Genomic DNA, 56,671 nt, shown 5'->3' on the forward strand with positions numbered 1-56,671 from the left:
CGTAGAGGGCCACAGCATCACGTTTGAACTGTTCGGAGTACCTAGGCATGGTGGTAGATTACCTTTCTTCCCAACCCAACTGGGCTGGATATCAGGTGTCTACCTAACGGGGGTCAGGTCCCAACGCTTTTCCCTGGAACACGTTGTCAACTATGTCCTGACTTCGGACATCGCCGAGGGCACTCTTTTCAAGCCAGGGGCACTCGGGGCGTTCTTATTCCTCCGATTTCCTCGGATCGAACTCTACCGAGTCGATGATCGCCTCGATCTCTTCCTCGGACAGGGTGAGCGCCAAGATCTCAACTCCAGCGGCTCCACCGCTTCCTGCGGAGACGAACACCCACGCGCCGTGCAGAGTCTTGCCGGACTTTTCGTTCGTCGTCCAAGTGGTCAGCTTGGCCTCGTCGGCGTTTTCGATATCCAGGTCGCGGGACTCGCCTAGTTCGAAGTCTCTTCCGTGGGTGGTTCGGAACTGGGCGTTCACTTCGAAGTACCCCATCGTGGCGGTTGCCGTAGGCCCTTGCCCCTGGTCAGAGCTCAGACGAATCACGTCCGTTGGCTCTTTATCGGCCTCTTTGTCCGCGTTAGACCAAGACGTGGTGAAACCATTCTCCGTTGGTTTGAAGTCCTCGGTCTCTTCCCAGTCTGCTGGAACTTCAAGGGAGATTCGCCCTTCCTCAACCCGCTGCATTCCTTCGGTCACGGACTGTGCCGAGTTTTCGGCCTGATCCGAATCTTCGGAAGAAATGAGGCTGCACGACCCCAGTAGGGCGGCTGAGGTGATTACCGCAGCGATCTTTACTGCTAGCGAATGGGACTTTGAGCGAGGCTTTGAGTGGGACTTCATGGGAGCACTCCTAAGTGTTCTCTTCTGTGGCGATAATAACGTCGCTGCGGGGCACTCGCTGGGTATTCTTAAAGTAATTCTTATTGCCCTCAAAGGTCTCAAAGGACTCAGAGGCTAAGTCCCCGGCGCCTACTCCGGGCGGTTCGCAGCAGCAGACGAACACCACCGGCGAGGTGGTCATTGGCCACACTGAGGCGCCGGGGCAGGCGAACCCATCCGTCATGAATAAGACGATCGCCTCTTGCGGGGATCCCTCGATGCACGAGACCGGCACAACTTTCTTTACCGACGGAACGTCAGGGTGGACGTCGACGTGTGCCAACAAGATGATGGCCGCCCGCCCGGCCGAGCCTGCACCCGCGCCGGATGATTCTTACTACGAGGGATACCTCGACGGTTATGACGACGCGCAGTATGACTACTACGACTACTACGACGAGTACAGCGACTACTAGGAACTAGCTCCGGCTTTCTTTAGGCTGTCGATACTCTGGAAGTCCACCCCCGGGATCCGGGAGAACCTATCCTTGTCGCAGGTCAGGACGATTATCTGATTATCCCGCCCCAAGGCGCCAAGCACCTTGTTCATGCTCTTGGCCCGGTCGGTATCGCTGAATCCCAACACGTCGTCCAGGAATATCGGCACCCCGCTGCCGTCGTGCCCCACCAGGCGGGCGATGGCGAGCAGTTGCAGAATCTCCACCTGCTCCTGGGCGCCGCCGGAGAGCTGCTCCTTTTCCAGGCGCACGCTGCCGATAGCGCGGCTCGAAACCTGGAACTTCTCATCGACGTCCAGATCAACATCGCTACCGAAGACAATCCCGGAGAGCTTGTTCAGGGCCTTGCGATACGGCTCGGAGTACTTTTCCTGCATCCGCTTCCGCGATTCCTGAACCACTTGATGCAGTAGCTCCGCGGCATCCGCCTGCCTGCGCAGCCTAGCGACCACGCCCTTGAGACGCTCTACTTCCGCCTCTGACTGTTCCTTGGTTTCTGCGGAACCGCGAGCCTGCCCGAGCTTGGCGTTCAAGGCGGCAATGTCCACGCGGCATTCCTGTACCTGCTGGTTCAGCATGTTTACCCGGCTCCGAGCCCCCTCGAAGCTCGCCTGCACGTCCGCCACGTCGCCGAGCTCGCCTACTTCCTGCCTCTTGGAATCGAGCTTTTCGCGTGCCGCATCCACGGCCTGCGTTGCCTGGGTACGCTTTGCGTTCAGTTCTTCGTCGGAGTATCGCTCGCGGGCTGCTTCCAGATCCTTCGCTGCCGCATCCAGCTGCTGTTGCAGGTTTTCCGCCTTCGCCTCGTACTGGATCTTCCGCTCGATCGCGTCGCTGTTCTGTAGGGAAAGCAACCGTCCGTTGGCTTCGTCACGGGCTCGGGTGGCTGCCTCCAGCGCGGCACCTTCTTCTACTTCGTCGATGTTTTCGCCGGCCTCCACGTTGGCGTCATTACGCAGGGAGCTACTGGTTTCCAGCAGCTTCTCGACCTCGGCGGTGAGGCTTTCCACCTGACCGTTCAGGTCGGAAAGTGTTCGCTTGCCGAGGATGGCCTTGAGGCTCGCACGCTGGTCGCGCAGGGTTTCCTCGTCCTCGTTCCGCGCCCTAACGGCACGCCCAAACTCTTCAAGGACTTCCGCGCGCGGATCCTCGAGCGCAATATGCTCGCGCCCGACCGCCGATAGTTCCGCATTGACTTTCTGCAGCGCCTCGTCGACGTTCAGGTCGAGGTTGCTGGAATCCTGCGCCGGGGTGACGCGCACCTCGTATTCACCCAGGCCAACGGTCCATTCGGTGGTGACCTTCTTTTCCAGGCCGCTCTCCCCCAGGGTGGCCTCCACTCCGTTGTCCACGATGGTGCTGTCGGCCGGCCCTGCGATATGCACGGAAGTCGCGCCCGCATCGCGGATCTTTATCTGCGCGTCCAGGTCCGTCATCGCCTCACGGATCCTCTGTTCCGCCTGCGGCGTGGCCGGGTTGCGATCCACCTTTTGAGCCAGCTCCGCTACCTTCGCGTCCAGCTTCACCGCGCTATCCCGCTCCTCCGTCGCGGACTCCAGCCGCCCCTGGATGTCCGCCGCGTTCTTTAGCGCGGTGGCCAGCTTGGCACGCTTATCCGCACGCACGTACGCGGCGTGGGCACTATCGAAGGCTCTCTTCGCCTCGTCGCGCTCGGCCTGTTGTTCCTCTGCCCTTTTCTGGACGCCACGTAGCTCCTCCGTCGCTGTTTTGAGCGACTGTTCTAGCTCCCCCTGCGCTAGCTTCTGCTTCTCCCGCGCCTCGGATGCCTCTTGCCATCGCCCGACCTGGTCCTGTTTCAGTTCCAGCTCGTTTTCCAGGGCGCTTAAGGCCTCCGCGATCTTCTTCGCAGCCTCTAACCGCTCGGCGCATTCGTCGAACTCTTTCTGCGCATCCGGTAGATCGTCTTCGGCATCGGCGCGCTGAATCTGTTTGGATTCGATTTCGCGGATCGCTGCCTGCGCATTGTTGTACTCAAGCTTGGCGGTCGCTAGGGCTTCCTGCGCACTCGCCAAATCTGCCTCGGCGGCGGCCAGCTCTCCCTTGGAATTTCTGTTGGCTCGGCGGTCCCGCAGCTTCTTGTCCTCGTCGTCGATCAGGCGGACTAGCAGCTCCGCGGCGCCCTGGTCATTTTCGCTGATACCACTGGCGGCGCTCACTGTGGCGTCATCACCGGCGGTGCGCAGGGCCGAGGACAGGGAGGGGATGGCCGTGAAGTCGAGTGCGTCCAGGCGCTGTCCTTGGCTGACGAAGAGTGCCTCGCGCAGGGCGGAGTCGATGCTCTCGTTCAGCAGCTCGCTGAACTTCTCCATTGCCTGGTCGCCGGTGTAGTTGCGCACGGAGGGGCGCAGCACATCTAGGAGCACCTTCTTTTTCTCGAAGTCCTTGGTGTACTCCACCAGGTTCTCGCCCAACTGCATACGGGCGGTGATCTTTGGCTTGGTGCCGCTGCCCACGGGGAAAAAGCCACTGACTTTCTTGGAGGTCGTCGAGACTTTCCAATCCGAAAGCAGCAGGCCAAAGGCGTTCATCAGGCTGGATTTTCCGGCCTCGTTGCTGCCGTGAACGACGGTCACACCCGTGGCGCTTGGGGCAAAGTGCGCGGACTCAATGCCCGCGAAGTTGCGCACATCCAAGTTCTCCAGCACGAAGCTGGCTTTTGGCGATGCCTTGGTAGAAGATGTCATTTCCTTGCCGTCCCTCTCCCCTAGTTAGCCTTCTCCGCCTGGTGTGCCAAGCGCACGAGCAGTCGCAGCGCATCCTGCGCCTGCTGTGCCCGCTCTACCCGTTGCGGATCCTTGCTATCGGAATTCGCCAGCTGCTGCAGTTCTTCCACCGCCTCGCCGACAAAACCTTGACTGAGCAGCCCCTCGGAAAGCTCGTCCTCGTCGGGAATAACATGCAGCTTCATTAGCCGCTCGCGCGCGTATAAAGCAGCGAAGGTCGGCGCGATCTTCGTGATCCGCTCGTCCAGGTAAGCGGCATCGTGGACGGACAGCGTTCCCTCCAGCGCGTACTTCACCACGGTGGTGCGCTTTGCGTCGATTCCCTCTAGCCGCTCCAGGAACTCGTCGATATCCGCCGCCGAGTTCACCGTCGCGTTCAGCGCCTTGAATGCCCAGCGCCCGACCGGAACCTCCTCTACCTGAACGTCCGCCTGTTGTGCTGGTCGCGCCGGATCCACCGCGATGTCCACCATCAGCACGTTTCCGGAGTTCGCTTCGCCACCCCCGTCTGGTTCAACGAAGGCCGTGACCTCCTGTGCGCCTGAGTACCACACCCGCGCCCGTGATGCGTCCGCGTCCAGCGGCATTGTCGAGTGCGTGTCACCCAGCGCCACGTAGTCCACCTTCCGCTCGCGGCACGCCCGGGCTGCGTTGTCTACGTCGATGCGGTCTAGATCATCCTTGTCGCCGAAGGAGCCTACTGCCCCGTGCCCCACCAGCACGCGCACACCCGCTCCCTGCACCGGCTCCAAATCTCTCAGCGCGGCCGCCACCAGGTCCTCGTCCGCGTTCTTCCCCCGCAGCGGGGCACCCACAATCTCGAGAGGAACACCAGCCGCGCCCGCGCCACCGGAGTTCGGCACCGCCACTGGAGCCGAATCCCTAAGCACATAAACATTCGCCAGTTCGGTGAACTCCTCCCGGTGGTACACGCTGGCCGCGTCCAGCGGATCATGGTTTCCAGGCAGAAGGAACACCGGCACTTTTGTGCGCTTTAGCACGTCCATCGCACGCCCGTAGATCTCTGGCTTCAGCAGGTTGTCGTCGAAAACGTCACCGGCCACCACGATGGCGTCACACTGCCTTTCCTCCGCGAGCTCCAACAGCGCCTCGACCGCTGCCAACCGGGATTCATCGAAACGCGATTGCGCCTCGCTGCTCAAGAAGCGGCGCTTCATTCCCAGTTGCCAATCCGACGTGTGCAAGATCCGCACCCGGTGCGCCGATGTTGTTGCCATAGGTTGTGCCATGCCTTACCCCTGCCCGTTGTTGTCAGTGTTGCCGTTATCGCTAGCGTTGCCGTCTACTTCGCCACTTGTCTCGTCTGTAGTTCTATCAGCCCCTCCAGACAAGCCAGCTTCATAATAGAACAAAGGTTCGACCGTCTCCAGGGTCTCATAGCAAACCTCCAGCTCATGCATGGCCTTCAGCTGATCCACCGCATGCCAGGTCACCGACCGCATGGCCTCTTTCAAAGCCTTTTGATCGCCCTGTTCCATGCCCGATTCCCACTGCAGAGGCTCCCATTTCACCGGCTCCGCCGCCGTCCCCCAGAACTCGGCCGAATCCACCTGCTCCGGTTGGTCGGTATGCTTCTCCGCGTTGTCTGGAGCTTGCTGTTGCCTAATTGGTGACGCCCCCACGCCCCCACCACCCCAGCCCTGAACTGGGCGCAGCAGCTCCTGCGCGTTAAGCCCCCGCCATTTCAGCAGAATACTGGCGTCCCTATCCAGCTTCTCCGCCGCAGAATAGGCCAGTGCCACCACGTGCTTACAGACCGCGGACTTATCCGGGCAGCTGCAGTACACCCGGTTGACGTGCCCGGGGTGCATCAGCACCGAGGCGACGTCCATGCCCGGCGCGCCGCCACTTAAGAGGGAGCGGATGTGCGAGCTGTCGGAGAGCATCTCGTGGTACACGAAATCCCGCTGGCGGTCCGTGAGCCTCCGCAGGTGAATGGACGTTTCAAAAGGCTCCAGCTGCGAGCCGTGGATCAGCCCTGCAACCACATTCTCCGCGAACTCAACGCTCAGCACTTTGCCGCCGCGGAAGTATTCGCGGCCGCGCGCCAGCCTGCCGGAGTCTGTGGACCTGGAAATAGACTCCATCAGTTGCGAGCTGGCCCAGCTGTCCTCTCCACGGATGTGGGTGCCGTGCTGATCCCGCAGGCGGTCCATTTCTTGGCGTCGCTTGGCTCCAAAGTCAGCGAGCACCACGTTGTCGCCCCAGGTCGCATCCGTGCGCGTGCGCTTCTTCGGTTGCTTGCTAACCATCGTTTTCCTCCAGCTGAGTGGACTCGCGCAGCTGCAGCAGCTCGCTCAGCTCCTCATCGTCGAGGTTGGCGATCCACCCCTCGCCTGCGCCGACGATATCTCCTGCCAACTCCCGCTTGCTCATGATGATGTCGTGGATTCTCTCGTCGATGGTGCCCTGCACCACCAGCTTATAAACCTCCACGGACTTGTTTTGGCCGATCCGATAGGCCCGGTCCGTGGCCTGGTCCTCCACTGCCGGATTCCACCAGCGGTCGATGTGGATCACCACCGAGGCTTCCGTCAGGGTGATGCCGGTGCCGCCAGCCCGTACTGAGAGGATCATGATCGGCGGCCCATCGGCGCTCTGGAATTCGCGGACCATCTGCGTGCGCTTCGCACGCGACAGCCCGCCGTGTAGCACGGGAACCTCCACACCGAAAGTGCTCTGCAACTCCGGCGCCAGCATCTTGCCGAATGTCGGGAACTGCGTGAACATCAGCACCTTCTTGCCCTGTTCCAGCGCCTGACTGGTGATCTCGAAGATGCGCTCGATCTTTGCCGAGCGATGCTTGCCATCGGCCAAGATTCCGGAGCCGTCGCCCGCGAAGTGCGCCGGGTGGTTGCAGATCTGCTTGATCTTTACCAGCGCTCCCAGGATGTTGGCCCGGCGCTTGCCGCCGGGTAGCTGCAGGCGCATCTCCATGTCTTTAATAAAGGTCTCGTACAGCGCCGCCTGCTCTCTAGACAAAGGTACTCGCTCCACGATGTCCTGCTTCTCCGGCAAGTCCAGACCAATCGCCACGTCGTCCTTCAACCGGCGCAGGATAAAGGGCTGCACCAGCCCGCGCAGGCGCCGTTTCGCCTCCTCGTCCCCATAGCGCTCAATGGGAATGGCCAGGCGGTTTTGGAAGGCTGCGGCGGAGCCGAAGATTCCGGGGTTAGCAAAGTCCATAATCGCGTACAGATCACTCAGCCGGTTTTCCACCGGAGTGCCCGTCAGTGCAATGTGGGTCTCTGCATTAAGCGAGCGCACCGCGCGGGACTGCTTCGTCGCCGGGTTCTTGATGGCCTGCGCCTCGTCGGCCACCACTCGGCCCCACTGAACCTGCTGGTAGCGCGCAGTATTCCTGGCCACGCGCCCGTAGGTTGTCACCACCAGATCCGGCTTCTTTTGCTTGCCCTCCAGCCCCTGGGACGTGGCGTCACCAAACTCCTTATCGGTGAGCAACCCCGAACCGTGATCAACCAAGACCTCCAGGCTCGGCACGTGCAGCGCGGCTTCGGCCCGCCAGGCTTCCACGACGGTGGTGGGAGCAACCACCAGTGTGGGGCCGGCGCAATCGTCGACCTCACGCTCCCAGGCCAACAACGCGAGCACTTGCAGGGTTTTACCCAGACCCATGTCGTCGGCCAGGATCGCGCCAATACGGTGACGGTGCATCCAGGCCAGCCAGCTTAGACCACGGCGTTGGTGGTCGCGCAGGGCGGTCTGCACCGCGGCGGGAGGCTCTACCGGCTCCGGCGGATCCACCTGTGCCTCGCCGTCGAGCAGTCGTTCCACCCAACCGTCAGCCACCACGCGGAATTCGTGGTCGGTATCTACCGTCTCGCTGGCGCTCAACAGGTCGGCTTCCAAGATGTCGCGCACGCTCACGGTGGTATCCCCCACCGGCTTGTCCTGCTCCTTGGTCACTTCCGCGAACCACTTGCGGGCGCTCGACAGGGCCTCCTGATCCAGGTAGACGTACTCGCCGTTGATGCGCACGATCGACTCGGCCGCGTTCAAAAGCTCCTCGCGGGTAGCCTCGTCCAGTTCCGCACCGGTTCCGTCGGCACCATCGGCACCGTTAGCCCCTGCTGCGCCGCCGTCGCCCAGGCTGACTTCCCAGGAGAAGTTCATCAGCTGATCCATGCCCAGCTTGCCCGAGCCCGGCCCCTGCCCCACCGGGGTGGCCTTCGCCTTTACCCGCGGGCGCACCTTGCCCCACCCGCGCGGAATCATCACACCAAACCCGGCTTCGCGCAGCGCCTCCGCCCCGTGCTCTAGGAAGCTCGCGAGCTCGGTGATGTCCAGGTTCGTTCCCAAGGTTGGCTGTGCGCTCGGCAGTTCTTCTGGACGCCACCATTCCCGCTCCAACCGATTCGAGCCGCTATTTACCCACGTCAGCAGGCTTCGTACGTGCGGATTGAACTCCTGCCACACGTCCTCCACCCTGTAGAGGCTGCGGATAACCTGCTCCCTCAGATCTTCGTTCATGGTGGCTGGGTTCAACGGCTCGAAGGGTCCACCGTTCTGGGAATAGGCAATCTGCAGCCACCAGGTTGGTTCGGAATCGACTTCTCCCACTTCGGAGGGCGTAGACAACAAGAACACCAACTGCCCCGCCTGGGCCTCAGCCTCGCGCCGCCACTGGCCGAGGCTTACCACGGTGCTGGCTCCGCCCCGCCGGGTTGCCGTGCCCGTCGCCAGGGCCCGCACGAAGTCCGAGGTGAAGTCACTCAGCTCGCGACGCAGGTGGGTCACGGCGATCCAGTGCGCAAACTCGTCGGCCATGCGATCCACTACGTCTGCGCCACCGTTGCGTGTCAGCACTCCCGGCACGCGCTCACGGAACTGCTGCAGCACGCGCATGTGGTCGCCTGCGGGCGCAAGCGTCCAGCGCGGGAACCACTGATCATCCACTCGCTCCATCCGCACCATCACGCGCCCGGCCCGCACAGCTTCCTCAACAAAAGCGCATAAATTCATAAGGAATTTAAGCTCCGGACCCAGCCCGTCAATCAGCCCACGCTTATCAGTAGCTCCAGCATCGATACTTTTATTCGCATACTCGCATAATGCCCCCATTAGCTCAACAGATTCTTCGGGTGTTAAAGCCACCGCCGGCACCGGTAATTCCTTAACTCTCCCCCGGGGCGTAGACAGCCAAATCCCACCCCTATTGCGCCACGGGCGCGACCCCAGAATATCCATACAAACAGCAGGTAGATCGCCGGTTTCCAGTTCATCGATATCGAGTACCACCCCGTGCCCCTCGACACGCTCTACCCACAACCACAGCCCGCCCGACGTGGGTGCAACAACGTGCATCTGATGCGTGAATCCCATGCTGGAAGTTCTACCACGTACCCCGGACACCCTTCGCAACGTAAACGTCTTCGCTAACGTGGATACCGAGTTGTGCGCGTCACACATGCGCGCGCCTTCTGTACTTCGGAGCACAGAGCGCCCGAAAGCTGACGTATAGAACTTATGCATTCAACTTGAGGAGATGATGTTTGTGACCGACCAAACATGGTTTGTCATAGCCATGGTGATCTATCTGGTCATCATGCTGCTGATTGGACTTTATAGTTTCAACCAGACCGACGAGTATGAGGATTACATGCTCGGCGGACGTAACCTGCACCCCTTCGTTGCCGCATTGTCAGCCGGCGCGTCGGACATGTCCGGCTGGCTCCTAATGGGTCTGCCGGGCGCACTCTTCATGCTCGGCTTCTCCGAGATGTGGATGGCCATCGGCCTGCTGATCGGTGCCGCGGTGAACTGGATGGTAACCGCACCACGCCTACGCTCTTACACCGAGGTGGCGAACAACTCCATCACGATCCCCTCCTTCCTGGAGAATCGCTTCAACGATCGCAGCCACTTCCTGCGCATCGCCGCCGGCATCATCATTCTGGTGTTCTTCACCTTCTACGTTTCCTCCGGCATGGTTGCAGGTGGCCGTTACTTCGAGTCCACCTTCCAGGGTGACTACCTAACCGGCATGATCATCATTGCCGCCGTTACCGTGGGCTACACCTTCATCGGTGGCTTCCTGGCCGTCTCCTTCACCGACACCGTCCAGGGCTGCATCATGTTCGTCTCCCTGCTGCTGGTGCCGGTCATCGCGCTGCTGCACATGGATGATCCGGGCGCTATCTGGACCTACCAGTTGGAAAACGCATACGGTCTGGGCTCCATCGAGCCGAACCCGACTTGGTTCTCCCTGTTCACCGGCGTTTCCTTCATCACCATCATCTCCAACCTGGCCTGGGGCCTGGGCTACTTCGGCCAGCCTCACATCATCGTTCGCTTCATGGCTCTGCGCAGCCCGTCGGATGCCCGCGCAGGTATGCGCTACGGTGTCGGCTGGATGTTCCTGTGCCTGGTCGGCACGGTCATGGTCGCCATCATCGGCCCAGCATTCTTCGGTATGGATCCGTCCATCGCCGTCGTTGACCAGGAGAACTTCGAGACGATCTTCCTGGACATGGGCCGCATCCTGTTCCACCCGCTGATCGCTGGCTTGATCCTGACCGCAGTCCTGGCGGCGATCATGTCCACCATTTCCTCTCAGCTGCTGGTTGTTTCCTCCGCACTGATTGAGGACATCTACAACGGTCTGATCAACAAGAACGCGTCCGACCAGTCTCTGAAGAACCTCTCCCGCGTCTCCGTACTGGTGGTCGCTATCTTCGCCGGCGTCATTGCTGTTAACCCGGAGTCCGGCATTCTGGGCCTGGTCGAGTTCGCCTGGGCTGGCTTCGGCGCCTCCTTCGGCCCGGTCATCCTGGCTTCGCTGTACTGGCGCCGCCTCAACGGTGCAGGTGCCGCAGCCGGTCTGGTCACCGGCGCTATCGTCGCCTTCATCTGGGGTGGCCTGCCGCAGTTCGGTGTTATGGACAAGCCGTTCGGTCTGTACGAGATGATCCCAGGCGTGGCTCTGAACGTCATCGTCATGGTCACCGTCACCCTGCTGACCAAGGCTCCGTCCAAGGAGGTCACCGATACCTTCGACGAGGCAGCCAAGCTCTCTAAGGTGGCCATCAAGAAGGACATCGACTTCGAGGAAGCCGCAGAGGTAACCGCCAAGTAGCTCACCCGCTTTTCTTGAGCGAACCTTTCTAGCGCCGCTGCAGTCTAAGACTGCATGCGGCGCTTTTTCCTGTCTCAGCCCTTCCGCCTCTATTGCCTGTTCCTGGTTGTTGTGGTCTGTGTCGTTTTTTGGGTGACGACGCCACATCGTCACCACCCGCAGGATCAAGCAACGGTTAGGGAGTACCTGCAACGCATTCACCAGATCCCCGCCCGTCCACGGGTACTGGGATACTCCCGCGCCCGATTCGGCGACGGGTGGGGAATGCAGGTTACAGAGTTCGGCGTCTGCGATACCCGGCACTTGCTGCTGGTGCAGACCTTCGGGGGTTCTGCCGGTGGATGTGCCAGCAACGACGGAGGCGGAACCCTGGGGAAACAAGGGGGCGTCGATCCCTATACGCATCACCCCATGGACCGCCACGGGGTGGACATAGACCACATCGTCCCGCTAGCGGCCGCGTGGGACTTAGGGGCTTATGCGTGGCCGGAAGAGCAGCGGCGGGCATTTGCAAACGACGTACAGCGAAATCTGCTGGTGACGGCATCCGAGGTGAACCGTGAGAAATCCGATTCCACCTTGAGCGAATGGCTGCCCCCGGTGGAACGCTGTGGCTACTGCGCGCGCTTCTTGCGGGTAGTCGGCGACTATGAATTGGCGCTTTCGGCAGCGGATGTGCAGGCGGCTCGGGAAGCCTGCGATCTATAGGGCGCGCGGCTTTTAAAGGTGACAAAGCCCCTGTTCATCTGTGAGGATAGAGGACATGTCTACTTTTATTGTTGCGCTTCACGTCCTGGCGGCGATCCTGCTGATCGGCCCCGTTGCTATCGCTTCTTCCATGTACGCTCCCCAGTTCCGCAAGGCACAGTCCGGTGACCCATCTGCTGTCGGTGCCCTGCGACTGGTGCACCGCATTACCCGCTCTTATGGCTTCATCTCCCTGCTGGTGCCGGTGCTGGGCCTCATCGCATTCTTCGTCGTAGACGGCGCAATGAAGAACACCGCGCTGCACTTCGCCCTGCTGCTGGCGATCGCTGCCTGGGGTGTTTTGATTGCTCTGGTTATCCCCCGCCAGCGCCAGGGCCTGGTTGCACTGAACGCTGTCGAGGCCGGTGACGCTCCGGCTTCCGAGGCGGAGGCTGCCAAGGCCGCGGACGCCGACGTTTCCAAGATTCCGGGCCAGGCGGCGATGTTCGCGGGCATCTTCAACCTGCTGTGGCTGGTCACGGCGATCCTGATGTTCGTCTAAGCCACTTCAGCTTTTAAAGCTTTAATTAGAACCCGCGGATAAGGCCGCGGGTACACGAAAAACGCACCCCACCCGGGGTGCGTTTTTATTTGATAGCCGCTGATATGGGTGCTTCAGCCTCAGCGGGCAAAGGGGCGGATGTCGTTAGAACGAGAATACGTAAATGAACGACAGTCCCATTAACAAGAAAGCGCAGGTCAGAGCGTTACAGAATTATGCTGTTCCTCGACCGGGCGTCCGTATTCTCGTTCTAACGACATTTGACCGCTTAGGGTCTAGCGGCGACCTCCACGGTGCCCGCGGTCTGACTTGAAACCGCGTCCGCCACGATCATCTCGGCGGTTGCGACCGCCACGGCCACCGTGACCGCCGCGTCCGCCACGATCATCGCGATCCCCGCGCTCATTGCGGTGCTGGCGCTTGTGGCTGCCCGGACGACCAGCCGGAGCACCCGGATCCGGCTCAATGTTGATCAGCTGGCCAGAAACGCGGGTCTGATCCAGCGCGTGGAACACTTCCATCGGCAGATCCGCCGGCAGCTCCACCAGGGAATGTTCCGCGAAGATGCTGATGCGTCCGAAGTCGCGGGAGTTCATACCACCCTCGTTGGCCAGGGCACCGACGATGGCACCCGGGCGCACGCGCTGGCGGTGGCCCACCGACAGGCGGTACACGGCCAGCTCCTTGCCGTTGCGATCCGTGATGCGCGGAGCTTCCTTATTGAAGCGCTCGTCGAAGGGCTTGTACGCTCCGCCTCCGCTGCGGTTATCGTCGCCATAGCGATCACGGCGGCGCGGGCGCTCCTCCTTCGGCTTCTCCTTCATCAGGAAGTCCTCGCCAGCTTGCAGCTGGGTAGCCAGGGCTGCCGCAATGTCCGACAGCTCGACCTCGTTGGACTCCGCGTACTCCTTCACCAGGTCGCGGAAGATACCGATCTGCGGGTCCGCCAGGGACTCCGTCAGGCTGTCGCGGAACTTCTCCTTGCGAGCCTCGTTCACTGCGTCCACCGTCGGCAGCTCAATCTCATTCAACCGAGACTTGGTTGCCCTTTCGATCGCCTTCAGCAGGCGGCGCTCACGGGGCGTCACAAACAAAATAGCGCGACCCTTGCGACCTGCACGGCCCGTGCGGCCAATGCGGTGCACATAGGACTCGGTATCGTGCGGAATGTCGTAGTTGAACACGTGGGTGATGCGGTCGACGTCCAGGCCACGGGCGGCAACGTCGGTGGCCACGAGGATGTCCAGGCGGCCATCCTTCAGCTGATCCACGGTGCGCTCACGCAAGTTCTGCGGAATATCGCCGTTAATGGCGGCCGCATTGAAGCCGCGGGCACGCAAGCGCTCCGCCAGCTCCTCGGTCTCGTTCTTCGTGCGCACGAACATGATCATGGCCTCGAACTCAGTGACCTCGAGGATGCGAGTCAGCGCGTCCAGCTTGTCGCGGTGGCTGACCAGCAGGTAATCCTGTTCGATGTTTTCGCTGGTCCGCTGGGTGGCCTTGACCGTAATCTCGCGCGGATCGTTCAGGTACTGCTTCGACAGGCGGCGAATGCCGGAGGGCATTGTCGCGGAGAACAGGGCAACCTGCTTCTCGCTGGGGGTATCTTCCAGGATGCGCTCGACGTCCTCCTGGAAGCCCATGTTCAGCATCTCGTCGGCCTCGTCGAGCACCATGAAGCGCAGCTCGGAAATATCCAGGCTGCCCTTCTCTAGGTGATCGATCACACGGCCGGGCGTACCAACCACAATGTGGGCACCTCGGCGCAGGCCGGACAGCTGCACGCCGTAGGCCTGGCCGCCGTAGATCGGCAGCACGTGGATGCCGCCCAGGTGCTCGGAGAAAGATTGGAAGCTCTCTGCAACCTGCAGCGCAAGCTCGCGCGTCGGTGCCAATACGAGGGCTTGGGGGTGACGCTTCGACACGTCAATACGCGACAGAATCGGCAACGCAAATGCGGCCGTCTTACCGGTACCGGTCTGTGCGAGGCCGACCACGTCGTGGCCTTCCATGAGCACCGGAATGGTTTCTGCCTGGATCGGAGAAGGTAATTCGAAGCCGACCTTCTTGACTGCAGCTAGTACGTTTTCGGGCAATCCCAGCCCGTCGAAAGAGGGCTGCTGCTCTTCGCCCTGTTTTTCGCTTTGCTTATTGTCGTTTTCTGGAACTTTCGCTTCGGCGTTCTCAGACTCCACTGCCTCATTAGTCACATCTTGTGGCTCGTGCTTTTCCACGGCAGAATCCTGGGAAGAATTCTCCGTGAGGCCACCCTGCAGTTCATTCTGAGATACCGACTCGTCATTAACCGGCTGGTTCACGTCGCCGGTGACGTTTTCAGTATCACTCATCGTTGTCCAAGCCTACGCTGCCTTGACCGATAAAGCGATTCACGAAAATACCCCGGAAAATACCCCACGGTTCAGCTGCCCGTAACGCAAGCTACAGCTCAGGCTACAGCTCAGGTTAAAGCTCAAGCTGGGCGATCACGTGATTTGCCGCCCGCTGCCCGCTGCGGAGCACACCATCGATACTCGGCGTTGCGTGCTGGGCACCGGCCAAGGCGATGCGACCGCCTTGGAGTTCCCGCTCCCCCATTTCCTTGCCTATACGTTGCAGGCTTTGCGGGAGGATGAGCGGGATGGCGTCAATAAACTTCTGTTCCTTAACCAGCTCCCAACCGGAGGAATCTACGCCGAACAGCGACCCCAGACCGCGCTGCACCTCAGCCACCGACGGCCCGTCAGCTGGGTTAGAACCGCGCGGGTGCACGTGGTTAGCGGCCACCAGGTGCTTGCCAGGCGCATAGCTGGGGGCGGCGGCGGTAACCTCCATGGCCGACGTAATGGGAGTGCCGCGAGTGCCGTCCACGGTCAGTAAACCTTCCTCCATAACCGGCTCGTCCGAGACAAACCACCAGGAAGAAACGCTGGTCGTGGGCACTTCCGGCGAGCCCAGTAGCTCGGTTTCCCGCCGCGGATCGACGGCCACGATAACGTGCGAGAAGTGTTCGGTCTCTGCCCGGTTAGCCGTCACCCGAACCCCGTCACCGTCCTCCTCGATGGCCGTTACCGGCGAGTTCATCCGGAATTCGGCCCCCGGCACGCGCGCGAGCGCCGCCGATAGTTCGCCCATGCCGCTTTCCAGCACAGCCAGGTTTCCGCGCAGCATGGTGGCGACCATCCACTTGGCGAAGATCGCGGAGGATTCGTTCTCAGCATCGAATAGGAAGGCGCGCAACAGCGGGTCGATGGCCACGGCACGGGTACGTCGGCGCACGCCCCGCTGGTCCAGTGATTCGCAGGTCTTCACGTCCTCGGCGATGTACTTCTGCTTGATGCTGCGCAGCTCCAGACTGGAGCGGTGGGAAAGCTCAGACTTGAGCCAGCGCCGCAGAGCCAGAAGGTCCCGGAAAGATAGGGCGCTGCGTGCCTTTGAGCGCATGAGGTTGGGAATCAGGTGTGGCGCGCGGATCGGGTCGCAGATCAGAGCCAGACCGTCGTCCGTGAGCGTTTGGATCGCGGGCTGAAAGTAGCGGATCCCCAACGCGGCGTACTCCCCCGGCTGCAGGATTTCCTTCACCGCCGGGTACCACGAGTTGAAGGTCTGCAGCCCGTGATCAATGGTCACTCCGTCGATCTTCTCGCTGCGCACATGTCCGCCAAGACTGTCGCTGGCTTCAAAGACAGTGCAGCTCACGCCACTTTTGTGCAGGGTTCGCGCTGCGGCGAGTCCGGCTAGCCCGCCTCCTACGATGGCTACATTGGCTGTGTTTTCCGCCATGTCGCTGCTCCCTAACCTGTCTTTCCTCGCCTACTGTTTCCGCCTGCGCTAGCGCACCTGCTGCGCCCATGCTATCGCACCGGCTATTGTCGTCGGTCGCTCGCAACACCCTCCCTTATTCGATTGTGTGTTCTATTCTTTTTCTTAGTGACGCCACCTTGTCCACCCCGTTGCCTACTCTGCATCCCTGAACGCAGACCACTGCTGGCGGGTCTCCGCAGCGGAGGTCTGGCTCGGATGATCAACACACAGAAAAACTCAGCCAAGAATCCCCAAGTGCCAAGAACACCCAAGTAAGGAAGTGAGCAACCATGAAGTCCCGCATCACCACCCGGCGCACACCAATCCCCCGCTCAGCTATCCAGCGCCCGGCTAACCAGCGCCCGTCTACTCGGAGTTTCGCTTTGAGCGAGCCTCACCGCGCAGCGGCGGAAGCCCGCGCCATGTTGCGCCATCCGCGTAGCCTGATCCGCATTACCCCTGGTTGGCAGGCGCCTCGCTTCACAGTAGAGGCCGGCGATTCCACGGCAATGGTGCACGTCTCGCGGCGGCGCATGACCCCTCTACTGTGGCGCAGGCTCAGTGGGCAGCAGGCACCGGAGGGACAGGACTTGTTCCTGGTCACGGTATCGGTGGAGTGCCCACAGTGGATGCACAATGAGTCCACCCGCCTGCTGGAGTTCATCTTGGGGCAGGCGTGGACTGTGCGGGAGGATCCGCAGGAATTTCGGGATCGCAACCACCAGGCTCAAGTCAGCCTGACGTGGCATGCGCTGATGACGCAGGAGGATCTGCAGGCCGGCAAGGCGCCGGCTCCACGCGCCGCGTGAGCTAGTCCTCGTCCTCTGCTGCGACCTCGTCCTCGTCGTCAAACTCGTCGTCTTCAAACTCGTCGTCGTAGTAGTCGAACTCGTCCTCCAACGGGACCAACAGCTCTTCCCACTCGGTAGCCTGCACCTGTGCAACCGCCAGGGCGTCAAAGAGCTGATCGAAGTCCGTGAAGGTACCCAGCTCCAAAACCTCCTGGGTCATCTCGGCGGCATCTTCCAGGACATTCTGATACATCACTTCGCGCTCGAAGTCGCTTAGGGTCTCGTCGCTATCCAGCTCGGCCTCAGCCTGTGCCACCAGCTCGTCGTACTCCTCGCCGAAGGTCACAAAGGTCACGGTCGCTTCGGGCTCATCAGTACCGGAACCCAGCATCACCGTGATGAGGGAGCCATTCCCCACCTCTGCGCGTACCAGCATCGGCTCAATCAGATCTTGCTCAAACTCCAGGTCAGAGATGCGATCATCGGTGCCTTCCAGCAGGTCGTGCAACACAGTAATGCACTGGTCAGTCGCAATGTACTGTGCCACCACAGCGACGGCGGCCTCGACGGAGAACACCACTCCGACCAGGGTGTCCTCAAACTCTTCAATGCCTGCAACCTCGTCGAGCTCCCCCTTGGCCATGAACACATTCGCCGAGTTGATGCCTGCCGTAGTGCTCGTCTGCTCGATCTGCTGGAAATGAATCTCCAGCTCCGGGGCAATCGGTACGAACAGCATGTCATCGTTTACTCGTGACTCAATACCCTCAGTATCCAGCGCCTGAGCAATGTCCTCGTAGAAACCCACAGCCAACGTCTCCCTAGTATTTCCTAGTGCTATATGAGGTGTTTCAGTCCGAAGCGAACGTGCATTCCGAGACTTGGGCACCATAGTAACCCGATCCTGGACAACACGTCTCCACGCAAAACCAATCGGGTGCCTCTCCCCTCCTCACCCACTGTGCCGCTGCCGTGTCGGCCGCCCACACGCCCGAACTAGCGCCCCGGCCTCGGCATCGCCACGGAGCTCTCGTCCCCTTCCCAACCCCGCATGTCGAACTTCTCCCACACCCGGCGAAACTCCGCGCGCGGGTCTTCTTCCAGCCTCATTTCCCTCTCGAACACCTGCGTCGCCCGGGTGTCCAACGTATAAGGCTCCCAGCCCGGATCCGCTCCCCAGATAAACCTCTTCCAGGCCCGTTGCATGTGCTCGGAGACCACGGCCATCTCCCCTCCCAGGACGAAGCTGGCTTTCGAGGACTTGGCGTCACCAAAAAGAGCAGACAGCTCCATCGAGTGCATCGCACCCACCCCGAGCCGCCGCAACATCGCGGGGGCATAGTCGAAGCGATACATCCAGACGGGCGCCCCGGCCGCCTGGTGCAGCTCGGCGAGCCGGATGGACTGCGCCCAGAACACGGCGTCGGCGAGCATCTGCGCGAAGACCCCACGGCGCCCAATGTCCCCATAGGCGCTCTCAATCTGCTCGGCGAGCATCGGGTCGTGCGCGCGCAACATCGTCCGAGCTGCCCTTATACGTGCCGACTTAGAGAAGAACAGCATCTGCGCGGCCGACAGTTCGTCGTTGTTAGTGCCGATGAGCAGGGGGATCCGCTGATGCTCAGCGCGTTCGAAGATTCCCAAAGGGTGGTCGGAGAGAAGTTCCCCGTCGATGGCGATGCCGAAGGCCATATTCATCTCCCGCAGCCCGCCGCCCCGCCACAGCATCTGCTGCCCGGCGCGCACTACGTCGGCGAAGTGCAAAGCGCGTAGCTCGGCGATGGAGGTCGTGCGCGGAACCAGTCCGGAATACTGCGTGAGCTTGCGCGCCCAGAGGTTCGACTGGGCGTTGGTGTGCACGCTCATTACGGGCGCGGACTGCAGAATCACCCGGTGGAATAGTCCCCGTGCGGCGGGAATGGTCATCAGCGCGGCGGCGGAGGTCCCACCTGCGGATTCGCCCATCAAAACCACATTGTCCGGGTCTCCTCCGAAGCCCGCGATGTTCTTCCGCACCCATTCCAGCGCCAGGAGCTGGTCGCGGGTCGCGGGGTTGGGTTCGCACCCGGCGGCGTCGGGGACATCCAGGGAGCTCATGTCCACATACCCCAGCGCGCCGAGCCGGAAGTTCAGAGCGACGTAAACCACGTCCAGTTCCTTGGCGAAATTATGCCCACGTAGTACTGCGGTGTGGGAAGCCCCGGCGAAGAAGCCGCCACCGTGCAGGAACACGACAACTGGCAGTGTGGCATCCGTATCTGGTCGGACGATATCCAGGTTCAGGCAGTCCTCGTCGCCGATAACTTCGTCTTTCCAGTTGTAGGACGTCTGAGGTGCGACGTTCCCGTACTCCTCCGCCGACCACTCCCCCTGCCAGCGCACCGGACGTGGGGCTTTCCAGCGTTCCGCGGAGCCGAATGGGATGCCACGCCATGTCCGCACGCCGTCCATCCGGAAACCTCGGACGACCCCTCCCGTGGTCTCTGCCCGTACGCCGTCCTGATTCATCATTTCACCATCCTAAGCTCTAACGCCCGCCCGCGGTCGGGCGAGCGCCTTCCGTACCGTCGGCTCGGTTTTGGCCTACTGTTGATGCCCATGGGAATTCTCAATTTCGGCAAGTCCGATCAACCGCGTGACGAGGCCACCGCTACCTCTGAGCTCATCCAGCAGGCTCGGCGTGCGCCCTACCCTTCCGGCCCGTTCGCTCGCCGCTTCTTCGCGGCAATCGACCGCACGGTCTCTATCCAGGAGCCGCTCATCCGGTCCTACGTGGCAAAGATCGAGAAGAAGCATGGTGACGCCACGCCTCAGCGCCGACAGGAAGTTCTAGACACGCACTTTAAGAACCTGGCCACGGGCTCCGGCGCGGGGACCGGCGGCGTGGCCGCAGTCCCGGGCGTGGGCACGTTGCTCTCCTTGGCGGGTATCGCGGCGGAATCCGCGTTGCTCATTGAGGTTTGTGCGCTCTACGCCCTGGCCTCCGCCGAGTTGAATGGCATCGATATTTCCAAGGAGGAGACTCGCCGCGCGGTGGTGTACCTGGCGATCTCCGGGGCTACGGCCAAGGAGCTGGTGCAGGCGCTGGCCGAGGATCGAACCTTCAGCTCGCTGCAGGCCGCCAACCGGCTGCGCGGCGCGCGCAAGCTGCGCAAAGCCGGCTCTGTCGAGCTAAAGCAGGCCAACAACGTCCTGGGGCGCTTCGCATTCCGCCAGGTTCGCAAGAGCTTCGGCGGCGCGATGTTTAAAAAGGTTCTGCCGTTCGGCGTCGGCGCTTACCTGGGGGCTAAGGCCAACCGCAAGATCGCAGAGCGCATGGTCGACAACGTGCACGTCTTCATCCGCGAGGCCGACGAGATCTTCTAGCTCGCCGGGGGTTGTCCGACCCCCGCGTTAGAATCATCGCCGTGTTCAGAGTCATCCGAGAATCCGCCCGGCGCCACCGGTGGTTATTCGCTGCCGTGGTGGTTTTCTCCGTACTCTTGCCCACCATTGAGCTGCTATTGCCGCTGCTCGCGGGCGCTTCCGTGGATGGCAGCACGCGCGCGATCGGGTTACTAGTGGCGGTTGCCTGCGCGCGTTTCGTTACGCAGGCGTTGCGGCGTTTCCTCTCTGGCACGTTCAGCGTACGCACTCAGCACAGCCTGCGCACTCGAATGTTTGCGGCAATCCAGGCTGTCGACGAGAACGCAGCTCGGTCTTTCGGCACGGGCCAGGTGATCTCGCGCACCATCACGGACCTGACGAAGGTGCAGGGAATGGTCGCGATGCTCCCGCTGATGGCTTCCAGCATGCTGGAGCTGGTGCTGATCTTCGCCGTGGTGCTGTGGATCTCCCCGCCTATCGCCGGGATTGTCGCGGTGCAGATCCCACTTCTCTTCGCCGTGGCTTATGCCTCGCGTACAAAACTGTACGGCCCGTCCCTGGCTTCGCAGCGCCAGGGGGCGGTGGTTGCGGAGCAGGTTGAACGCACGGTGTCCGGTGTGCAGGTGATGAAGAGCTTCGCCCAGGAGCCACGCGAGATTGGCCGCTATCGGCGCGAATCCGCCCGGCAGTACGGCATTAACATGCGCGTGGGCAAGCTCAGCGCCATCTTCCAGCCCGCCCTTTCCGCCCTGCCGAACGTGGCGCTTGTGGCGGCAATCGCACTGGGCGGATGGTTGGCCATGCGCGGGGCGATCAGCGTTGGTGACTTCCTGGCGGTCTCCACGTTCATCACCATGCTCGCCCGGCTAACTCGCATGGCTGCGGGGATGCTGGTCAATGTGCACGTCACCCAACCGTGTGCGGATCGCATTTTCGAGATTATTGACGCCCCGCCGCGCCCCACCGGCACCACTGCTGTGCGCGCCCCGATGGGGTTTGTAGGCAGCGTGCCGATCGCCCCGGGGCAACCCCCGATTCGGCTGAGCATCGCCCCCTCGAGCACGACGATCGTGGAAGGCCCGGTGGCTTCGGGAAAGACCCGCCTGGCGCACGCCTTGGCTGGCCTAAACACCCAGGATGCGGAGGAGATCCAGGTGGTTAATGCCACCGATGGCAGGCCGATTCCGCTGCTGGAAGTGCAAGAACCAGACCGGCCAGCGCTGGTAATGGACGAGGCATTCCTCTACTCCGGGACGATCCGAGAGAACATTCTCCTCGGCTATTCAGCCACGGACGCGGAGGTCTGGGAAGCCGCCCGGCTGGCCTGTGCCGATCGCTTCATCCGCGAGGCGGGAGGGTTGGATGCCGTCGTCGGCGAGCGGGGCATCACGCTTTCCGGTGGGCAACGCCAGCGCATCGCCATCGCGCGCGTGCTGTTGCGAGCCCCGCACACGATAATCTTTGACGACGCTACCTCGGCCATCGACCAAGCCACCGAGGCCCAGATCCTTGCTAACCTCCGCACCGCGGTGTCCCGCCCCACGGTGATTTACATCAGCCACCGCGCGGACGGCGGCTTCCGCGATCCGGATCAGACGATTTCCCTGCCTGCTGCTCGGCCGGTAGCGCCGGCTGCAGAAATCCCTGCCACAGCCGAAACTTCCACTGTCTCTGACGGTGCCGCCGACCCCGCGGGCTATCCATCCGTGGAACCTCGAATCGCGGATCTTGACGACGGCGGGAGCTTCCGCCTGCGCACCCTGTTTGCCATGGTGCCCGGTCTCATCGCGGCGGTGGTCGTCACGCTATTCCTATCCTCAGCCGCCGACATCACTTTGCCAACATTTATCCGCCACGCGATCGACGGCGGAGTCGCAGAAAACGACATGGGGGCGCTGAGGGTAACCTGCGGAGCCGCCCTGTTGGTGGTAGCACTCTCCTGGTGTGCACAGGTCGCCAACACCGTACTCACCACGCTGACTGGCGAGCGTCTGATATTCACACTGCGCAACCGGCTGTTCCGGCATATTACGGGGATGGATCTCCTGTGGTTCCACCGCCAGTCGAGTGGCAGGATCATGACTCGCTTGACGACCGACATCGACTCACTTTCCAACTTCCTGCAATCTGGGCTCTCCCAGACGATCGTGTCCGCCTCCCTGGCTCTCGGCATCCTCGGCATGCTCATCAGTACCGATCTCACCCTGGCTGGAATCGTCGCACTGTTCCTACCCGTGATCGTGGTGGCGACAGTGTTGTTCCGTGTGATTTCCCGCCGTCTCTATACCCAGGCAAGAACACAGATCAGCCAGGTCAATGCCACGTTTCAGGAAGCACTCATGGGGCTACCCACAGGCCAGGCCTTCGGCTACGGCAGGGCACTGCAGACCCGCCTAGAAGACGAGTCCCGGGAATACCTCCGTCTGCGCACTCGCTCTCAAACAGCGGTCAGCCTGTACTTTCCTGGCATAAACTTGCTCACACAGCTCGCACAGGCCGCAATACTTAGTGCTGGTGGAGCTCTCGTAGCGAATGGCCAGACCACCGAGGGCGCCCTGGTTGCATTCAGCCTCTACCTGACGATGCTCTTTGGGCCGATCCAGCAGCTTTCCCAGGTGTTCGATCAGTTCCAGCAAGCCAGCGTGAGCGTCTCCCGGATACGCGAACTGCTTAACGAACGCCCTGCCGTCACCGCGCCTACCGACGCAGCTGTACCGACCTTCGTGAAAGGCCCGGAGATCCGGTGTGAGGGCGTCACATATAAATACAGCAACAAAAAACACAGCGAACAAGACGGACATAGCGAAAACTCCGAAGCCACCCTAGACATCGAGCACACCTTCCGCGGTACCACGGCGATTGTAGGCGCTACGGGGGCAGGCAAAACCACCCTGCTGCGGCTAGTAAACCGATTTATGGACCCCTCGGAAGGAACCGTGCGGGCGGATGGAACCGACATACGGTTTTTCGACGTCCGCGGGTGGCGGCGCTGCATCGGTACTGTGCCGCAGGAACCACATCTGTTCGCCGGAACCGTGGCTGAGAACATCGCCTACGGCGCGGACGACGAAAGCCAAACGAACCTGGACGAGGTGCAGGCGGCGGTCCAGCGAATCGGCGGCGAGAAAATCCTGCAGACAATCCCCGGTGGGTTGAGCGCCCGCATCTCCCCCGAAGCAAGCACTCTTTCGTCCGGTCAAAAACACATAATCGCGCTGGCAAGAGCGGAATACATCCAGCCTGCGGTCATGTTGCTGGACGAGGCGACGGCCAATATCAGCGACGACGAAGAAGCACAGATCGTCGAAGCGATCAACCGAGTGACTCGCAACCGCACCGCTCTCATCGTCGCGCACAGACTGCGCACCGCCGCCCGGGCCGACACAATCGTCGTGATGGATCACGGCGGTATCGTCGAAATTGGCGAACATAACAACCTACTACAAAACGGCGGATTATATGCCGAATTGTGGAATGCCGCCCCAAGGCCAACAACGGGTTTGTAGTAGGGTGGAACGACGAGACTTAAAGTCATAAAGGAAAGAGGCGAGGACCTGCTGTGAGCAGCGCAAATTTCGGTCAAAACGAGTGGCTGGTCGATTTGATGTACCAGCAGTACAAGGAAGACCCAAAGTCTGTCGACGCTGAATGGCGCGACTACTTTGAGAAGAATTCCTCTCCGGTAAGTTCGTCGGGCAACACCCAGGCTGCGGCGGGCAACGGAGCACAGACGACCACGGGCGGCCAAAGCTCCACTAAGAACACCGTTACCCCCAACCGGGATACGACGGCGGGTGGCAAGCAGCCTAAGGGTTCTGCATCCCAGAACCAGGACAGCAGCGTTAAGCCCACCCCGAAGCGCACCGCCCCGCCTGCTCCGAAGCAGCCGGTGGAGGCACCGGAGCCCGGCGAGTTCCCCATTAGGGGCGCCGCAAGGGCCGTAGTTAAGAACATGGACGCTTCCCTGGAAATCCCGACGGCTACGTCCGTGCGCGATATGCCGGCGAAGCTGATGTTCGAAAACCGTGCGATGGTCAACGAGACCCTGCGTGCGCGCGGTGGCGGCAAGATTAGCTTTACTCACATCATCGGTTACGCCCTGGTGCAGGCCGTCAAGGCCCACCCGGATATGAACAACTCCTACGAGGTTGTAGACGGCAAGCCGACCCTCGTTACCCCGGAGCACATCAACCTGGGTCTGGCTATCGACATGGTGGGCAAGAACGGTCAGCGTTCCCTGGTGGTTGCTGCCATCAAGGAAGCCGAGAAGATGTCCTTCGGCGAGTTCATCGAGAAGTACGAGGACGTTGTTCACCGCGGCCGCGAAGGCAAGCTGACGATGGACGACTTCACCGGCGTGACCATCTCCCTGACCAACCCGGGTGGCATCGGCACTCGCCACTCCGTGCCGCGCCTGACCAAGGGCCAGGGCGCCATCATCGGCGTGGGCTCCATGGACTACCCCGCCGAGTTCGCGGGCGCATCCGAGGATCGCCTGGGCGAGATGGGCATCGGCAAGCTGGTGACCATCACCTCCACCTACGACCACCGCATCATCCAGGGTGCGGAATCCGGCGAGTTCCTGCGCACCATGAGCCGCCTGCTGATCAACGACGAGTTCTGGGACGAGATCTTCCACGCCATGCGCGTGCCCTACGCCCCGACCCGTTGGAGCCAGGATCTGCCGAACATCGGCGTAGATAAGTCCACCCGTGTGATGCAGCTGATCGAGGCCTACCGCTCCCGCGGCCACCTGGTCGCCAACATCAACCCGCTGCAGTGGACGCAGCCGGGTCTGCCGATCCCAGATCACTCCGACCTGGACATCGAGTCCCACGGCCTGACCCTCTGGGACTTCGACCGCACCTTCCACGTCGGTGGTTTCGCAGGCCGCGAGACCATGACGCTGCGCGAGGTTCTTGCCCACCTGCGCAAGGCTTACACCCTGAAGGTTGGCTCGGAGTACACCCACATTCTGGACGCCGAAGAGCGCACCTGGCTGCAGGAGCGCATCGAGGCTGGCCAGGAGGGATTCAGCCCGGCACAGCAGAAGTACATCCTGCAGAAGCTGAACTCCGCCGAGGCTTTCGAGAACTTCCTGCAGACCAAGTACGTCGGCCAGAAGCGCTTCTCCCTGGAGGGCGCCGAGACCCTGATCCCGATGATGGATGCCGCTATCGACCGCGCTGCCGACGCAGCTCTGGACGAGGTCATCATCGGCATGCCGCACCGTGGCCGCCTGAACGTGCTGGCCAACATTGTGGGCAAGCCCTACGCACAGATCTTCACCGAGTTCGAGGGCAACATCGACCCGGGCGCCGCTGGCGGTTCCGGCGACGTGAAGTACCACCTGGGCCAAGAGGGCCACTACCACCAGATGTTCGGCGACAACGAGATCGACATCTACCTGGCAGCCAACCCCTCCCACCTGGAGGCCGTGAACCCGGTCATGGAGGGCATCGCCCGCGCCAAGCAGGATCAGCTGCACGAGAAGCACACCGTCATGCCGCTGCTGCTGCACGGCGACGCTGCCTTCGCCGGCCTGGGCATCGTGCAGGAGACCATCAACCTGGCTCGCCTGGAGGCCTACGAGGTCGGCGGTACCGTCCACATCGTCGTGAACAACCAGATCGGCTTCACCACCACCCCGGATGCCGGCCGTTCCACCCACTACGCCACCGACCTGGCTAAGGGCTTCGACTGCCCGGTGTTCCACGTCAACGGCGACGACCCAGAGGCAGTCGTATGGGTGGCACACCTGGCTGTGGATTACCGCAACCGCTTCGGCAAGGACGTATTCATCGACCTGGTTACCTACCGCCGTCGCGGCCACAACGAGGCCGACGATCCGTCGATGACCCAGCCGCTGATGTACAAGCTGATTGGTGAGACGAAGAGCTCCCGAGATCAGTACACCGAGACCCTGCTGGGCCGCGGCGACCTGACCGAGGAAGACATCGAGCGCGTCCAGCGCGACTTCCACGAGCAGCTGGAGACCGTGTTCACCCAGGTACGCGAGGCCGAGAAGGGTGCCAAGCCGAAGGAGCAGAGCGGCATTACCGGCTCCCAGGAGCTGCCGCGTGGCCTGGATACCTCTGTGGATCGCGAGCTCATCGAGCACATCGGTGACCTGTTTGCCGATGTTCCTGATCACATCACCCCGCACCCGCGCGTAAAGCCGGTGATCAAGCGCCGCAAGGAAATGTCCCGCAACGGCAAGATCGACTGGGGCTTCGCCGAGCTGCTGGCCTTCGGCTCTCTAGTTGACGGTGGCAAGCTCGTGCGCCTGGTTGGTGAGGATTCCCTGCGCGGTACCTTCACCCAGCGCCACGCCATCCTCTTCGACCACGACGACCACGACCGCTACAGCCCGCTGGAGGAGCTCGCACGCGAGTCCGGTAAGGGCGGCGGCTTCGAGGCCTACAACTCCGCTCTGACCGAGTACGCGGGCATGGGCTTCGAGTACGGCTACTCCGTGGGTAACCCGGATGCCCTGGTGGCTTGGGAGGCACAGTTCGGCGACTTCGCCAACGGCGCCCAGACCATCATCGACGAATACGTCTCCTCCGGCGAGGCCAAGTGGGGCCAGGTCTCCTCGCTGGTTCTGCTGCTGCCACACGGCTACGAGGGCCAAGGTCCGGACCACTCCTCCGCCCGCATCGAGCGTTTCCTGCAGATGTCCGCTGAGGGCTCCTGGACCATCGCCCAGCCGTCCACCCCGGCGAACTACTTCCACCTGCTGCGCCGCCACGCTCTGGGGTCCCTGAAGCGTCCGCTGGTCGTCTTCACCCCGAAGTCGATGCTGCGCAACAAGATGGCTGTCTCCTCCGTGGAGGACTTCACCGAGGTGAAGAAGTTCCAGTCCGTGATCGACGATCCGAACCAGAACGGTAAGAACGAGAACGTCAAGACCGTCCTGATGTGCTCGGGCAAGATCTACTGGGATCTGGAGAAGAAGCGTCAGGCAGACGGCCGCGACGATGTCGCCATCGTCCGCGTGGAGATGCTGCACCCGATTCCGTTCAACCGCATCAAGGATGCGCTGGATAACTACCCGAACGCAGAGGTGCGCTGGGTTCAGGACGAGCCGGCCAACCAGGGCCCGTGGCCGTTCCTGGCTCTGCAGCTGCCGGAGCACATCCCGGGTATCAAGATGAAGCGCGTTTCCCGCCGTGCACAGTCCTCCACCGCAACCGGTGTTGCGAAGGTACACCAGCTGGAGCAGAAGCAGCTGCTGGAGGAAGCTTTCGAGTAAAGCGCTCCCCTGTCAGGCGTTAGCCCCGCGCTAGCGCCCAAGCGAGGCAAAAGCCCGCCACGAACCTCCAAGGTCCAGGTGGCGGGCTTTTTCGTGTTTAGGCCCCGAGCATCTCCATCGACGTCCCCGTCGCAACGGAGTTCAATTGCCGGAGCTCGTCGCGCCCGATCACCCGCTTCGCGTATAGCACCACTGCGTCCTGCGGCAGCGAAGTATCCGAGCAGGGGGTGGCTACCCCGGGCAAAGTCGCTCCAACCTCCTGCGGAAGGGAGCTCAGCAGCTCGTCGTAGACGAGGTACTTCTCATCCACATTTTCCCCGCTGCCATCTTCCCCGTTGTGGGCCTTCTTCAGTTCCTGACGCAGCTCCATCGCCCGGTTGCGGTCCAGCAGTTCCAGCAGTTCGCCCGTACAGCCGAAGGTAACGTTAATTTCCCCGGTGCGTAGCTGCCGTACTCGCAGGTCCGCCGGTACAGGCTGGCGCTCTCCCTTACGATCCTCACCGTTGAGCTCCCGCACCAGGTAGCGAGCGAAAGCATCGGCGTAGCGCTCGGGCATCGGTGCATCGCCCACTGGCTTCTCCGGCACCCCAATCAGGAAGGGCTCGGGCTGTTCTTCAGCACAGGCCGTCAGGCCACCGATGGCTGCCAGGCAGGTTGCTGTCGCGATTATTGACGCCACGTTTCGCCCGCCCAGCATTCGCATCTCTATCTTGCCCCTTTGTTCGCCGTACGCTATCCATGCGCCTACTAACTCGCCACATTCTACCCCGTGGTGGCTATGAAGTAACCTAAGTACCCATGAGTACTAGTCGTGTTTATGCAGGACGTTTGGCCGGCCTTGTTGTGCTGGGGCCGGATGGCGAGTCCGTCGGCCGTGTCCGCGATGTCGTCATCACCATCCACGGCGACAATGCGACTGCCTTGGGCTTGGTGGTGGAGATTGCGAACAAACGCAAGATCTTCCTCCCGATGCTCCGCATCGCAACGATCACCGGCACGGACATCACCACCACGTCCAGTTCGGTGAACCTGCGCCCCTTTAAGTCCCGCTCTGCGGAGCTGACGATTTTCGAGGACCTCATTGGTTCGAAGGTGCACACGGACGATCCAGGGCACGAGGAGCTGCATGGCAAGGTCGTGGAGATCACGGACGTGGAGCTCACTCGCAGCCGTCGCCGCGAGTGGAAGATCCGCAATCTGGCCGTGACTCAGCGAAGCCGTTTGGGCCGCAAGACGTCAATCGACGTCATCCCGATCGAGCACATCCAGGGTCTCCACGCCTCGGGCACGGGCGCGGTGAACCAGGATGCGGAGCTGATCGCCTCGTTCCAGCAGATGCGCAACGCCGACGTGGCGAACGCCCTGGTGGAGATGGACGATGCGCGACGCAACAAGATCGCTTCCGAGCTGGACGATGAGCGTCTGGCGGATGTGCTGGCCGAGATGCCGGACGACGATCAGGCGGAGATTCTTGAACATCTGAACATCGAACGCGCTGCGGACGTCCTGGAGGAGATGGATCCGGACGATGCCGCCGATATTCTGGCCGAGCTGCCGGAGGACACCTCGGACGTCCTGCTGGAGCTGATGGATCCCGAGGAGTCGGAGCCCGTCCGTCGTCTCATGGACTTCTCGCCCGAAACTGTGGGTGCGTTGATGACGCCCGAGCCGATCATTTTGACGCCCCAAGCCACCGTCGCCGAAGCTCTCGCCCACGCGCGCAATCCAGAGCTGCCGACTTCCCTGTCTTCCCTAATCTTTGTTGTACGGCCTCCCCAAGCCACCCCGACAGGCAAGTACCTGGGCTGTGTCCACCTGCAGAAGTTGCTGCGGGAACCCCCGTCCTCCCTGATCGGCGGCATCCTAGATCTGGAGCTGCCGGCGTTGTTCGCCGAAGACAGCCAGGAGACCGCGGCGCGTTACTTTGCGACATACAACCTGGTGTGCGGCCCGGTGCTGGATCACGACCAGCACCTGCTGGGGGCCGTGAGCGTCGATGACCTGCTGGACCACATGCTGCCGGAGGACTGGCGTGAGGAAGACTGGCGTGTGGATTCTCCAGCAGCGTCGGCGACGTCAACACCGGCCAACTCAGAAGTGAAGGAGGTATAGGCCCACTATGGCTCGCAAGTTTTCCCGCGCGGATCTCGATACCCCAACCGATGCCACGCGCCAGAAGAAGAAGTTCAACCTGGATGGCGATGGAGTGGGTCGGGTAGCCGAGAACATCGCCCGCTTCCTGGGAACCGGCAAGTACCTCTTCTATCAGACCGTCATCGTGGTCGCCTGGATCGCCCTGAACCTGGGCGGCATGTGGTGGAACTGGGACCCCTACCCGTTCATCCTGCTGAACCTCGCCTTCTCCACCCAGGCGGCTTACGCCGCGCCGCTGATTCTGCTGGCGCAGAACCGCCAGGACGACCGTGACCGCGTCAGCCTGGATGAGGACCGTCGACGTGCCGCGGAGACCAAGGCCGATACGGAGTTCCTGGCCCGCGAGGTCGCCAGCGTGCGCATTGCCGTGGGCGAGACCGTCACGCGCGATTACCTGCGCCGCGAGCTGGAGGAGCTCAACGACATCCTGCAGCGCATCGACGACAAGATCGACGACTCCCGCCGCGATGAAGAAGCCCGCGGGGATGCGCGCGAGGACTAACCCCGGCACCCGCAGGCGAGGCCAAATTAACGTCTCGCCAGTCGTTCGATAGACTGAAACCCATCATGTCCCAAGTCACTGAATCCGCTGTACGCAGCGCGCTATCCCGCGTAGAGGATCCTGAACTAAACCGCACGATCACGGATCTCGGCATGGTGAAGTCCATCGACATCAACGGTAGTGATGTCGCCGTGGAGATCTACCTGACGATCGCCGGCTGCCCGATGAAAAACCACCTGACGGAAAAAACGCGCGAGGCCGCGGCTTCTGTCGAAGGCGTGGAAAACGTCACGGTCACCACCGACGTGATGAGCGACGAGCAGCGCCGTAACGTCCGCCAGATGGTGCGCGGTGACTCGGCCGACCCGGTGATCCCCTTCGCCCAGGCCGATTCCACCACCCGAGTATTTGCAGTCGCCTCCGGTAAGGGCGGCGTGGGCAAGTCCAGCGTCACCGTGAACCTGGCTGTCGCGCTGCAGAAGCGTGGCCTCAAGGTCGGCGTGATCGACGCTGACATCTACGGCCACTCCGTCCCCGGCCTCATGGGCTCTACGGACAAGCCGCACCAGGTGGACGAGATGATCATGCCGCTGCAGGCGCACGGCGTGAAGCTGATCTCCATCGGCCACTTCATCGGCGACAACTCCCCCGTCGTGTGGCGTGGCCCGATGCTGCACCGCGCAATCCAGCAGTTCCTGGCCGACGTCTTCTGGGGCGACCTGGACATCCTGCTGCTGGACCTACCCCCGGGCACCGGCGACGTGGCGATCTCGGTGGCACAGCTGGTGCCGAATGCCGAGCTGCTTATCGTCACCACCCCGCAGGCCGCCGCCGCAGAGGTTGCGGAGCGCGCCGGCTCAATCTCCCAGCAGACCCGCCAGCGCATCGGCGGCGTGATCGAGAACATGAGCTGGATGGACATGCCGGACGGCTCCCGCATGGAGGTCTTCGGCTCCGGTGGCGGCCAGTTCGTCGCCGACCGCCTTTCCCAGATCACCGGCGCCAAGGTGCCACTGATGGGCCAGATCCCGCTGGATCCGAACCTCCGCGTCGGTGGCGACCTGGGCAACCCAATCGTTCTGTCCGAGCCGAACTCGCCGGCCACCATCGCCTTCGGTGGAATCGCCGATCAGCTGGCGGTGCGCCGCAGTTCGCTGGCAGGTAAGTCGCTGAACCTCGGCGTCACAAAGAAATAAACGAAACAGGCCACAGCGCCCAAGCACAGCGCCCAAACAAAGAGCCTAGGTCACGTCCTCCCACCCGTAGCCGGGTGCGGAGGGCTTTTCTTTAGCAGAATCCGTGTTCCCCGCATCCCCCGTCAGCTGCTCGGCAGCATCAGCAACCGGGGAATCCACGCCAGAGCGGGACTCTCCTGCGTTGGACTGCTGGGTCACAGCAATCCCGCCGTTGTCCGCGCTACCACTGGCAGGGGCAGGCTGGAGCTGCGCAGAGCTCTTGTTCTTGTCAGCCTTAAGGGACTCGCGCAGGTTCGGCTTGCGCACCGTATCGACGGTGTCCTTCACATCCTGCTTCGTCTCGTTGAAGGAGGTCAGGAAGCTATCGTCGTCATCCAGAAGCGTCTTGGTGATGAAACCCTTCGCGCCCATCTGGCGCACCGAGTTGAGTTCTTGCAGCGGCTTGGAAAACTCGCGGAAGTCTTCCCCCAGCTCCCCGTCGATCTGCTCCTTTGCCTGCGATACGGCCTTACGCACCGCCAGCAACATCGCGCGAACCTCCTTGATAAGCCCCGGCAGGCGCTCCGGGCCGATCAGGAATAGCGCAACGATCAAGAGTACGAGGACTTCGCCCCAACCTACATTGGAAAACACCTGTCTAACCTAACTTACTCCGTAGAGACTTTCACTTTACTTGCCGAGGAAGGGGAGCTTCCGCAGTAGCAGATCTACGCGGTCGACGAGAGTTTCGGGGCGGCGGCAGCCATCGACGGAGAAGCGATGCGGGGCCTCGTCTTCGTCGCACTCATCCGGAATGCGCTGCAGCTTTTCCATCAGTCCGCCGGGGGTGTGCACGGCCGAGGCGTGCTCCCGCAGACGGTGCGCCGCGCTGCGCTGGGCGCGCACCTCCGCCCGGCAGCTTTCGCAGTGCACCAGGTGGATCTTCGCGCGGTGTTCGGCGCGGCGGGAAAGCTCCCCATCAACCAGCGCGGCGATGGCTTCGGTGGACAGGTGGTCTACGGACAGCTCCCCCGGAAAATTCTCTACGAAAGATGTCACGTGCCCTACCTGCCTTTCTGCATGTCCCAGTTGCGTTTACGTTCTAAGTTTCTTAGCTACCGGTAGCAGCTAAGCCAGACCTAGACCGAGCTAGGACTGGCCGGTGAAAACCAGTTCGCCATGGTTACGCTCCAGGTTACCCCGAAGTTGCGCGCGGGCGCGGTGGATGCGGGAGCGGACGGTGCCCATCTTGATGCCGAGCGTCTGGGAAATCTCGTCGTAGCTCATGCCCAGCCCGTCGCACAGGACGACCGCCACGCGGTATTCGGGAGCCAGCTGATCCAGTGCCTGCTCCAGCGCCGGGTCGAGATTGTTGAGCTCGAACGTGGCCGCGGGGTCGGCGATGCCACCTTCGATACGGTCGTAATCCTCCGGCAGCGCCTCCATGCGGATCTTCGCGCGGCGCCGGACCATGTCTAGGAACAGGTTGGTGGTGATGCGGTGCAGCCAGCCTTCAAAGGTGCCCGGCTGGTAGCTCTTCAGGCTGCGGAAGACACGCATGAACGTGTCCTGTGTGAGGTCTTCTGCATCCTGCTGGTTACCCGCGAGCCGGTAGGCCAGGCGGTACACACTGTCGGCGTGCTCTGCGACCAGTTCCCCCCAGGTCGGAAGCTCACCCGTCCCTGCGTCGAACTCGGCGGTGGTTCGCGGAACGGGGTTCTGGTCTGCGTTCATGACCGTAATTATGGCTAATCGTCCTCAAAAAGTTGTGCTGCTCACCTGGCAGTTTCCTGTGAGGATTTTACCCCTATCGGGGGAGCAAAGAAAGTTCGTCACTTCGGTCACTTCTGTTTACTCTCTTTTCTATTTTTGACGCCACCGTCTGACATGCCGAGGGTAAGTACAACATCGACGCATTCCTGGCCTATCGTGTGGAAGCGTGAATGCTGCATCATCTTCCCCCATTGAGGCCATCCGTGAGTACGTCCGGGCGACCACCGAGCCGGACGAGGTGACCACCGCTGCCGTCGAGGCCGCAGAAGAGTTCGGTCTGCTCACCCCCGATGCGATGACTGCCGAGTTTTTGGAGTTCATCGCCACCCGCGCTGGCGCGAACGCCGCTGCCCAGGGGCACACCCCCACCGGCATTATTGTTTCCCCCGCCAGCGGTGTGATTGGCCTGCACCTGTTTAAGGGGCTGAGTGCAGCCCAGGTGGAAGGCCACCTGACCTGCATCGAGCCGGAGGTGCAGCACCAGCAGCTGGCCAAGCAGGCTTTTGCCAACGCAGGCCAGCGCTCGAATACCTTCCGCTTCCTCCCCAGCGCACCGCTGGATGTTATTCGCCGACTGGCGAACGATAGCTACGACATCGCTGTCGCAGAGGCAGCCACGGAAGAGTTCACGGCCATCGTGGAATCCACGCTCCCCGCCCTGCGCACCGGTGGCGTGCTGATCCTGCTGGATAGCCTGATGGACGGCCTGGTCGGCGACGAAAGCCACACCGACCGGCAGACTATGCGCGCCCGCGAGGCAGATCAGTTCTTCCGCGAGCTGGACAACGCCAAGATCTCCCGCCTCCCCCTCGGCGCCGGCGCCACGCTGATCACCAAGACCAGCTAACAAGAAATCCCCGCGCCCAGTCTGCAGGGTGCGGGGATTCTTCCTGGCGCAGTTCTTCCCGGTGCGGTTGGCTTTTTACGACCACGCTAGACAACAGCGCTAGTCGACTGCGTTATACCACTACGTTCTTGCCGATGCAGACCACGCCACCCTTAGAGATGGTGAAGCGATCCTGGTCGCGGGCACGATCCACGCCGATGATCTCTCCTGCGGAAACCTGAACGTTCTTGTCGATGATCGCGTGGCGCACGACGGCTCCACGGCCGATGCGCACGCCCGGCATGATCACACAGCCTTCGACAGAGGCGCCCTCTTCCACGATCACGTTCTCGCTCAGAACGGAATTGCGCACCGTTCCGGCGGAGATGATGCAGCCCGCCGAAACCATCGAAGACTGAGCAATGCCGCCCTTGACGAACTTCGCGGGCGGCAGGTTGCCCGTCTCCGCGGTGTGGATCGGCCACTGCTGGTTGTACAGGTTGAACACCGGGTGCACGCTGATCAGGTCCATGTGAGCCTCGTAGAACGCATCGACGGTACCCACATCGCGCCAATAGCCCTTGTCACGCTCGGTCTCGCCCGGCACATAGTTGTTGGAGAAGTCATACACGTAGGCCTCTCCACGGTCGACCAGGCGCGGGATGATGTCGCCGCCCATGTCGTGGTTGGAGTTCTCGTCCTCGGAATCCTCCTTCAGCGCGTCAATCAGCGTCTGCGCAGTGAAGACGTAGTTACCCATGGAGGCAAAGGAGACTTCCGGGTCGTCCGGCACGCTCGGCGGCTCCGCAGGCTTCTCCAAGAACTGCTCAATCTTGTTATCGTCGTCCGCCTGGATCACGCCGAATGCCGTCGCTTCGTGACGCGGAACGCGCAGGCCGGCGACGGTCACTCCAGCACCGCTCTTGATGTGCTCCTGCACCATCTGCTCCGGGTCCATGCGGTAGACGTGATCCGCACCGAACACGATGATGTAATCCGGCTGCTCGTCGTACACCAGGTTGAGGGACTGCAAAATTGCGTCCGCAGAACCAGTGAACCAACGCTTGCCCAGTCGCTGCTGCGCCGGAACCGGGGTGATGTACTGGCCGGTCAGGCCGGACAGCTGCCACGACTGAGAGATGTGGCGGTCAAGGGAGTGCGACTTGTACTGAGTCAACACGCAGATCTTGTAGTAACCGGCGTTGACCAGGTTAGATAGCACGAAGTCGATCAGGCGATAGTTACCGCCGAAGGGGACGGCGGGCTTAGCGCGGTCAGCGGTGAAAGGGTAAAGACGCTTCCCCTCGCCACCGGCAAGGACAATGGACAGGACGTTCGATCTGCTCTTCACACTTTCCAACCTAGCGACACAGCTTTACTTTTGCTTGCCAAGCAGCCAATCGGGTAACCACCCGGTGCCCCCTAATTAGTTACCCGTCATGAACAGCCCGTTTGGTTGCCAGGACACGTAGCGCCTCGCGCGGTTAATCTGGAGGCATGCGTATCGCCATGCTGACAAAGGAATATCCCCCAGAGATTTACGGTGGTGCCGGCGTGCACGTCACCGAGTTGGTTCGTTACATGCGGAAGCTCGAGCACGTGGACGTGCACTGCATGGGCGGGCCGCGCGAGGAGCAGGATGTCTACGTCCACGGCGTAGATCCGGAGCTTGCCGAGGCCAACGGTTCCATCAAGACCCTTTCCACCGGCCTGCGCATGGCGAACTCTCTGGGCGACGCCGAGGTTGTCCACTCCCACACCTGGTACACCGGCCTGGGAGGCCACGTCGGCGGCCTGCTGAACGGCATCCCCCACGTGGCCACCGCTCACTCCCTGGAGCCGCACCGCCCGTGGAAGCGCGAGCAGCTCGGCGGCGGATACGACGTCTCCTCTTGGTCGGAGAAGAACGCGATGGAGAACGCGGATGCCGTCATCGCCGTGTCCGCGAAAATGAAAGAATCCATCCTCGACGCATACCCGGCCATCGACCCGGACCGCATCCACGTCGTCCTCAACGGCATTGACTCCGAGCTGTGGCAACCCCGCCCAACCTTCGAGGCGGCCGTGGAGGCTGGCAATCGATCCGTACTCACGGAACTGGGCGTCGACCCCAATCGTCCTATCGTCTCCTTCGTCGGACGCATCACGCGACAAAAGGGCGTGCCCCACCTGCTCAAGGCGGTCGCGCACCTCGACCCAGAGATCCAGGTTGTGCTGTGCGCCGGCGCGCCGGATACCCCGGAGATCGAGGCCGAGGTCACCGCACTTGTTGAGAAGCTGCAGGCAGAGCGCGACGGCGTGTACTGGGTAAAGGAAATGATGGACAAGCCGAACCTGCAGGAGATCCTGTCGGCCTCCGATGCGTTCCTGTGCCCCTCCATCTACGAACCGCTGGGCATCGTGAACCTAGAAGCCATGGCGTGCGGCACGGCCGTTGTGGCCTCCGACGTGGGCGGCATTCCTGAGGTTGTCGTCGACGGCGAGACCGGCACCCTGGTTCACTACGACGAGAACGACGCGGAGACCTTCGAACGTGGACTGGCCGACGCGACGAATGCGCTCGTGGCGGATCAGCAGAAGGTGCGAGCCTTCGGTGAGGCCGGCCGCCAGCGCGCGGTAACGACCTTCAGTTGGGCCACCATCGCCGAGCAGACCGTGGACGTTTACAGGTCTCTGCTTTAAACACAATCCGCTGGTATGAATGGGAGCATGCACTCTTCCTCCCATAAGCACCGCCCGGAACTGCACGTCACCGCAGAAACGGGGGTGCTGGAAGCCCCCGCAGGCGCCGTCTTCACGGGCCACGCCCTGCATGTTTTCCACCAGTTCCGTCCCCGCGCCGCTGAGGGATCGCGTTGGGCGCACCAGGTGGCCTCGGAGGCGACGTACGACTGGGACATCTGCGACGACGTCGTAGTTCCGAACCAGGGGTTCCCCGAGCAGGGCGATGCTGCCCACGATGCTGCTCAAAATGCCGGCAACAATGGCTCCAACGGCGCCGAGGTGGACGTCCTCGCCGGCGCGGCAGTCCCACTAGGCCTCGGAGCCGAGCTGTTCTTCGTCACCACCCGCGCCACGGCCGAGGCATCCGCAGACCAGGCTCTGGCAGCGGACATCCCCCACGGTCAGCGCGGCCCGCGCACCTTCACTATCGAGCGCGCGGAAATCCCGAACTTGATGGAGGCCACGGAGGTTTCGGACGATCCGAGCCTGCCAGATCCCCACGTCCGCCGCCTGGGACCCATCGACATCGACGATTCCGCCTTCCCAGTGGAAAACCTGGTGACCCCCAGCGTGATTCGCCACGACGATCCCGCCAACCCCGACGAGGAATGGCTCATGGTCGCCCTCTCCCTCACCGGCGACAAGGACGCGCAGATTGTCGTCCTGCGCTCCGCCGACCGCCAGCACTGGCGCGTTCTGGGGCCCATCGAGCTGCCCGCCGAGGCCGCCCTACGCCCCGGCCGCCCGTTCGCGCCGCGCATTGTTTCTATGGTGGACGCCGGCTCTTCCGTCCGCCGCGACGTCCTGTTCGTGACCTTCCCCGGCGACGCTGGGGAATCCGATGAGGTCGCGGGCTACATCGTCGGCAACCTCAGCGGCACGTCGTTCAGCCTGACCAGCCCCTACACTGTCATCGACTTTGGCCACGACTTCACGCGCCCCCGCGTGATCGACCACTCCACCCCAGTGATGTTCGGCCTGGTGGGCGCCCACCCTTCGCTGGATGGGCAGTGGGCGAACTGCCTGTCGGCACCGCGTTACCTCACGCTGGTGGACGGCGAGCTTTTCCAGGACATCGTCGGCGCCCCGACCGCCGTGCGCACGTTCTCTGACTATGCATTCCTCTGGACCGCCCAGCTGGATGCGACCGAGGGCAGTGTCGACGTCGACGTGACGGACGATTCCGGGCAGGTCATCGCAACCATCAGCTACACCAACGACGCTGTATCCGTCACCCGCCTGGGCGTGGACACTCGCACCGCCCCGCTGAAGGATGCAGATTCCGATACGCTGACGATCTTCCTCGACGGCCCGGTGTGCGAGATCTTCGCCGACGGTGGCGCGGTGACGCTCACCAGCGCAATTCCGGCACACTCACAGATCTCCGACATCGACGTGCGCGCTACGGGCGGGGCAAAGATCATCTCCTCTATGCAGACCGCCGGCCGGCACCTGATGCGGATGCAGGCGGGCCTGACCTCCCCAGAGGAGCAGGAGCGCTACATGGCCGAGGCTCTCATCGCGGATCGCGACGTGGCCGAGGGAATCCTCGACGAGGACTAGCGGCCACTCGGCAGCGCGAGGCTAGCTCAGTGCTACCGCGGCACTAGCGGTTAGCCTTCGCCAGGCGCGTGATGGCTGCGCGGGCCGTGACCTCCATGGTCTCCGGCAACGCGGCGATGCGCTCCTGCAGGACATCCGGGTGGATGTGGCGTGCAGAGGGGCTCATGCCGATCTGCGCGGCAATGGAAGCCTGATCCAGCTGCATCGGGAACTCGATGTGCTCCGGCTCCCCCACCGGCACCAGGTGGCCGGAAGCCTGGTTGATCATCCGCTCCACCTTGCCTTCCTCCACATCCAGAATGCCCAGCGGCTCACGCAGCTCACCCAGGTGGCCGACGTCCGCGGTCAGGACAACCACCTGTCCCTCCGGCGTAAGGATGCGGGCAAACTCTGCCGCATTACGCGGTGCGAAGACAACCATGATGGCGTCAACACTTTCCGAAAGAATCGGGAGGCGCGACCAGGCGTCGGCCACGACAGCCCCGACCCGAGAGTGCGACGTGGCCAGGCGCTTCGCCGCCGCAGTAGAAACGTCGATGCCTACGCCGCGAGAGCGCTCGATCGTGTCGAGGGTGTGCGCCAGGTAGTAGCCCGTACCAGCGCCGATCTCCACGATGGACGGGGCGTGCTCAGCGGCGACGTTCCCGTCGTCCAGCACATTCTCAACGTTGGCGGTCACGGCCTCCACGAAGGGGGCGAAGTGTCCGCCGGACAGGAAGGTCTCGCGAGCGTCAATCATCGACGCATCGTCGCCCGAATAACGCAGGCCGGAACCACCCGCGAGAGTCACATACCCCTGTCGCGCGACGTCATAGCTGTGGCCGGATTCGGAAACCAGAGTGCGCCACTCGTCATCACCGGCGCTCAAGCGCGAACCATCTACGGGGTCGGCAAGGAGGTCAATGACATCTGCAAGCACGAACAGATTCCTTCCTGAAAATTTTTAACGAGGCTCCCGCTAGGCGGGAGCGAACAAACGACCACCCCATCGTAAACTGTCCACCGCCCGAAATGTATATCGGGCTGGTGCATACCCGCGGACAGTCTGGGGCGCCACTGGAACTAGCGCCTTAACCGGCTAATGCATCAACCACTGCACCAGCGTGCGCGCGCCGAAGCCTGTGCCCACCGGAGTGACTTCGTCGTAGGTGGATTCCGCGCGGCCCGGGCCGGCGATGTCCAGGTGGATCAGCGGCACGCCACGAGTGAAGCGGCGCAGGAACATCGCGGCGGTGGTCGCGCCCGGCCCCTTCGGGGTCTGGCGCACGTCGGCGATCTTGGAGGTCACGTTTTCCTCCAGGTACTCCTGCATCGGCATCGGCCACCAGCGCTCTCCCACTATGGCGCCGCGACGGGCGAGCTTGACGCCCGCACCCCAGTTATCGGAGAACACAGCGCCCGTTCGCAGTCCCAGCGCCACCTTGGCCGCCCCTGTCAGCGTCGCTACGGTCACCACGGCGGCGGGCTTGTACTTCTTGGCTCCGTAGCTGACCGCATCGGCCAGGATCATGCGGCCTTCGGCATCGGTGTTCGTCACCTCGGAGGTCAGGCCGCCATAGTGCTCCACCACGTCGCCGGGGCGGTAGGACTTTCCATCGATCATGTTCTCCGCCGTCGGGATCAGCGCCACGACCTTGCGGGGAACCTGCTGCTCGGCCAGGGCACGGAAGGCGGCGATGACGCTGGCCCCGCCGGTCATGTCGGTACGCATCGTGTCCATGCCCACGGCCGGCTTCACACTGATACCGCCCGTATCGAAGGTCACGCCCTTGCCCACCAGCACAGCGGTGCGACGGCGGCGGCGCTGATCCACCTTCTGCGGATCCCACACCAGCTCGATCAGCATCGGCGGGCGGGAGGATCCCCCGCCGACGGCCAAAATGCCACCGAAGCCCTTGTCCTTGAGCCAGCCCGCGTCGCGCAGGCGCACCTTCACACCGTCCAGGTCCTCCACGGCCTTCTTTGCCTGGGTGGCCAGCCACTCCGGGGACTTCACGTTGGCAGGTGCATTCGCCAGATCGCGGGACAGGCAGGTCGCCTTGCCCAAGGCCTTGCCCTCCTTCACCGCAGCGACGTAGTCGGCGGTGTCGAAGCCGTTGAACTCGTAGCCTTCCGGCAGCACGATGTGGACATCGCGCACGCGGGCGGGCTTGCGCTTATTGGTGGTGACGAAGCTGTGGTTGCCGACGATCAGGCCGATGACCAGGGAGCGGACGTTGGCGGGGGTGAACTCCTCCGGCAGGTGCACCTGCACAATGTGCTTCTTCGCGCGCACGGGGTGGCCGTCGACGACCTTGCCGATGCGGCGCACCAGCCGGGCACCGGCGCCCCGCCAGCCGTCTTCCAGGAACTCCCGGCCATCGCTGAGGTCCAGCGGGCGGCTCGGCTCGGTGGGCACCCAGGCCACAAACTGGCCTGAGGCATCCAGCTCGACCTCGCCCGGCGCGTTCGCGCCAGGTGCGACCTTCACCTGGGTTTCGATGATCTCGGAGCCCTCCGCGCGCGGGCCGATCGTCACACGGGTCACTTTCTGGGGAATGCTTGGGATCGGTGCCATTGCTTAACGCTCCTGTTCACGGGGTTCTGCGATGTATTCTTCGGCGATGTATTCTTCGGCAATGCTTGTGTCTGCAGCGCTATCTTCTGCAGCGTGGTTCTCCGGGGCATGGTTCTCCGGGGCGTGAGCCGCGCCGCCGACCTGCTGCTCCAGCTCCTTGATGCGTCCGGCGAGCCGGTCGATGTAGAAGTCCACTTCAGCCTGGTTGTAGCCGCGAATCTCCAGCGAGAATCCGGCATCCCGGATCCCCTCGGCGGTCAGCGGGCCGTTCTCCAGGTTCTCCCAGTGCTGTAGCTTTGCGTTCCCCGCGGTCACGGGCGGCAGCGCCTCACCGCGGCCGAACACAGTACCGAGTAGATAAACCAGGAGCGCGCCGACGAGGAACGCTCCGACGAGAGACAACAACCAAAACATACCTATTAATCTACCGCCTCAGAGGCTCGTTTCGGCGGCTTGTAGGGGCTTACTTGGTTCCCGGCTTCCCCTTCGACCCCTCGGCCAGCTCCGCCTCGTCACCGAAACGCTCCAGCTCTGCGTCGATCCGCTCTTGCTCCAGAGCCAGTTCCTCCTGGCGGATCCTCAACTTCCGCACGTGGTTATCGTGTGCGTCCACGCAGATCTGCACGGCCTCGGCCGGATCATCGGTGACGTGGAACAGGTCCACGTCCTCTGGGGAGATCATGCCCTCCTCGACCAGTCGATCGTGGATCCAGTCGACTAGCCCGCCCCAGAACTCCTTGCCGATCAGAACTATCGGGAATTTACGGATCTTCTCCGTCTGCACCATCACCAGTGCCTCGAACAGCTCATCCAGGGTGCCGTAGCCACCGGGCAGGCAGATGAATGCCTGCGAGTACTTCAGGAACATGGTCTTGCGCACGAAGAAATAGCGGAAGTTTAGCCCCAGGTCCACCCACTGGTTCATACCCTGTTCCATGGGGAGCTCGATACCCAGGCCGATGGACATGCCGCCGGATTCCTGCGCACCGCGGTTCGGGGCTTCCATCAGGCCCGGCCCGCCGCCGGTGATCGTCGCGTAGCCGGCCTCGTTGATCAGTCGTCCTAGCTCCCGGCCCTTTTCGTAGTACTCGTGGCCCGGCTTGACGCGCGCGGAGCCGAACACAGTTATCGCCTTCGGGATCTTCGCCAGCGCACCGAAACCGTCAACAAATTCGGACTGGATGCGCATCACGCGCCACGGATCAGTGTGCAGCCAGTCAATGCTGGCCTGCTCCCCCAGCAGTCGCTGGTCCGTGGTGGACTTCTGCTTCTGGCTGTGCCTCTTGCCGCGCAGCAGCATCGGTCCGCGGAGACGGAATTCTCGGTTGTTTTCGCTGGTAGTCATGCGTTCGTGTGCCTTAAATGTCTGGTCGATCCTTATACTTCTTTGTGCTTCTCACGCTACTGGTTGCAGCCTCGTGGCGCTCGTTATGGATTTGACGCCATCACCCCTCCACCCAGCACACGCCTTTCCCCTATGGCACTCGCGGGGAAATAGGTGGAGAGGATCTAGCGGGAGAGGAACTGGATCAACTGGCGGCTGACCTCTTCGATCTGCGCCACCGGGCAGCGCTCGTCCTTCGTGTGACACAGCCCCGGGTCGCCGGGGCCGAAGTTCACGGCGGGGATGCCCAGCTCGGTGAAACGGGCCACGTCGGTCCAGCCATATTTCGGCCGCACCCGCCCACCGGTGGCTTCCACCAATTTCGCCGCGAAGGGTTGGTTCAAGCCTGGGGCGGCTGCGGCTGCGGCGTCATCAAGAAAGACAGAGAAACCCTCGGCGGGGCTATCGGGCGTGCCCACCTGCAGCACCTCGTACAGGTGCGCCAGAGCCTCGTCCACGCTGCGGTTCGGCGCGTAGCGGAAGTTGATGAAAGCCCAGGCCTCATCGGGAATGGTGTTGGTGGCCACGCCGGATTCGGCAACGACCGCGTTGAGGCCCTCCTTGTAGGTCAGGCCGTCGATCTCCACGTCCTGCGGCTCATAATCCGCCACGCGCACCAGCACACGGGCCAGATCGTGGAGCGCGTTGTGGCCGAGCCAGCTGCGAGCGGAGTGCGCGCGAGCTCCCAGGGCGGTGACCTTCACGCGGATGGTTCCCTGGCAGCCAGCTTCGATCATCGCCCCGGACGGCTCGCCCAGCAGCGCCAGATCGCCCGCCAACAGGTCGGGGTCGGACTGCACCAGGTGGTTCAGGCCGTTGTACTTGGTGGCCACTTCCTCGCCCTCGTAGAGAACCAGCGTCAGATCACAGGCCAGATCCGGGGAGTTGGCCAGGGTGGCGAAGGCATGTGCATAACAAGCAGCGCCAGATTTCATGTCCACGGAGCCGAGGCCGAAGATGGTCTGCTCCCCCGTCTCCGGGTCCGGCCCCAGGCGCGAGGGCAGGTTATCCGCCGGCGGCACGGTATCCAGGTGGCCCGCCAGAATCACCCGATCCCCAAGGCCGCGATGGGTGCGCGCGACCAGGGTGTTTCCCCGGCGCGTGACCTCTACGTTCTCGATGTCACGCAGGGCGGGCTCGACAGCGTCGGCGATCTCCTGCTCGTGGTGCGACTCGCTGTAGATGTCAACGAGCTGGCGGGTAAGAGGGACCGCCCCGGCGACCAAGTCGATGGAAGGCGCTGAAGTTTTGGAAGATTCTGAAGGTTCTGCAGTATTCATTGCTTGCGATCCTAGACCAGCTGGCAGCCCGCCGTCGGGGGCAGGCGGGTGTTCTGCAGGGTGAAAACTACCCGCCACAGGGGCTAAAAGTACCCATGCTGGCCTTTAACAAGAACGGTTGTGTTCTAATTCTGGTATGAAGACTCGAAACTCCGATTCAGGTGCCGCGGAAGGCACCTCTAACCAGCTGGGTCACAGCCTAGAGACCCGCCACCTGACCATGATGGGCTTGGGCTCGGCTGTGGGCGCCGGGCTGTTCCTCGGCACCGGCGTGGGCATCCAGGCCGCAGGCCCGGCGGTGCTGCTTTCCTATATCGTCGCCGGCATCGTGGTTATCGCCGTGATGCAGATGCTGGGCGAGCTCGCCGCCGCCCGCCCGGCCTCGGGCACCTTCGCCACCTACGGCCAGATGGCCTTCGGCCGCTGGAATGGCTTCGCCCTGGGCTGGCTGTACTGGTTCATGCTGATCATGGTGATGGGCGCCGAGATTACCGGCGCGGGCGCGATTATGGGCGCGTGGTTCGGCGTGGACGGGTGGATCCCCGGCCTGGTGTGCGTGGTGTTGTTCACCATCGTGAACCTGGCGGGTGTGCGCGGCTTCGGCGAGTTCGAGTACTGGTTCGCCTTCATCAAGGTCGCGGTTATCATCATCTTCCTGGTTATCGGTACGGGTCTGCTGCTGGGGCTGTTCCCCAGCTACGACTCCCCCGGGCTGAGCAACTTCTCTGACTTCGCCCCCAACGGCATCTCCGGCATGGCGGTAGGCCTGCTGGCTGTGGCCTTCGCCTTCGGTGGCATCGAGATCGTGACCATCGCCGCCGCGGAGTCGAAGGATCCGGCGAACTCCATCGCCGCCGCCGTGCGCGCCGTCATCTGGCGTATCTCCATTTTCTACCTGGGCAGTGTCTTCCTGATCACCGCCCTGCTGCCTTTCGACACCTTGGGTGAGGCCGAGTCCGCTGAGGAGTCTCCGTTCACCCGCATCCTGGCCTTCGCCCAGATCCCGGGCATCGTGGAGATCATGGAGGTCGTGATCGTCCTGGCTTTGCTGTCGGCCTTCAACGCGCAGATTTATGCCACCAGCCGCCTGATGTACAGCTTCTCCCAGGAACGCAACGCGCCGCGCTGGTTCCGCAAGACCAACGCCCAGAAGGTGCCTTACCGCGCCGTGTGGTGCTCCCTGTTCTTCGCTTTCGTCTCCGTTGCGCTGCAGGTGTGGGGTCCAGAGGACCTGATCAAGATCCTGTTCAACGCCGTCGGCGGCACGCTGCTGGTGATCTGGATGGTTATCGTCTTGTCGGAGATCAAGCTGCGCCCGACCTTCGAACGCGACGGCAGCCTCTCCGTACGCATGTGGGGCTACCCTGTGCTGCCCTGGCTGACGTTCCTAGCACTCATCGCCCTGATGGTTCTGATGCTCTTCGACGAGGGCGCCCGTTTGCAGGTCATCACCGTCGCCGTCGCCTTTGTTGTCCTGAGCCTGATCGGCCTGGCGCTGCAGAAGACGCAGGGACCGCAGGAGGCCGAAGACAGTGCTGGCACCGCTGCGTCCACTACTACGGCCACTAACACGACCACCGCCGCAGACAGCGACTCCACCACATAGGTACAAACTCATATGTAGGATCGGCAACCATGACTTCTGCTTATGGAAATGGATTTGCCACTCTGACCGATTCCGGCGAGGTGCTGGACACCTGGTTCTTCGAGTTCGATCTCGGCTCGGCCGCTGCTGGTGCCACTGATGCTGGTACCGCTGAGGCGGGCACGCAGGTGCTCGATCTTACTGACGCCAGCACCTCCGCCCCTGATTCCTTCCGTCCCCTGGCCAACCTCGTCGGCACAGACGAGGTCCGTGGCACCCGCCGCGTAGCGGTGACCACTACCATCGCCGATCTGGATGCTCCGCCCGCCGATGCGCACGACGCCTACCTGCGCCTGCACCTGATCTCCGGCCGCAAGATCCAGCCCCATGGCTGCAACTTGGATGGCCTGTTCGGTCTGCTTAGCAACGTTGTGTGGACGAACCACGGCCCGTGCGCCGTCCCCGGTTTCGAGTCTGTCCGCGCCCGCCTGCAGGCCGAGCGCGGCCCGGTGACGGTTTACAGCGTGGATAAGTTCCCGCGCATGGTGGATTACGTGGTTCCCACTGGCGTGCGTATCGGCGATGCAGACCGCGTGCGCCTGGGCGCCCACCTGGCCGAGGGCACAACTGTTATGCACGAGGGCTTCATCAACTTCAACGCGGGCACGCTGGGCTCCTCCATGGTCGAGGGTCGCATCTCTGGTGGCGTGGTCGTGGGCGACGGCTCCGATATCGGCGGCGGCGCTTCCGTCATGGGCACTCTGTCCGGCGGTGGCAAGGAGGTCATCTCCATCGGCGAGCGTTGCCTTCTGGGCGCGAACTCCGGCGTGGGCATTTCCCTGGGCGACGACGTCACAGTCGAGGCCGGTCTGTACATCACCTTTGGCACCAAGATCACCCTGACCGACGAGGTGGCCAAGCAGTTGGGCAAGCAGGCAGGCGAATCCGTCAAGGCCTCCGAGCTTTCCGGCGCCAGCGGCATTCTGTTCCGCCGCAACTCCATCTCCGGCGCGGTCGAGGCCGTCGCAAACGCCTCCGCCGTCGAGCTCAACGAGGCCCTGCACGCCAACTAAGTTCCGTACCCCTAGCCCGTGCACTAACCAGGCTCAGCTCCCCACTGAGACCACGGGTCTTCCAGGCAGCGCTCGATTTCGATGCGCTGCCTGTTTCTTATTGACGCCTCCAGCGCCAACTCAATAGCGACGGCGCGCAAGCGCAACGCGCCCGCCCCGGGACGGTACTCCGGGTACGTGTCATCGCCGTAGATGGGAGCGCCCAGGTGATTCATCAGTACCCGCAGCTGGTGCGTGTACCCGGTCCGGGGCTGTAGCTCATACACGGCGGTGGGAGTGCCCGCATGGGTAGCATCCGCAGATATGGCTTCTACACAGGCACTGCTGGCGAGCTTCCGAATGCGCGTGATGGTCAGCCGTGCCCGCTCCCCGTCCACCACCTTCACCTGCGGGTCGTCCTTGATCTTCAGCATCGGCAACCGCACTTCCTGCCACTGCGGCCCAATCTCCGGAATGTCCGCGGCCAGCGCCTGGTAGGTCTTAGAGACCTCCCGGCGCTGGAATTGGGTCTGCAGGAACCCACGGGTGCCCGGGTTGCGCGCGAGCACCAGCAGGCCGCGAGTGTCCCGGTCCAGCCGGTGGGCTGCCACCAATTCGGGCTCCTGCAGCCGTACGCGCATCAGGGACTGTGCGGTTGCGCGCAGCAGCTTGCCATTTGGAGTGGACGGCAAACCATGGGGTTTGTCCACTACCACGGCATCCGGGCCGGAGTACAGCACAGGAATGTCCGCCGCCAACAGCTCTGCGGGTTCTTCTGGGAAGTCGGGATAGACCCATGTGGGCGTCCGACCCGAAAGAACAAGCCCCGGGGCCAACAACGCGCCGGGTGCGTAGGGTGAATCGCCCGCAGCGGCGGCCAGGTAGGTGCGGCCATCGTCGGGAACGCGGCCACTCAGCATGGCTTTAACGGCGGATACGCCGTGGCGCGGCGGCGGGCGCCAGCGTTGCAAGGCCGGGATGAGGGCTCAGAGCTCCCGCTACTGGGCGGCTGCGGGATCTTCGCCGGTCAGGCGACGGACAGCGGCCTCGATCCGCTCGTCGGTGGCGGTGAGACCCACGCGAACGAAGTTCTTGCCCTTCGGGCCGTAGAAATCGCCCGGGGCAACGAGGATGCCCTTATCGGCCAGCTCGGCGACAGTTTCGCGACCGTCGCGGCCCTGCGTGGCCCACAGGTACAGGCCACCGTCGGAGTATTCGATGTCGAAGCCAGCCTGCAGCAGGGCTGCCTTCAGCAGGTCGCGGCGGTGGCAGTACAGCTGCTTCTGCAGAATCTCGTGACCATCCTCCACCAGGGCGGCCACCATCGCGGACTGAATGGGTCCGGGGTTCATTAGACCCGCGTGGCGGCGGATGCCCAGCAGCTCCTGGATCAGCTCGCCGTCGCCGGCCAGCCAGCCAGCGCGATAAGACGCCAGGTTGGAGGTCTTCGACAGCGAGTGCACCGCAATTAGGTTGGTGAAGTCTCCCCCGCACACCTCCGGATCGAGGATCGAGACGGGGCGCTCCTCGCCCCACCCCAGGCCCAGGTAGCACTCGTCGGAGACAATGATCGTGCCACGTTCCCGGGCGAACTCCACGAACTTGCGCAGGTGATCCACGCCCAGCACCTGGCCGTGCGGGTTCGCCGGGGAGTTCAGGTAGATCAGCGCCGGAGTCTGCGGCCCCAGCTTCAGCAGCGAATCGCTGCGTAGCACGTCAGCCCCGGCCAGGCGGGCAGAGACCTCGTAGGTCGGGTAGGCCAACTCCGGGATCACTACCGTGTGGCCCGCGCCGATTCCCAACAGAGTGGGCATCCAGGCGATGGCCTCCTTGGTGCCGATCACCGGCAGTACCTGGGTATCGGCATCTAAGCCCCGCACCTGGAAGCGCCGCTCCATCGCCCCCACGATGGCTTCCCGCAGCTCCGGGGTGCCCTTCGTCTGCGGGTACCCCGGCTCCGCGGCGGATTCCGTCAGCGCCAGCTGAATGGCCGGGGAGACCGGATCTACAGGAGTGCCGACCGACAAATCCACGATCCCATCTGGGTGGCTGGTCGCCTTGGCCTTAGCTTCGGCAAGCGAGTCCCACGGGAAGTCGGGCAGTCGGTCGGCTACTTTGGTGCGCTTGAAGGTCATGCTTGTACTTTATACCGCCTGCTTAGTGCGCCCGGCGCTAACCGGTGCAAGTGTGGGCGTCAATAAAGAAAAAGCAGATAGGCGAATAAAACCTAAGCCTGCGGCGGCAGGTTGGCGATAAGCTCCGCGTCGAAGTCCTGCGGCCCCAGCTTGGCGGCGCCGCCCGGGGAACCCAGATCGTCGAAGAAGGCGGCGTTCGCGTCGTTGTACTCTTCCCACTCGTCCGGCACGTCATCCTCGTAGAAGATGGCCTCAACCGGGCAGACCGGCTCGCAGGCGCCACAGTCCACGCACTCGTCCGGGTGGATGTACAGCATGCGCTTGCCCTCGTAGATGCAGTCAACGGGGCACTCTTCTACGCAAGCGCGGTCCAATACGTCTACACAGGGCTGCGCAATCGTGTAGGTCATCGTCTAAATACCTACCCTTTCTGGAAAGTTCGTCATACTCCACAGAGCTCTCTTCGAGCTTCTATTCTGTCACTTCAGCGGTTCCAGTGAAAACTGAGGGCGAAGCGGCCACGCGGCCGCTGCCATACCGACCACAAACAGCAGCATAGACCACACAGTCTGCGGCATTAGCGTCGCCTCGCCGAAAGGCAGCTCCGGCCACATCACCGCCAGCAGATAACCGGCCAGCCACACCAGCGCGGGAATGCCCGCAACCAGCTTGTTATCAGTCCACAGAAGCGCGGTTTTCGTCACCGCGCGGTTGAAGAAGAACGCAAACAGGATGGTCCACGGCAGCGGCACCAGTGTGTCCCCCACCGTGATGCGCGAGCCAATGTATAAAACGCTGATGAACAGCCCGAACAGCGCGCCGATAGAGAGCCAAACGATGCCGGAAATGCGCTCAGCGCGCGTTGTATCCTGGCGTGCCTGGCTCTTGGTGGGGTGTCCCCAGTTGGGCTCGTCCTTCTTCGCGTTCACGTCGATCCATCCTAGTGCCCTACCCCGCCGGACCTCCAAGGCAACGCGGTTTAGGGCTTAAGTCCCCAGCCGTCTCAGGCCGGCTGCTCCCCCAGCGCGCGGGCGAAGAAATCCTCGGGCACGCCGGGGGCCGTCCAGCCCAGACGATAGCTTTCGCTGTCCAGCAGCGGCTGGGTAATGAGGTTCGACAGACAGAACAGAGTGATTGCTGTGGATGCCGGCGGGTTAGAGTCCCGCACCTGGTCATTGACGTCCGAGGCCATGCCATCAGCCACCCAAATCTGGGTGGCGTGAGCGCGCATAGCGGCCTGCTTGGCCGCCACGTCCTCTGCGGTGCCATGAATCACCAGATCGACCTCCGCAGACGGCACGGTCGCGATCTCCCCTGCGGCAGGCAAAGTCCAGCCTTCGGGCACGGCCGCCGGGTCCTCCTCGAGGCCCTGCATGCCCTCGGCGAACTTCTCGTCCTCCGTCACGCACCACAGCACCTGGCTGGGAACGAAGACGTCTGCGCCAGCACCTTCCGCACCCGCGCCGCTCAGCTGCCGCACGGCCTCGTGCACAATGCGGTGCGCCCGCTTGTGGTCCGGGTGCCCGTAGCCACCGTCGGCAGCGTACGTCAGAATCACCTCCGGCCGGACGCGCTGAATCTGCTCAATCAGCTGCTCGACCTGCAGCTCCAGCAAATCTTGCGCAGCCTCCCCCTCGTGCGCAAAAGCCCGCGGGTGGCGGATGGACTCGCTGCCTTCCATGCCCGAATCCCGCCAGGCACCGCAGCCGCCCAGAAGGTTTGGCCCGTGCTGCACACCCAGCGCACTGAGCGCCCGCTGCAGCTCAGCAATACGGTAACCACCGAGCATTCCCGTGCCGTGTTCGTACTGCTGGGCGTCCACAAGAGCTTGGTACTTCTCCCCGATAACCTCGCCTTCCTCGCCGAGGGTGCAGGTGACCACAGAAACGTCGTGGCCCAACCGCCGCGCCTTAGCCAGCGCCAGCCCCGTCCACAGGGTTTCGTCATCCGGGTGCGCATGCACCGCCATTACGGTGATCCTCTGCGTTTCGGCGGGGGTGCTGGTCACGGGTTAATCCTCCTTGAGGGCATTTTCTGCGGCGTTGCGTTTGTTTTCCTCGATGGGGCTCAGGGTCCACCGTGGCGCCGAGATCAGTACCGAGCTGCTGTTGTCCAGCGGCCAGTCTTCCAGCCCCGGGGTCGGTCCGTTGAGTCTGTCCGACGTCACCACGGTGAAGCGGTCGGACAGGATGGGCAGCACCGTGGAGATCTCCGCGATCCGCTCGTCCAGCTTCTCGCGCTCGTCGTTGAGCTCGGCGCGCCCTTCGCTAAGCTTGTTCAAGCGTTCTTCCAGGTCACGGTCGCAGGTGCCGCTGAGGTTGCCGCCCTTGGGGATGTTGGGGAGTGACGCCCCTTCTTCCCCGCTGTCGCTCCCCTCAGCCGGGTCCTTCGAATCTGCGTCGCCAGACGGCTTCGCGGAGTCTTCCCCTACGGGAGCGGTGGTGCAACCGTACTGTTCCACATATTCGAAGGTGGCCTGCGGGCTGCGCTGCCACGTCACCACGCCATCGACTTCTCCCTGCTCCACAGCCGAACCGAGAATCTCCCCCGCGTTGCCAGTGCGCACGGTGGCGGGAATTCCGGCGTGCAGCAACTGGTCCACGACGGAGCGGGCGGCATCCACCGCCACCTGATCGTCAGTGACTGCGCCGATGACGATGCCGTCGGGGCGCTGGTCGGACTGCAGGCCACGCGGCATCTCCGCGGCGGTCTTCGGGGTCACGTTCCAGCGCGGGGCCTCTACCTCCGGATCCTGGGAGACGATCCGTGCGATCCTCTCCGCGTTGATTGCGCCCAGTACCCGGCGGCGGGTTTGCTGGTCAGCGAAAATCGGGCTGGCCTGGTTGAGCTGCAGGTTCAGCTGCACCCCCCGAGCGGTGTTGCGCATCTGCGTGTAGGGCAGCTGGTTAAGAGCCAGGTCGGTGGTGGCCGAACGGTGCGTCATGTACATCTGGATCTGCTCAGTACGCATCATCTGCGCGCCGGTAGATTCATTCGGCACGGCGGTGAAGCGGATGATGTCCGTCTTGGCCGCCTTCGAACCCCAGTAACGGTCGTTGCGCTGCAGTTCCAGCAGGCCGCGCCCCTCGTCCACGGACTTCACGGAGTACTGCCCCGCAGAAGCGACGGAGCCGCCGTCCATCATCGTGCTGAAGCTGCGCCCCTCTGCCCGGTAAATGTGGCTGGGCAAAAGGTGCGTGAACAGTCGCTTCCAGGTGTTCAGCGGCTTATCGAAGGTAACTTTGAAGCTCTTTTCCTTCTTCTCCGGCTCGATGGAGGTGATGTGGCGGTACAGCCCCTTCGCCTCCGCGAGGGGCTCGTCCACAATCGCTTTATGCAGGTATTGGAAGTCGGAGATGGTGATGGGCGTGCCATCGGACCACTGCGCCTCCGGCTGCAGGGTATAGACCACTTCCGTCGGATTCTCCCGGTCGTTTGGCTTGACCTCGCTGATCAGATCATCGTTGAGGTTCTCCCCCATCGAGCCATCTGTGTAGACGCTCGGCAGGGTCAAGTCGGCAACCGCCGCCACCACCGGGTTGCGGTTACCCACCAGGTGCGGGTTGAGGTTGCCGGTGAAGCGATCCACGCCCACCGCGATCTCCCGCAGACTCTCATCAACCGGCTGCGGCTGCTGAGTTTGGGTGGAGGCGGAGGGGTCTTCCACCGTCGGAGCCTCGCCCGGATTCGCCTGGCAGGCGGCCAGCGTTAAGGCGAGTGTCGCCGACGTCAGGGCGGTCGCGGCGGTGGGCGTCACACCCCAAAAACCGCGACGGCGTGCGCCAGAGGAACGGCGCGCCGACGAGCTAGACAGTGGAAAGAGCGAGAACAAGGGCAACTTTAGGAGTTGTTATTGCGCTGCTTCTCGCGGGAACGGGCACGGGCGCGATCGGTGGCGTTCAGGGTCACCTTGCGCACGCGGATGACCTCCGGGGTTACCTCGACGCACTCGTCGAAGCCACAGAACTCCATGGCCTCTTCCAGGGTCAGGGTGCGGGCCTTGGCCAAGGTCACCGTCGCGTCCGCGGTTGCGGAACGCATGTTGGTCAGCTTCTTTTCCTTGGTGATGTTGATGTCCATGTCTTCGTCGCGGTTGTTCGCGCCGACGACCATGCCCTCGTAAGCCTCTGCGCCCGGCTCGACGAAGAAGGTGCCGCGATCTGCCAGCTGGATCAGCGCGTAGGCGGTGATCTGGCCGGAGCGGTCGGCAACCAGGGAGCCGGAGGCGCGGCCCTTGATCTCGCCCGCCCACGGCTCGTAGCCAGCGGAGTAACTGTTGGCAATGCCGGTGCCGCGGGTTTCGGTCATGAACACGGTGCGGAAGCCGATCAGGCCACGGGCCGGAACGATGAACTTCATGCGGATCCAGCCGGTGCCAGTGTTGTCCATGGACTCCATGCGACCCTTGCGGGCGGCCAGCAGCTGGGTGACGGCGCCGAGGTGCTCCTCCGGGACGTCGATGACCAGGTTTTCGTAGGGCTCGTGAACCGTACCGTCGATGGTGCGGGTAACCACCTGCGGCTTACCGACGGTCAGCTCGAAACCTTCACGGCGCATGGTCTCCACCAGAACGGAGAGAGCCATCTCGCCACGGCCCTGAACCTCCCAGGCATCCGGGCGTTCGGTGGGCAGCACGCGCAGAGAGACGTTACCGATCAGCTCCTGGTCAAGGCGGGCCTTGACCATACGGGCGGTCAGCTTGTCGCCGCCGCCACGGCCTGCCATCGGAGAGGTGTTCACGCCGATGGTCATGGAGATCGCGGGCTCGTCGACGGTAATGCGCGGCAGGGCAACCGGGTTCTCGGGATCGGCCAGGGTATCGCCAATCATGATGTCCTCGATGCCGGAGATAGCGGCGATGTCGCCGGCGATCATTTCCTCGGCCGGCACGCGGGTCACACCCTCGGTGCGCAGTAGCTCGGCCACCTTGGCGGTCTTGACGTGCTCCTTACCGTCCTCGTCGTAGTGGATCCAGGCGACCTGCTGGCCCTTACGCAGTCGGCCGGCGTGGATGCGCACCAGGCCAATGCGACCCAGGAAGGAGGAGGAGTCCAGGTTGGTGACGTGCGCCTGCAGCGGGCCGTCCACGTCTGCGGAAGGCTCCGGCAGGACGTCGTAGAGCACGTCGAACAGCGGCTGCAGGTCCTCGGAGTCCGGAACGTTACCGTTACCCGGGTTCTCGGTGGAGGCCTTGCCCTCGCGGCCGGAGGTGTACAGCACAGGAAGATCCAGCAGCTGCTCGGCGGCCTCTGCAGCCTCGTCGTCCTCCAGGGTGGAGGCCAGCTCCAGCAGCAGGTCCTGGGACTCTTCGACGACCTCATCGATGCGGGCGTCCGGGCGGTCGGTCTTGTTCACGCAGATGATCACCGGCATCTTGGCAGCCAGAGCCTTGCCCAGCACAAAACGGGTCTGTGGCAGTGGCCCCTCAGAGGCGTCAACAAGAAGAACCACACCGTCCACCATGGACAGGGCGCGCTCGACCTCACCGCCGAAGTCGGCGTGGCCGGGCGTATCGATCACGTTAATGATCAGGTCGCTGCCCTCTTTACCCAGACCCTTGCGGTGGATGGCGGTGTTCTTCGCCAGGATCGTGATGCCCTTTTCACGTTCCAGGTCGCCAGAGTCCATCACGCGCTCTTCCACTTCGCCGTGCGAAGAGAAGGCGCCGGACTGGTGCAGCATGGCGTCGACGAGAGTGGTCTTGCCGTGATCGACGTGCGCGACGATGGCGACATTGCGGAATTCAGTCAAAGACACAGATCCGAACTTTCCTTTACTTGGGTGTTTAGAGTCTTGAGTTCAAGCTAGTTGTGCAGCGTAGGCACTTCAGGGGAACCTTTCACAGCCTACTCCTTTAGTCCTCCACAATAACGCATAGGGCGCGAAGAAGTTTTTCCCAAAACCTTGAGAAAAGCTTGCAGACAGGTGTTATTGTTTACAAAAGGTTCCCAGCGAACGTTACTAGCGTGACAAATGTGACAGATGTGACTAATGTTGTTCCCATCTTCTGTTTAAACGCATTTGAGATGACTGAATAAAAACCCGAAAGGTTCACCGTGGCTTTCTCTCGACGCTTGACCCGTGCCGCCGCTGCACTGACCACTGCCTGCGCACTGGCAGTCCCGACCGTGGTGGCTCCTACTACCGCCGGCGCCCAGGTACAGGGCTCCATCGATCACCTGGGCCGCCCCGCGCCGCACGTCCTGGATCAGATCGAGGCTTTCGCCAACAACCCGCAGCTGCCGCCGAACGTGAAGGCTTCCCTGAAGAAGCTGGTCGGCTTCTTCCGTGGCGATGGCAAGCCGGGCGTTGACGTTCCGGAGAACGCCCCGGCGTTCACCCAGTTCGGTTGGCCGACCGTTTCCGGCCAGTGCATCGGCGGCAAGAACAAGGCTGTCGGCACCGCAATGGGCGTGCCCGGGCCAGCAAAGCTCCCGCTGCCAGGTATCGGCGCTGGCGAGGTCAACTTCGTCTTCACCGCAATGGGCACCGGCACGGTAGCTAAGAAGCAGACCACCGCGATGAACGTCCACTGGATCAACATCAACACTGGCAAGATGGGCCGCACCCCGCTGGGCTACACCGGCATCAACCCGAAGGGCCCGGCCACGGTCAACGGTGTTGCCAAGACTGGCAAGGGCACCGTCATCGCCCTGCTCGAGGGTGGCGTAACCACTCACGAGAAGGAGTCCGGCAACTCCAACTGCAACTTCCTGCCGACCGCGGCACTGCTGCAGGTCTAGTAGCTTTCGCCTAGATACCCCTGGGTTTCAGACCCCACGGCCGCGCTTTCCTGCGCGGCCTTTTTCATACCTTCGGCCTTTACCCACACATCCCCTTCTGGCCCCGCCCGCACTACTCACCACAAGCACACAAAGCCATGGCTGACCTGCACAAAGTAAAACAAGAGACCTTCGACCTCTCCCGCGCGATCAATATCGACCCGAAGGGCTTCGAGCGCGCCGTCGACGCTTACGAACTGTCCCCCAACCAGCCCGCCACTGTGCAGTCTGGCACTGCCCACCCCAACCCAGTGCTTTACATGCGCCGCCCCACTCCCGGCCACCCGCGTTTTCACTACCTCGAATCCTGGCTAGTCCCCCACCTGGACATTCGCCTCAATAAGTTCCACTTCTTCGACGGTATCGAGCCCACGCAGGATCTCTATATAGACATAGCCTTTATCGAGATTGATGACGCCACCACCCCACCAACCTGGCGCACCCGCGACATTTACGTGGATGTGGTGACGCACCTCCCGGAGGCTCCCTCCCCAGAACAATCTCAGTCGAGCTCTAGCTACGTCCCGGGCACATCTTCAAAGACGAAAGTCCAGGTACTGGACCTGGACGAGTTGGGCGAAGCACTCCTGGCGGGTTACATCACCGCCGACGAAGCCCGCAGAGCGCTGGATTCCACGCAGCGACTGCTGGATGGGCTGCACGAGCACGGCAGCGTGGCCGATTGGCTGGCCACCCAGGGCGTGCGTTTGGGTTACTAGCGCCCTCGACAGCCATGCCATCAGCCCGAAATCGAACACCTTTACTCCTTCTGTCGGGTGCGGAGGACATAATCGTTATGTTCAGGCAACCCTGAAACTAAAGCTCTGCGAAGCTCTTACACAGCCCCGGACGAATGGCGATTTGAATACGCCATAACCCGCACTGCATATTGACCACAGATAGCTAGCCACACTAGACTCGGTAGAGGACGCACCTAGGTGCTCCACTTCCGAGGCTCGTGTGAACACCACACGGGCTTTCGTGCATATTAGGGGGAATCAATGTACATCGGATACTTCGACGAATTTGGGCACAACGGCGCATACATCAATCGATACGATGCACGTTTTAAGACCCACCCAGTTTTCGGCATCGGTGGATTCATAATCCCCGCTCAGAATGTCCGACGACTCTCCGGCTCTTTCAAACACCTAAAAGAAACGGGGCTCAGAGAGGAAATAGAAGCCAAAGTTAGGGCTAAAGGCAAGAAGGTAGAGCATTGGGAGAAGAAGGGTGCAGCACTACTCACCACCCGCAACGCCCAGAAATACTCTGAACTGCGCCGCCTTATTAACCGACTTCTCAACATCCTCGACAAGCTAGACGCCCAAGTTGTCTTCTACGGACAGGAGAAACCTCGAGGAACAAACGAAGATACTGGAGAGAATGAAAGGTCAAGTCCGGTGTAGTGGTGTAGCCGTTTGTGCTTTCGGCTCGATATGAAGTTCGGGGCTTGGTTAGGCGGTTAGCTGGTGGTGGTCGTCACGATGTTCTCCTGGGTGGTGCATGAGG

Annotated in this window: 45 protein-coding genes; 19 read left to right on the forward strand and 26 right to left on the reverse strand. The window is 62.6% G+C overall.

The window, feature by feature from the left end:
• Positions 1 to 214 precede the first annotated feature (214 nt).
• Positions 215 to 847, reverse strand: coding sequence for a hypothetical protein (locus tag MHX52_RS07975; RefSeq protein WP_049050308.1), 633 nt, complete (start codon positions 845 to 847; stop codon positions 215 to 217).
• 83 nt (positions 848 to 930) lie between these two features.
• Between MHX52_RS07975 and MHX52_RS07980 the strand changes: the two genes are divergently transcribed.
• Positions 931 to 1,302, forward strand: a complete 372-nt coding sequence (locus MHX52_RS07980; protein WP_239317561.1) for a hypothetical protein — start codon at positions 931 to 933, stop codon at positions 1,300 to 1,302.
• Here MHX52_RS07980 and MHX52_RS07985 read toward each other — a convergent pair.
• The 4 genes from MHX52_RS07985 to MHX52_RS08000 are packed head-to-tail and all read right to left on the reverse strand — an operon-like array spanning position 1,299 to position 9,092.
• Positions 1,299 to 4,049 (reverse strand): AAA family ATPase, encoded by a 2,751-nt coding sequence (locus MHX52_RS07985; RefSeq protein ID WP_239317563.1) that lies wholly within the window; start codon positions 4,047 to 4,049, stop codon positions 1,299 to 1,301. The genes MHX52_RS07980 and MHX52_RS07985 overlap by 4 nt on opposite strands.
• Before the next feature lie 20 nt (positions 4,050 to 4,069).
• Positions 4,070 to 5,326, reverse strand: coding sequence for an exonuclease SbcCD subunit D (locus MHX52_RS07990; RefSeq protein WP_239317564.1), 1,257 nt, complete (start codon positions 5,324 to 5,326; stop codon positions 4,070 to 4,072).
• A 15-nt stretch (positions 5,327 to 5,341) separates the two neighbouring features.
• Positions 5,342 to 6,361 (reverse strand): SWIM zinc finger family protein, encoded by a 1,020-nt coding sequence (locus MHX52_RS07995; RefSeq protein WP_239317566.1) that lies wholly within the window; start codon positions 6,359 to 6,361, stop codon positions 5,342 to 5,344.
• Positions 6,354 to 9,092, reverse strand: a complete 2,739-nt coding sequence (locus MHX52_RS08000; protein ID WP_239317567.1) for a DEAD/DEAH box helicase — start codon at positions 9,090 to 9,092, stop codon at positions 6,354 to 6,356. Before MHX52_RS08000 ends, MHX52_RS07995 begins: the two co-directional genes overlap by 8 nt.
• A 523-nt stretch (positions 9,093 to 9,615) precedes the next feature.
• On the opposite strand from MHX52_RS08000, the gene putP reads away from it, so the two are divergent.
• From putP to MHX52_RS08015, 3 genes are all read left to right on the forward strand, one after another.
• Entirely contained in the window at positions 9,616 to 11,205 is a 1,590-nt protein-coding gene (gene putP / locus MHX52_RS08005) for a sodium/proline symporter PutP (RefSeq protein WP_304504284.1), read from the forward strand.
• Between the two features lie 132 nt (positions 11,206 to 11,337).
• Positions 11,338 to 11,913, forward strand: coding sequence for an HNH endonuclease family protein (locus MHX52_RS08010; RefSeq protein ID WP_237744715.1), 576 nt, complete (start codon positions 11,338 to 11,340; stop codon positions 11,911 to 11,913).
• Between the two features lie 55 nt (positions 11,914 to 11,968).
• Positions 11,969 to 12,454, forward strand: coding sequence for a hypothetical protein (locus tag MHX52_RS08015; protein ID WP_034985635.1), 486 nt, complete (start codon positions 11,969 to 11,971; stop codon positions 12,452 to 12,454).
• A 275-nt stretch (positions 12,455 to 12,729) separates the two neighbouring features.
• Here MHX52_RS08015 and MHX52_RS08020 read toward each other — a convergent pair whose 3' ends face one another.
• Both MHX52_RS08020 and MHX52_RS08025 read right to left on the reverse strand, forming a co-directional pair.
• Entirely contained in the window at positions 12,730 to 14,802 is a 2,073-nt protein-coding gene (locus MHX52_RS08020; RefSeq protein WP_239317571.1) for a DEAD/DEAH box helicase, read from the reverse strand.
• 115 nt (positions 14,803 to 14,917) lie between these two features.
• Positions 14,918 to 16,234 carry an NAD(P)/FAD-dependent oxidoreductase gene (locus tag MHX52_RS08025; protein ID WP_239317573.1) on the reverse strand — a complete coding sequence of 439 codons (1,317 nt, stop codon included), beginning with the start codon at positions 16,232 to 16,234 and terminating at the stop codon, positions 14,918 to 14,920.
• Between the two features lie 311 nt (positions 16,235 to 16,545).
• Here MHX52_RS08025 and MHX52_RS08030 point away from each other — a divergent pair, with 311 nt between their 5' ends.
• The gene (locus tag MHX52_RS08030) at positions 16,546 to 17,064 is read left to right on the forward strand and encodes a hypothetical protein (protein ID WP_035005625.1); all 519 of its coding nucleotides are present in this window, start codon (positions 16,546 to 16,548) and stop codon (positions 17,062 to 17,064) included.
• Between the two features lies 1 nt (position 17,065).
• Here MHX52_RS08030 and MHX52_RS08035 read toward each other — a convergent pair whose 3' ends face one another.
• Together MHX52_RS08035 and MHX52_RS08040 are read right to left on the reverse strand one after the other, a co-directional pair.
• Positions 17,066 to 17,854, reverse strand: a complete 789-nt coding sequence (locus tag MHX52_RS08035; protein WP_035005623.1) for a hypothetical protein — start codon at positions 17,852 to 17,854, stop codon at positions 17,066 to 17,068.
• A 188-nt stretch (positions 17,855 to 18,042) separates the two neighbouring features.
• Positions 18,043 to 19,557, reverse strand: a complete 1,515-nt coding sequence (locus MHX52_RS08040) for a carboxylesterase/lipase family protein (RefSeq protein WP_239317575.1) — start codon at positions 19,555 to 19,557, stop codon at positions 18,043 to 18,045.
• Positions 19,558 to 19,644: 87 nt separating this feature from the next.
• Between MHX52_RS08040 and MHX52_RS08045 the strand changes: the two genes are divergently transcribed.
• The 3 genes from MHX52_RS08045 to MHX52_RS08055 are packed head-to-tail and all read left to right on the forward strand — an operon-like array spanning position 19,645 to position 27,667.
• Positions 19,645 to 20,412, forward strand: coding sequence for a hypothetical protein (locus MHX52_RS08045; protein ID WP_239317577.1), 768 nt, complete (start codon positions 19,645 to 19,647; stop codon positions 20,410 to 20,412).
• A gap of 41 nt (positions 20,413 to 20,453) precedes the next feature.
• Entirely contained in the window at positions 20,454 to 23,918 is a 3,465-nt protein-coding gene (locus MHX52_RS08050; RefSeq protein WP_239317579.1) for an ABC transporter ATP-binding protein, read from the forward strand.
• A 53-nt stretch (positions 23,919 to 23,971) separates the two neighbouring features.
• Positions 23,972 to 27,667: a multifunctional oxoglutarate decarboxylase/oxoglutarate dehydrogenase thiamine pyrophosphate-binding subunit/dihydrolipoyllysine-residue succinyltransferase subunit gene (locus tag MHX52_RS08055; RefSeq protein ID WP_239317581.1), complete on the forward strand. Its 3,696-nt coding sequence runs from the start codon at positions 23,972 to 23,974 to the stop codon at positions 27,665 to 27,667.
• A gap of 97 nt (positions 27,668 to 27,764) precedes the next feature.
• Here MHX52_RS08055 and MHX52_RS08060 read toward each other — a convergent pair whose 3' ends face one another.
• Positions 27,765 to 28,364, reverse strand: a complete 600-nt coding sequence (locus MHX52_RS08060) for a hypothetical protein (RefSeq protein WP_239317583.1) — start codon at positions 28,362 to 28,364, stop codon at positions 27,765 to 27,767.
• 101 nt (positions 28,365 to 28,465) lie between these two features.
• On the opposite strand from MHX52_RS08060, the gene MHX52_RS08065 reads away from it, so the two are divergent.
• The 3 genes from MHX52_RS08065 to MHX52_RS08075 all read left to right on the forward strand — a co-directional run bounded on the left by MHX52_RS08065 (position 28,466) and on the right by MHX52_RS08075 (position 31,519).
• On the forward strand, positions 28,466 to 29,779 hold the full coding sequence (locus MHX52_RS08065; protein WP_239317585.1) for a magnesium transporter MgtE N-terminal domain-containing protein: 1,314 nt from the start codon (positions 28,466 to 28,468) through the stop codon (positions 29,777 to 29,779).
• A 7-nt stretch (positions 29,780 to 29,786) separates the two neighbouring features.
• Positions 29,787 to 30,323, forward strand: coding sequence for a DUF1003 domain-containing protein (locus MHX52_RS08070; protein WP_070488151.1), 537 nt, complete (start codon positions 29,787 to 29,789; stop codon positions 30,321 to 30,323).
• A 65-nt stretch (positions 30,324 to 30,388) separates the two neighbouring features.
• A complete protein-coding gene (locus MHX52_RS08075) occupies positions 30,389 to 31,519 on the forward strand; it encodes an Mrp/NBP35 family ATP-binding protein (protein WP_070488153.1) in 1,131 nt (376 codons plus the stop codon).
• Positions 31,520 to 31,564: 45 nt separating this feature from the next.
• On the opposite strand, the gene tatB is transcribed toward MHX52_RS08075, so the two are convergent.
• The 3 genes from tatB to sigE form a co-directional block, all read right to left on the reverse strand.
• Positions 31,565 to 32,152: a Sec-independent protein translocase subunit TatB gene (tatB, locus tag MHX52_RS08080; RefSeq protein ID WP_239317587.1), complete on the reverse strand. Its 588-nt coding sequence runs from the start codon at positions 32,150 to 32,152 to the stop codon at positions 31,565 to 31,567.
• Positions 32,153 to 32,188: 36 nt separating this feature from the next.
• Entirely contained in the window at positions 32,189 to 32,557 is a 369-nt protein-coding gene (locus MHX52_RS08085; RefSeq protein WP_035005604.1) for a zf-HC2 domain-containing protein, read from the reverse strand.
• 90 nt (positions 32,558 to 32,647) lie between these two features.
• A complete protein-coding gene (gene sigE, locus MHX52_RS08090) occupies positions 32,648 to 33,232 on the reverse strand; it encodes an RNA polymerase sigma factor SigE (RefSeq protein WP_035005601.1) in 585 nt (194 codons plus the stop codon).
• Between the two features lie 205 nt (positions 33,233 to 33,437).
• Between sigE and MHX52_RS08095 the strand changes: the two genes are divergently transcribed.
• The gene (locus MHX52_RS08095) at positions 33,438 to 34,118 is read left to right on the forward strand and encodes an O-methyltransferase (protein WP_239317590.1); all 681 of its coding nucleotides are present in this window, start codon (positions 33,438 to 33,440) and stop codon (positions 34,116 to 34,118) included.
• Between the two features lie 112 nt (positions 34,119 to 34,230).
• Here MHX52_RS08095 and glgC read toward each other — a convergent pair whose 3' ends face one another.
• Positions 34,231 to 35,448, reverse strand: coding sequence for a glucose-1-phosphate adenylyltransferase (glgC, locus tag MHX52_RS08100; RefSeq protein ID WP_035005597.1), 1,218 nt, complete (start codon positions 35,446 to 35,448; stop codon positions 34,231 to 34,233).
• A 146-nt stretch (positions 35,449 to 35,594) separates the two neighbouring features.
• Here glgC and glgA point away from each other — a divergent pair, with 146 nt between their 5' ends.
• Both glgA and MHX52_RS08110 read left to right on the forward strand, forming a co-directional pair.
• The gene (gene glgA, locus MHX52_RS08105; RefSeq protein ID WP_239317593.1) at positions 35,595 to 36,779 is read left to right on the forward strand and encodes a glycogen synthase; all 1,185 of its coding nucleotides are present in this window, start codon (positions 35,595 to 35,597) and stop codon (positions 36,777 to 36,779) included.
• A 15-nt stretch (positions 36,780 to 36,794) separates the two neighbouring features.
• Positions 36,795 to 38,384 (forward strand): GH32 C-terminal domain-containing protein, encoded by a 1,590-nt coding sequence (locus MHX52_RS08110; RefSeq protein ID WP_239317595.1) that lies wholly within the window; start codon positions 36,795 to 36,797, stop codon positions 38,382 to 38,384.
• A gap of 43 nt (positions 38,385 to 38,427) precedes the next feature.
• Here MHX52_RS08110 and MHX52_RS08115 read toward each other — a convergent pair whose 3' ends face one another.
• The 5 genes from MHX52_RS08115 to dapE all read right to left on the reverse strand — a co-directional run bounded on the left by MHX52_RS08115 (position 38,428) and on the right by dapE (position 43,605).
• Positions 38,428 to 39,303, reverse strand: a complete 876-nt coding sequence (locus MHX52_RS08115) for a methyltransferase domain-containing protein (protein ID WP_035005593.1) — start codon at positions 39,301 to 39,303, stop codon at positions 38,428 to 38,430.
• Between the two features lie 159 nt (positions 39,304 to 39,462).
• The gene (locus MHX52_RS08120; protein ID WP_239317597.1) at positions 39,463 to 40,941 is read right to left on the reverse strand and encodes a M17 family metallopeptidase; all 1,479 of its coding nucleotides are present in this window, start codon (positions 40,939 to 40,941) and stop codon (positions 39,463 to 39,465) included.
• A 3-nt stretch (positions 40,942 to 40,944) separates the two neighbouring features.
• Positions 40,945 to 41,355, reverse strand: a complete 411-nt coding sequence (locus tag MHX52_RS08125) for a DivIVA domain-containing protein (protein ID WP_080722714.1) — start codon at positions 41,353 to 41,355, stop codon at positions 40,945 to 40,947.
• Between the two features lie 49 nt (positions 41,356 to 41,404).
• Positions 41,405 to 42,286 (reverse strand): TIGR00730 family Rossman fold protein, encoded by an 882-nt coding sequence (locus MHX52_RS08130; RefSeq protein ID WP_239317599.1) that lies wholly within the window; start codon positions 42,284 to 42,286, stop codon positions 41,405 to 41,407.
• 164 nt (positions 42,287 to 42,450) lie between these two features.
• A complete protein-coding gene (gene dapE, locus MHX52_RS08135; RefSeq protein WP_239317601.1) occupies positions 42,451 to 43,605 on the reverse strand; it encodes a succinyl-diaminopimelate desuccinylase in 1,155 nt (384 codons plus the stop codon).
• A gap of 136 nt (positions 43,606 to 43,741) precedes the next feature.
• Between dapE and MHX52_RS08140 the strand changes: the two genes are divergently transcribed.
• Positions 43,742 to 45,211, forward strand: a complete 1,470-nt coding sequence (locus tag MHX52_RS08140) for an amino acid permease (protein WP_070488168.1) — start codon at positions 43,742 to 43,744, stop codon at positions 45,209 to 45,211.
• A gap of 29 nt (positions 45,212 to 45,240) precedes the next feature.
• On the forward strand, positions 45,241 to 46,263 hold the full coding sequence (gene dapD / locus MHX52_RS08145) for a 2,3,4,5-tetrahydropyridine-2,6-dicarboxylate N-succinyltransferase (protein WP_049050337.1): 1,023 nt from the start codon (positions 45,241 to 45,243) through the stop codon (positions 46,261 to 46,263).
• 23 nt (positions 46,264 to 46,286) lie between these two features.
• On the opposite strand, the gene MHX52_RS08150 is transcribed toward dapD, so the two are convergent.
• From MHX52_RS08150 to typA, 7 genes are all read right to left on the reverse strand, one after another.
• Positions 46,287 to 47,213, reverse strand: a complete 927-nt coding sequence (locus tag MHX52_RS08150; RefSeq protein WP_239317603.1) for a pseudouridine synthase — start codon at positions 47,211 to 47,213, stop codon at positions 46,287 to 46,289.
• A gap of 27 nt (positions 47,214 to 47,240) precedes the next feature.
• Entirely contained in the window at positions 47,241 to 48,377 is a 1,137-nt protein-coding gene (gene dapC / locus MHX52_RS08155) for a succinyldiaminopimelate transaminase (RefSeq protein WP_070488171.1), read from the reverse strand.
• A 92-nt stretch (positions 48,378 to 48,469) separates the two neighbouring features.
• On the reverse strand, positions 48,470 to 48,787 hold the full coding sequence (gene fdxA / locus MHX52_RS08160) for a ferredoxin (RefSeq protein ID WP_011273859.1): 318 nt from the start codon (positions 48,785 to 48,787) through the stop codon (positions 48,470 to 48,472).
• A gap of 69 nt (positions 48,788 to 48,856) precedes the next feature.
• On the reverse strand, positions 48,857 to 49,306 hold the full coding sequence (locus MHX52_RS08165; protein WP_237746326.1) for a hypothetical protein: 450 nt from the start codon (positions 49,304 to 49,306) through the stop codon (positions 48,857 to 48,859).
• Positions 49,307 to 49,380: 74 nt separating this feature from the next.
• Positions 49,381 to 50,385 carry an N-acetyl-1-D-myo-inositol-2-amino-2-deoxy-alpha-D-glucopyranoside deacetylase gene (gene mshB, locus MHX52_RS08170; protein WP_239317605.1) on the reverse strand — a complete coding sequence of 335 codons (1,005 nt, stop codon included), beginning with the start codon at positions 50,383 to 50,385 and terminating at the stop codon, positions 49,381 to 49,383.
• A 3-nt stretch (positions 50,386 to 50,388) separates the two neighbouring features.
• Entirely contained in the window at positions 50,389 to 52,134 is a 1,746-nt protein-coding gene (locus MHX52_RS08175) for an ABC transporter family substrate-binding protein (protein WP_239317607.1), read from the reverse strand.
• Between the two features lie 83 nt (positions 52,135 to 52,217).
• Positions 52,218 to 54,134 carry a translational GTPase TypA gene (gene typA / locus MHX52_RS08180; protein WP_035005573.1) on the reverse strand — a complete coding sequence of 639 codons (1,917 nt, stop codon included), beginning with the start codon at positions 54,132 to 54,134 and terminating at the stop codon, positions 52,218 to 52,220.
• 299 nt (positions 54,135 to 54,433) lie between these two features.
• Here typA and MHX52_RS08185 point away from each other — a divergent pair, with 299 nt between their 5' ends.
• From MHX52_RS08185 to MHX52_RS08195, 3 genes are all read left to right on the forward strand, one after another.
• A complete protein-coding gene (locus MHX52_RS08185; RefSeq protein WP_035005571.1) occupies positions 54,434 to 55,120 on the forward strand; it encodes a hypothetical protein in 687 nt (228 codons plus the stop codon).
• Positions 55,121 to 55,257: 137 nt separating this feature from the next.
• A complete protein-coding gene (locus tag MHX52_RS08190; protein WP_035005570.1) occupies positions 55,258 to 55,878 on the forward strand; it encodes a DUF402 domain-containing protein in 621 nt (206 codons plus the stop codon).
• A 282-nt stretch (positions 55,879 to 56,160) separates the two neighbouring features.
• Positions 56,161 to 56,568 (forward strand): DUF3800 domain-containing protein, encoded by a 408-nt coding sequence (locus MHX52_RS08195; protein ID WP_239317609.1) that lies wholly within the window; start codon positions 56,161 to 56,163, stop codon positions 56,566 to 56,568.
• Positions 56,569 to 56,671: the final 103 nt, after the last annotated feature.

Origin of the sequence: Corynebacterium sp. ACRQJ, assembly GCF_022346045.1 — a bacterium.
GTDB lineage: Bacteria > Actinomycetota > Actinomycetes > Mycobacteriales > Mycobacteriaceae > Corynebacterium > Corynebacterium evansiae.

Coding starts and splice junctions, on each gene's coding strand:
- MHX52_RS07975 (WP_049050308.1), bottom strand. CDS start 847: ATGAAGTCCCACTCAAAGCCTCGCTCAAAGTCCCATTCGCTAGCAGTA.
- MHX52_RS07985 (WP_239317563.1), bottom strand. CDS start 4,049: ATGACATCTTCTACCAAGGCATCGCCAAAAGCCAGCTTCGTGCTGGAG.
- MHX52_RS07990 (WP_239317564.1), bottom strand. CDS start 5,326: ATGGCAACAACATCGGCGCACCGGGTGCGGATCTTGCACACGTCGGAT.
- MHX52_RS07995 (WP_239317566.1), bottom strand. CDS start 6,361: ATGGTTAGCAAGCAACCGAAGAAGCGCACGCGCACGGATGCGACCTGG.
- MHX52_RS08000 (WP_239317567.1), bottom strand. CDS start 9,092: ATGAATTTATGCGCTTTTGTTGAGGAAGCTGTGCGGGCCGGGCGCGTG.
- putP (WP_304504284.1), top strand. CDS start 9,616: ATGATGTTTGTGACCGACCAAACATGGTTTGTCATAGCCATGGTGATC.
- MHX52_RS08015 (WP_034985635.1), top strand. CDS start 11,969: ATGTCTACTTTTATTGTTGCGCTTCACGTCCTGGCGGCGATCCTGCTG.
- MHX52_RS08020 (WP_239317571.1), bottom strand. CDS start 14,802: ATGAGTGATACTGAAAACGTCACCGGCGACGTGAACCAGCCGGTTAAT.
- MHX52_RS08025 (WP_239317573.1), bottom strand. CDS start 16,234: ATGGCGGAAAACACAGCCAATGTAGCCATCGTAGGAGGCGGGCTAGCC.
- MHX52_RS08030 (WP_035005625.1), top strand. CDS start 16,546: ATGAAGTCCCGCATCACCACCCGGCGCACACCAATCCCCCGCTCAGCT.
- MHX52_RS08040 (WP_239317575.1), bottom strand. CDS start 19,557: ATGATGAATCAGGACGGCGTACGGGCAGAGACCACGGGAGGGGTCGTC.
- MHX52_RS08045 (WP_239317577.1), top strand. CDS start 19,645: ATGGGAATTCTCAATTTCGGCAAGTCCGATCAACCGCGTGACGAGGCC.
- MHX52_RS08060 (WP_239317583.1), bottom strand. CDS start 28,364: ATGCTGGGCGGGCGAAACGTGGCGTCAATAATCGCGACAGCAACCTGC.
- MHX52_RS08065 (WP_239317585.1), top strand. CDS start 28,466: ATGAGTACTAGTCGTGTTTATGCAGGACGTTTGGCCGGCCTTGTTGTG.
- MHX52_RS08070 (WP_070488151.1), top strand. CDS start 29,787: ATGGCTCGCAAGTTTTCCCGCGCGGATCTCGATACCCCAACCGATGCC.
- MHX52_RS08075 (WP_070488153.1), top strand. CDS start 30,389: ATGTCCCAAGTCACTGAATCCGCTGTACGCAGCGCGCTATCCCGCGTA.
- sigE (WP_035005601.1), bottom strand. CDS start 33,232: ATGAACGCAGACCAGAACCCCGTTCCGCGAACCACCGCCGAGTTCGAC.
- glgA (WP_239317593.1), top strand. CDS start 35,595: ATGCGTATCGCCATGCTGACAAAGGAATATCCCCCAGAGATTTACGGT.
- MHX52_RS08110 (WP_239317595.1), top strand. CDS start 36,795: ATGAATGGGAGCATGCACTCTTCCTCCCATAAGCACCGCCCGGAACTG.
- MHX52_RS08120 (WP_239317597.1), bottom strand. CDS start 40,941: ATGGCACCGATCCCAAGCATTCCCCAGAAAGTGACCCGTGTGACGATC.
- MHX52_RS08125 (WP_080722714.1), bottom strand. CDS start 41,355: ATGTTTTGGTTGTTGTCTCTCGTCGGAGCGTTCCTCGTCGGCGCGCTC.
- MHX52_RS08130 (WP_239317599.1), bottom strand. CDS start 42,286: ATGACTACCAGCGAAAACAACCGAGAATTCCGTCTCCGCGGACCGATG.
- dapE (WP_239317601.1), bottom strand. CDS start 43,605: ATGAATACTGCAGAACCTTCAGAATCTTCCAAAACTTCAGCGCCTTCC.
- MHX52_RS08140 (WP_070488168.1), top strand. CDS start 43,742: ATGAAGACTCGAAACTCCGATTCAGGTGCCGCGGAAGGCACCTCTAAC.
- dapD (WP_049050337.1), top strand. CDS start 45,241: ATGACTTCTGCTTATGGAAATGGATTTGCCACTCTGACCGATTCCGGC.
- dapC (WP_070488171.1), bottom strand. CDS start 48,377: ATGACCTTCAAGCGCACCAAAGTAGCCGACCGACTGCCCGACTTCCCG.
- fdxA (WP_011273859.1), bottom strand. CDS start 48,787: ATGACCTACACGATTGCGCAGCCCTGTGTAGACGTATTGGACCGCGCT.
- MHX52_RS08190 (WP_035005570.1), top strand. CDS start 55,258: ATGGCTGACCTGCACAAAGTAAAACAAGAGACCTTCGACCTCTCCCGC.
- MHX52_RS08195 (WP_239317609.1), top strand. CDS start 56,161: ATGTACATCGGATACTTCGACGAATTTGGGCACAACGGCGCATACATC.